The sequence below is a fragment of the Mesorhizobium sp. M7A.F.Ca.MR.148.00.0.0 genome (assembly GCF_003997735.1).
In the GTDB taxonomy this organism is placed as follows: Bacteria; Pseudomonadota; Alphaproteobacteria; order Rhizobiales; family Rhizobiaceae; genus Mesorhizobium.
This window is the reverse complement of the sequence record NZ_RZTB01000052.1, coordinates 1-42218: the sequence shown is the minus strand read 5'-3', so window position 1 is coordinate 42218 and position 42218 is coordinate 1. Positions and strand designations below refer to the sequence as shown.

Here is a 42218-nt window from a genome sequence, read left to right as displayed (position 1 = left end):
CCCCTACTCCCCTACTCCCCTACTCCCCTAAACGTTGAGCAACAAATACTCCCGCTCCCACGGGCTGATCACTTCCATGAAGGTCTCGAACTCCGCCCGTTTGATCGCCGCATAGGTGGCGGCGAAGGACTTGCCCAGATGCGCGCAGAGTTCCTCGTCGCCCTCGAACAGGTCGACGGCTTCGAGCAGGCCGCGCGGCAGGTCGATTTCGTCGGCATTGGCGGTGGTCAGGACGGGAGGCTCGGCCTTGATCTTGTTGGTGATGCCGATCAGCCCGCAGGCAAGCGATGCCGCCAGCGCCAGATAGGGGTTGGCATCGGAGGACGGGATGCGGTTTTCGACGCGCCGCGCCGCCGGATCCGAGCGCGGCACACGAAACGCCGTGGTGCGGTTGTCATAGCCCCATTTGTTGTTGACCGGCGCCGACGCCGCCTGCGTCAGCCGGCGGTAGGAATTGACATAGGGCGCGAACATCACAAGTGCGTTCGGCACATGCTTCTGCATGCCGCCGATGAAGTGGAAAAAATCGTCGGTTTCCGAGCCGTCAGCGGCCGAAAAGATGTTCTGTCCGGTCTTCTTGTCGATGATCGACTGATGGATGTGCATGGCGGAGCCGGGTTGCCCCTGGATGGGCTTGGCCATGAAGGTGGCATAGATCTCGTGCTTGAGTGCTGCCTCGCGAATGGTTCGCTTGAACATGAACACCTGGTCGGCCAGTTCGATCGGGTCGCCGTGGCGCAGATTGATCTCCAACTGGCCGGCGCCCTCCTCGTGGATCAGCGTATCGATCTCCAGGCCCTGGCTTTCGGAGAAATGGTAGATGTCGTCGATCAGTTCGTCGAATTCGTTGACGCCGGCGATCGAATAGCCGGCGCCGCCACCGATCGCGCGTCCCGACCGGCCGACCGGCGGGGTCAGCGGATAGTCCGGATCGGGATTCTTGCGCACGAGGTAGAACTCGATCTCGGGCGCCACCACTGGCTTCAGGCCGAGCCTGTCATAGGCAGCCACCACACGCTTCAACACGTTGCGCGGCGTGAACTCGACCGAGCGTCCGTCCTGGTGGACGAGATCGCAGATGACCGCGGCCGTCGGGTCTTCTTCCCAGGGCACCACCGTCAGCGTCGACAGATCGGGCATCAGTTTGAGGTCGCCGTCGTCTTCCGGATAATGGAAGCCATTGCCATCCTCGGGGTAGCCGCCGGAAATCGTCGTCATGAAGACTGCCGACGGCAGCGCCAGCGAGGTGTTGGAGGTGAATTTCTTCGATGGCATCATCTTGCCACGCGCAACGCCTGCCTGATCGGGCGTGATGCACTCGATGTCCTCGATGCCGCGCCACTCCAGCCAGGCGCTGACTTCCTTCCAGTTCTTGACGCCCCGTTGGTTTTTCACGAAGGCAGGCGTGCGGGCGCGTCCTCCGCGGCTCGACGGACGGACTTCCTTTTTTGCAGGCGGCATCATTCACCAGATTGGGTTGCGGATTGTGGAGTATAGCCGTGCCCTCCTATGGAAGGGAAGGGGAGCCGCGTCGGGCATTGGCCGGCGCGGTTGAAAATCACGCCAATCGGCCTAGTTTCGGCCGTCGCAATTCCAATCGAGGCCCAAATCTTAATCGAGAAATTGAATGCGGCCCAACGGCGAACTGACAACGATCGGATTCGATGCCGACGACACGCTGTGGCAGAACGAGCAGTTCTTCCGGCTGACGGAAAAGCGCTTTGCCGCCATGCTCGTCGACCATGGCGAAGCCGAGCATATCTCGGCACGATTGCTGGAGGCCGAAAGGCGCAACCTCGCCGTCTATGGCTTCGGCATCAAGGGATTTACCCTGTCGATGATCGAGACGGCGATCGAGGTCACGCAAGGCCGCGTGCCGGCTTCGGTCATAGCGGAGATTCTCGATGCCGGCCGCGAGATGCTGAGCCATCCGATCGAGGCCTTGCCGCACGCCCGCGAGACGGTCGAAAAGCTTGCCGGCGCATTCCGCCTCGTGCTGATCACCAAGGGCGACCTCTTCGATCAGGAGCGCAAGCTGGCTGGCTCAGGCCTTGGCGATCTGTTCGACGCGGTCGAGATCGTCAGTGACAAGAATGCAGCCACCTATAGCAGGCTCTTCAACCGCCACGGTGATGGTCCGGCGAAAAGCATGATGGTCGGCAACTCGCTGAAGTCGGATGTGGTGCCGGCCATAGAGGCCGGCGGCTGGGGTGTCCATGTGCCGCATGAACTGACATGGGTGCTGGAGCATGTCGAGGCGCCGGTAACCGAATCGAGGTTCCGCCAGATATCCGATCTCGGACAACTGCCCGGACTGATCGAAAGCATCATCGATCCGTGATCGCCGGGCCTTACCTGGTTTGCTCAATTCCGGACGGAAAACCGCCTGCGTACTTTTCCCGCAATTGCCTTAGCGGCCGATCAGGCGATCGATCAGCGGTTGCAACCGTTCGGGCGTGATCGGCTTGGCGACCACCACGTCGATGATACCAGACAGGCCCAGACTTTCCGTCGTGCCGTTCTTGGTTGACAGCAGGATTACCGGTGGCAGCGATTTGCCCGAGGCGCGGCGCAACGCGTCGATGCTGGACATCAGATTGTCGCAGTCCTTGTTGTCTGCGCCGCCGTCGAGGACAACCGCGCCGGGAATGAGCGACCGCAAGATCCTTGCCGCCGTGTCGGGAGATTCGGAAATCGGCTTGAGCCCGGATCGCTCGACGATCTTTGAAATCACCACGCGATTGATCGGCGATTTCCCGACGACAAGCACCTGCGACGGATCGCGGACCGCCTCGGTGGTTGAGTCGCGGGTCACCGGATTCGGATGTCTTGGAGTCTCGCCTTCGCGATTCACCGGGCACACAAGTCAGCCAAGAAGCTCGCCCCTATTTCAATGCAGAGTTGAATCCGGAGCGCAATTGGCGTGAGATCGGAGCCTATGTCAAGTTGAAATAAAAGTGCCTGAAATCATCGCCGGAGCAGTGAATTTCAAGCAACGCTACTGTACTCAACTGTCCACACGTGCGTTTCATAAAAAGAAAATTCACCTGCGCAGGGGCTGCGCAGGTGAAGGGCCGGTTGCATGGATTCCGGTCAGCCGTGGCGCTGCTGCGTGACGATCACCGGGATCAGCAGATCGCCCCAGTTGCCGTCGCCGCCATGATGTCGTGCCGAGCGCACGAGCTCCACCGAGACGCCCGCCTCGACCGCCTTCATCACCGACTGGTTGAGGCGGTGCAGGTCGTTGGCCAGCATGCGGATCGTCGCCTGCTGGTCGACACTCATCGTCGTCGACTGTTCCTCGGCGCGTTCCTTGACGCGGCTTATCGATGCCATTGGTCTTCTCCTGTGTTCCCAGCCCTGTTGGGCGTTTCCTCTGTACTTTGCTGCTCGCTATTCCGCGGCCGGTTTGAACTGCGCGTGCTCGGTCGATTCATGCATGGCGGTGGTCGATGACTGGCCGCCGGTGATCGCCATCGACACGGCGTCGAAATAGCCGGTGCCGACTTCGCGCTGATGTTTGGTCGCGGTGTAGCCATCGGCCTCGGCCGCGAACTCCGCTTCCTGCAACTCGGAATAGGCCGCCATCTGCCGCGCCTTGTAGCCGCGCGCCAGTTCGAACATGCCGTAGTTGAGCTGGTGGAAGCCGGCGAGCGTGATGAACTGGAACTTGTAGCCCATCGCGCCGAGCTCCTTCTGGAACCTGGCGATCGTCGCGTCGTCGAGGTTCTTCTTCCAGTTGAACGACGGCGAGCAATTGTAGGCGAGCAGCTTGTCGGGATGATGCTTGCGCACGCCCTCGGCGAATTTCCTGGCCTGCGTCAGGTCCGGCTTCGAGGTCTCGCACCAGATCAGATCCGCGTAAGGCGCATAGGCGATGGCGCGGGCGATGCAGGGCTCGATGCCGTTCCTGACATGGTAGAAGCCTTCCACCGTGCGCCCGGCGTCGTAGTCGACGAAAGGCTGGTCGCGTTCGTCGATGTCGGAGGTGAGCAGCTTGGCGGCTTCCGCATCGGTGCGCGCGACGACCAGGGTCGGCGTGCCCATCACGTCCGCCGCTAGGCGCGCGGCGTTGAGGTTGCGGATGTGCGCCGCGGTCGGGATCAGCACCTTGCCGCCGAGATGGCCGCATTTCTTTTCCGACGCCAACTGGTCCTCATAATGGACGCCGGCGGCGCCCGCCTCGATGAAGGCCTTCATGATTTCGAAGGCGTTGAGCGGTCCGCCGAAACCGGCTTCCGCGTCGGCGACGATCGGCGCGAACCATGTCTCGACGGAAAGCCCGTTGCCTTCGGACGTTTCGATCTGGTCGGCGCGCTGCAGCGTCCGGTTGATGCGCTTGACCAGTTCGGGCGCTGCATTGGCCGGATAGAGCGACTGGTCCGGATACATCGCGCCAGCCGTGTTGGCGTCGGCGGCAACCTGCCAGCCCGACAGGTAGATCGCTTTCAGTCCGGCGCGCACCTGCTGCATCGCCTGATTGCCGGACATGGCACCGAGCGCGTTGACGAAGTCCTCCTCATGGATGAGCTTCCACAGCCGGTTGGCACCCATTTCGGCGAGGCTCTGACGGATCTGCACCGAACCGCGCAGACGCTTCACATCCGCCGCGGAGTAGGGCCGTTCGATACCGTCGAACCGACCTTCCGGGGCCGATGGGACGAGGTTGTAAAAATCAGTCATTGGTCACTCCGAGGAATTGCTGAACTGTCTCAAGGCGTCGAGAATTTGGGGTCGTTGGGCATGACTGGATTTACATTTCTGCGCGAAATCAGCCACAAAAATCCGGGAAGCCGACGGAATATAAGAGAAAACCTGTGTTGCGTTTGACAGAGGTGCGTTGTAAATTTGTCATTATTGTAAAAGGCCAGAGCCCAAAAAGTTCGTGTAAATTGCTGTAAAGGACAGTCCGTGGCTGACCAGAAGATCTTCGCCGGGCCGCGCATCCGCCGCATCCGCAATGCCAAGGGCCTGACCCAGACGGCGATGGCCGAGGGCCTCGGCATTTCACCGTCCTATCTCAATCTGATCGAGCGCAACCAGCGGCCGCTGACGGTGCAGCTGATCCTCAGACTGGCCTCCGTCTACAAGGTCGATCCACACGAGCTGCAGGGCGAGGCGAGGGGATCTGTCGCTGCCTTGAAGGAAGTGTTCACCGATCCCCTGCTGGTCGGCGAGTTGCCGGGAGATCAGGAACTGATCGAGCTTGCCGAGGCCGCGCCCAACGCGTCCGCGGCGGTGATAAAACTGTTCCGCGCCTATCGCGAGCAGGCCGAGCGCCTGTCCGACCTCAACGAACTGTTGGCGCGCGAAGGTCGGGCGACGGCGCTTTCCGGCGCCCGCCTGCCGATCGACGAGGTGCACGAGATTTTCGAGCGCCGGCCGAACCATTTCACTGCCCTCGAGGGGGAGGCAGCGGCGTTCACCTCGGTGCTCGATCCCGGCGACGATCTGTTCGGCGCGCTGAAGGCCTGGCTGAAGCGCGAATACGGCATCGTGGTCAAGGTGCTGCCGGTCGCCACCATGCCGAACTGGCGCCGCCGTTATGATCGTCATTCGCAGCGCCTGTTCCTGTCCGAACGCCTGTCGCCGTTCGACCAGTTGCGCGAAGTCGCGATGGAGGCCTGCCTGATCCGCATGACGGTCGCGGTCGCCGGCGAGATCCAGGCGCTCAAGCTGAGCACCGACGAGGCGCGCCGCCTGGCCCGCTTCGAACTTGGCCGTTATGCGGCGCATGCGCTGATGATGCCTTATCAGGCCTTTCATGCGGCTGCCGTGCGCGCCCGCTACGACATCGATGTCTTGCGTTCGCGCTTCGGCGTCTCCTTCGAACAGGCAGCCAACCGGCTGACCATGCTGCAGCGGCAGGGTGCCTCGGGGGTGCCGTTCTTCATGCTGGAGGTCGACAATGCAGGCAACCGCTTCCGCAAGGCCGGCAGCCAGGGCTTTCCACAAAGCCGCTTTGGCGGCGGCTGTCCCAAGCTGCCCGTGCATGTTGCCTTCACCCAACCCGGCCAGGTCTTCGTCGAGGCAGTGGAAATGCCCGACGGCGCCGAGTTCCTGTGCATCGCCCGCACGCTGGAAGGGCCGCAAGGCGCATTCTCGGAACGTCCGCGCCGCACCGCGCTGCTGCTCGGCTGCGACATCGGCTTTCGGGACGAAATCGTCTATGGCGCGGCATTGCCCGGTGCGGCAATCACCGCAAAGGCCGGCGGCATCGCGGCGACGCCGGTCGGCCCTGCCTGCCGGCTTTGCGAACGCGTCGGCTGCCTGGCGCGGGCTGAGCCGCCGGTGACGCGCCCGCTCGGCCTCGACGAGATGGTGACGGGCCTGAGTGCCTTCGATTTCCAGTGACGCCGTGTCCTCTGAAATGGGGGCAAGGTGCCATAATTGTCGCCGGCCGCTGGCTCAGTTCCGGCCTGCGCCTTTGCGTTACGCGAACAGAGCATCTTTTTGTCGTCCCTTGCGCATCGTCCCGTCCACAAAAGCTCGACAGTCGCGCTCATGATCGATACCGCATCGCCGATCGTCGCATCGCCAGCCGTCTCGCCGCGCGAGGAGCGCGTCGGCATGCTTTTGGTCTTCCTGTCGGCGCTGATGTGGAGTTTCGGCGGCACCATCGCCCGCTTCATCACTGTCGGTGACAGCTGGACGGTCATTTTCTGGCGATCCGTCTGGGCAGCCGCCTTCCTGGTCTGCTTCATGGTCTGGCGTGACGGCTGGCGTGGCACGTTGAAGCTGTTCCACGACATGGGTCTGCCCGGCCTTGCCGTCGGGATCTGCTTTGCCACCGCATCGACCGCCTTCGTCGTGGCGCTGGCCTACACCACCGTCGCCAACATCCTTTTGATGCAGGCAGGCGTGCCGTTGCTGGCGGCGCTGTTTGCCTGGGCATTGTTCCGCGAAAGGGTTGGTATCACGACCTGGGTGGCGATTGCCGCCGTCATCGCAGGCGTCGCCATCATGGTGTCGGAATCGCTTAACGGCGCCGTCTCGCCCATAGGCGACGGGCTGGCGCTGTTGATCGCGGTCATGTTCTCGATCGCCACCGTCATCACCCGGCGGTTTTCCAGTGTACGCATGACGCCGGCGACCTGCCTCGGCACCATGCTTGCGGCCGGCTTTGCCGCCTCGCAGGCATCGACATTCACTGTATCGGTCAGTGACATGGGTTTTCTCTTTGCTTTCGGCGTGATCAATCTCGGCATCGGCCTCGCCTTCTTCGCCACCGGCGCACGATTGATCCCTGCGGCCATCGCGGCTCTGCTCGGCACGTTCGAGCCGATCCTCGGCCCGATATGGGTCTGGCTCATCCATTCCGAGGTGCCGTCGGCGCGCACCATCATTGGCGGCACGGTGGTGGTGACGGCCTTGCTCGTCCATATCGGGCTCGAATTCAAGCGCCAGACACGGCCCGAGCGCGCTGGGGTTACCGGAGTGCCGTCGCCTAATTGAGGCGGCGCGCAGCTTTGCCATTGACAACTTCGTAGCCGCGCGGGCAGGCTGGGAATACGGCAACAACAAGACAGGCGTATCTTGCCAAGTCTCCCCCCCGGTCAGATCGAGACCGGATCACATCGTCGTATCTTTGCCCGCGCCACGGCGAAAGCCTCTGACGATAGCGGCACGCCTCCCAGGCCGCCGCAGGGACACAGAGCCATCTCTTGCCGCTCATCGAACCGCCTGCATGGTGTCGGCAGTTCGCGCTTGTCGCCCCTTGGAAAGCTCAATAGTCTGAAACAAAGCCCGGTCGCGCTGATACCACGACGAGCCGGTGAAGGAACACTCATCAAAGGAGAATAGCATGATCCGCAAAGCGCTCTGGCTTTCGGCAACCTCGGCATTCCTGACATTGTTCACCGTCGGCGGTCACGCCGCGGATCGTGTCGTCAACGTCTTCAACTGGTCGGACTACATCGACAGTTCGATCATCGACGATTTCACCAAGGAAACCGGCATCAAGGTCGTCTATGACACCTTCGATTCCAACGAAATCCTTGAGACCAAGCTGCTTGCCGGCGGCAGCGGCTATGACGTCGTCGTGCCCAGCGGCAATTTCCTTGCGCGCCAGATCCAGGCCGGCGTGTTCCAGAAGCTCGACAAGTCGAAACTGCCCAACATTTCCAACATGTGGGACACGGTTACCGAGCGAACCGCCAAATATGACCCCGGCAACGAATACTCGGTCAACTACATGTGGGGCACGGTTGGCATCGGCTACAACATCAAGAAGGTGCAGGCGGCGCTTGGCACTGACAAGATCGACAGCTGGGACGTCTTCTTCAATCCCGATAGCCTGGCCAAATTGAAGGACTGCGGCGTCTACGTGCTGGACTCGCCGGCAGATATCATCCCGGCGGCGTTGAAATATCTCAACCTCGACCCGAACAGCACGTCACCCGATGATATCGCCAAGGCCGAGGAGACCTTGCTCAAGGTGCGGCCTTACATCAGGAAGTTCCATTCCTCCGAATACATCAACGCGCTCGCCAACGGTGATATCTGCCTGGCGGTCGGCTGGTCGGGTGACGTGTTCCAGGCCCGCAACCGCGCGGTCGAGGCCAAGCAGGGCGTCGAAATCGGCTATTCCGTGCCGAAGGAGGGCGCGCAGATGTGGTTCGACCAGATGGCAATCCCTGCCGACGCGCCGCATGTGGCGGAGGCGCTCGAGTTCATCAACTACATGATGAAGCCGGAAGTTATCGCCAAGTCGTCGAACTACGTGCTCTACGCAAACGGCAACAAGGCTTCGCAGCAATTCGTCGACAAGGCATTGTTGGAGGATCCTTCGGTTTATCCCGATGCCGAGACCATAAAGAAGCTCTACACCGTCTCGCCATACGATCCCAAGACCCAGCGTGTCATCACGCGCACCTGGACCAAGATCGTCACTGGCCAGTAAGCAATCCGACACGGTCCCGGCAGCCACCTGCCGGGACCGTTTCTACCTGGGGCATGAAGCGAGAAAATCAGGACGGAGTGGGATATGAAATCGCTTGGCAGCATCCGCAGGGATTTTGCACCGTGGAACGACCCGAATGCCAAGCCGTACATCCAGTTCGACAACGTCACCAAGAAGTTCGGTGACTTCACCGCCGTCAACAATCTGTCTCTGACCATCTTCGAGCGCGAGTTCTTCGCGCTGCTCGGCGCCTCCGGTTGCGGAAAGTCGACGCTGCTCAGGATGCTCGCCGGCTTCGAGGAGCCGACAGCCGGCCGCATTCTGCTTGACGGCCAGGATCTGCGCGGCATCCCGCCGTACCGGCGGCCTGTCAACATGATGTTCCAGTCCTATGCGCTGTTCCCGCATATGACGGTCGAGAACAACATCGCCTTCGGCCTCAAGCAGGACGGCATGCCGAAGCCCGAAATCGCATCGCGCGTTGCCGAGATGCTGAAGCTGGTCAAACTCGAGCAGTTCGCCAAGCGCAAGCCGCACCAACTGTCCGGCGGCCAGCGCCAGCGCGTCGCGCTCGCCCGCTCGGTCGCCAAGCGGCCGAAGGTGTTGCTGCTCGACGAGCCGCTCGGCGCGTTGGACAAGAAGCTGCGCGAAGAGACGCAGTTCGAACTGATGGATTTGCAGCAGAACCTCGGCCTGACCTTCGTCGTCGTCACCCACGACCAGGAAGAGGCGATGACCATGGCCGATCGCATCGCCATCATCGACAAGGGCGAGGTGATGCAGGTGGCAACGCCGGCCGAAGTCTACGAGGCGCCGGGATCGCGCTTCGTCGCCGGCTTCGTCGGCAATGTGAACATGTTCGAGGGCAAGATCGCGCGTGGCGAGGCCGGCAGCGCCAGCATCGATGCCGGCAACGGCCTCACCATCCGCACCGACAATGCCGGCACCGCCGGCGCCGGGACGGCCGTCACCTTCGCCATCAGGCCCGAAAAGATCAAGGTGTCGTCGAAAAAGCCGGCCGAGGCGGTCAACGCCATCGAGGGGGAGGTCTACGACATCGCCTATCTCGGCGACATGACCGTCTACCATGTCAGGCTGGACGACGGCCAGGTGGTGCGCGCGAGCACCATGAACGCGGCCCGCATCACCGAGGATCCGTTGAGCTGGAACGACCGCGCCTGGGTTTCCTTCCGGCCCGATGCCGGCGTCGTGCTGACGCGGTAGGGGCGACCATGTCGAGCGCCGCCGTCACCACCTCATCAGCCTCTCCGGCATCCAATGCCGGCAAATCCATCGTTGCCAGGCTGGGTGCTGCCTTCGTTGGCCGACTGGTCATCATCATCCCCTATGTCTGGCTGCTGTTTTTCTTCCTCATTCCGTTCCTCATCGTCTTCAAGATCTCGCTGTCGCAGACGGCAATCGCCATTCCGCCCTATACGCCGGCGCTCGATTTCAGCGGCGGCATTTCCGGGTTCCTGGCTCAGTTGAAGCAACTCAGCCTCGACAATTACACCTGGCTGACGCAGGACGCGCTCTACTTCAACGCCTATGTGACCAGCGTCATCATCGCCGCGATCTCGACGGTCCTGACATTGCTTGTCGGCTATCCCATCGCGTACGGCATGGCTCGCGCGCCGGCGACGATCCGCCCGACCTTGCTGATGCTGGTGATCCTGCCGTTCTGGACCTCGTTCCTGATCCGCGTCTATGCCTGGATCGGCATTCTCAAGCCCGAAGGGCTGCTCAATCAGCTGCTGCTCGCCACCGGCGTCATCCACCAGCCGCTGATCATCCTCAACACCTATACGGCGATCTTCATAGGCATCGTCTATTCCTACCTGCCGTTCATGGTGTTACCGCTCTATTCCGCGCTTGAGAAGATGGACTATTCGCTGATCGAGGCAGCCAAGGATCTCGGCTGTCCGCCGACAAGTGCGTTCTGGAAGATCACCTTCCCGCTGTCGCTGCCCGGCGTCATCGCCGGCTGTCTGCTGGTGTTCATTCCGGCCGTCGGCGAGTTCGTCATTCCCGATCTGCTCGGCGGCTCGCAGACGCTGATGATCGGCAAGACGTTGTGGAACGAGTTCTTCGCCAATCGCGACTGGCCGGTATCGTCGGCCGTTGCCGTCATCCTGCTGTTGCTGCTGATCGTGCCGATCATGCTCTTCCAGCGGGCCCAGGCGCGCGCTCAGGAAATGGATAGGTGACCTCATGAACGCCACCTGGAGCCGCTTCAACATCACTTCGATCGTGCTTGGCTTTGCCTTTCTCTATCTGCCGATCGTGCTGCTCATCGTCTTCTCGTTCAACGAGTCGAAACTGGTTACGGTCTGGGGTGGTTTCTCGACCAAATGGTACGTCTCGCTGTTCCACAATCAGGGCCTCATGGACGCGACCTGGGTGACGGCGCGCGTTGGCCTGATCTCGGCCACGGTAGCGACCGTTCTCGGCACGCTGGCGGCACTCACCTTGACCCGCTATACGCGCTTCAAGGGCAGGGTGCTGTTCTCCGGCATGGTCTTTGCGCCGCTGGTCATGCCGGAAGTGATCACCGGCCTGTCGCTGCTGCTGCTCTTCGTCGCGGTCGGGCTCGACCGTGGCTTTCTCACCGTGACGCTCGCCCATATCACGCTGACCATGTGCTTCGTCGCCGTGGTCGTGCAGTCGCGCCTCATGACCTTCGACCGCTCGCTGGAAGAAGCCGCGATGGATCTTGGCGCAACGCCGGTGAAGACCTTCTTCCAGATCACACTGCCGGTCATCATGCCGGCGATCGTCTCCGGCTGGATGCTGGCTTTCACGCTTTCGCTCGACGATCTGGTTATCGCAAGCTTCACCTCCGGGCCGGGCGCGACGACGCTGCCGATGAAGATCTACAGCCAGGTTCGCCTCGGCGTGACGCCGGAAATCAACGCCGCCTGTACCATTTTGATCGCCGTCGTGGCGATGGGCGTCATCATCGCCTCGCTTGCCAACAAGCGGCGTGAGGTGCAGCGCCAGCTCGACGAGCAGGTGGCGCAGCGCGGGTGAAAGACAGAAGGCGCAGTGTCGCCTATTCCCCCGAAACGCCGCGGCTGATCGGGGAAATGAACGGCGTGCTCCAGGTTCCGCCGACGAAGAATGATGACTGGTTGGGACCTTGCTGGCCGTTGGCCTGCGTTGCCGCCTGGTCAGGCTGAATGACGCCGCCGGACAAGGCCAGTCCGCGCCCGGCGTAGGACGCGATGCCGGACAGCCAGATCTTGTACTTCGCTGAATTGGCCTCGGCCTTGTCGATCCGCGCCACGCCCTTCGAAATGGTGGCCTTGATCTCGGCGCCGTCGATCGGCAATGTCCCGTCAGAGACATCGTCGAGCGCGAAGAAGCCGCCCTGTTCGGTATGTTTGAGGAAGGCCGGCAGGTTGAGCTTGCTCAACGCACCCGGCCCGAAGGTCGCCGAGACCGAGCCGTCGGCATTGTCGAAGATGGAATCCCAGGTTCTGCCCGGCCCCTTGAGGATCACCGAGACGGTGCCCGTGCCGACCGGCACCAGCCGCGTCATCCCTGCCGCCGTGCCGAACGCACCGCCGTCGATGTCGGACGCCAGAAGGCGGATTTCGACCTGCGAGCCCTCCGGCTTGCGATCGAAGCGAAGGCTGGTCTGGATGTTGCCGCCGAAGGCCGAGGCATCGGAGATGTCGAAGACGGACAGACCATCCTTGACCTGGGCGGTGGCGGCGACATCGGCGAGCTGGATAGGCCCCGCCGTGGCGTGGGCTGCCGACAGCCTCAGATCGAGATTGATCTTGTCGGCGAAACTTGTGTCGATTTCGCCGGGTCCCGCCCCTCCGGTCGGCACCAGCGGGGTGAAGGCCGAAAGAAACGATCTGAGGTCGAGCGTGTCGAAGGCGAGCGTACCGGAGATCACCGGTTGTGCTTCCCCAAGCGAGAGGTCCAGCGCACCCATCCCCGGATTGTTGTCGAGCGCAATCGCCGTGTTGTCGAACTTGACGCGCCCGCCGGTCGCGGTGATCTTGCTCGAAATGCTGACCGAGCCGATCGCCGCACCTGGAGCGATGCCGGCCTGCGACCATTCCAGGACACGCCGCAGCGAGGGTGCCGAGAACTTCGCCTGACCGTCGAAATAGGTATTTTCAGACATGCTGGCCGTGCCGTCGAACGAGAAGGTGGCGGGTGCCGCCTTGAAGGACAGCGTCAGCGGCGCCGTGCCGCCGGCAAACAGCACAAGTGGTCTGGCCGAGGCGACGTCCAGCGCGACGCTTTCGCCCCGCCAGATCCCTGTTGCCGACAGCGTCGCATTGCTGTTCATCGCGGCCCAATTCGCCTGACCGTTTAAACTGCTGAGGATCTCGACGTCCTTGCCGCCGATGGAGGCTACCATTCGGCCGTCGCGAAACTCGACCGTGCCGAAGGTGTCGGTAGGCAGCTTGTCGAGGTCCGGCTTGGCGGGGTCGGCATTGACCACGCCGCGCGCCGTGTCGATGGAACGCGTGATGCGCCCGCCGGTGGGGACAGCGGGCAGGAAAAGGCCGGCAGGCGTGCGCTGGACCCGGATCGTCGGCCGCACCAGCCGCGCCGTCGAAAACACCACGTCGCCGCGCAGCGCCGCCATGGCGGAAAGGTCGACCTCGACCCGTTCTGCCTCGACCACCGGCGGCGCCTCGGTGTCGGTCCATTGTGAAAGCGTCACATCGGTCAGGATTGCCCGGAATGTCGGCCAGACCTCGATGCGCGGCGAACCGTCGATGGCGACCCGGAAGCCGCTCCACGCGCTCATTTCCCAGGCGATGCGGTCGCGCACGATACGGGTGGAGGCAATCAGCGGCAGGGCGGCAACGACCAGCGCGACGACGATCACGGCAGCGCCGATCGCCCATATTCCGCGCCGGATCATAGATGATGGCATATGGCCCCGTATGCTTCCATTCCGACAAATCGCCCGACGGGTGTAACCCCGGTCGTCACCACGACTGCAGTCGTGACCACACTTCCGGCCGCCACCACGACTTCAAGTTGTCACTACGACTTAGGGCTGAGGCATTTCAAGTCTTTATGGCCCGGCGATGGCATTTGCGCACATCTGGTCGCATCAGCCGAACAAAATCTTGCTCTGCTGCGCTGCGATATGCATAAGCGATGGCGACCGTGGAGGAACGATCATGGCTGCCGAACAACCGCTCTGGACCCCGACGCAAGACCAGATTGACGCAGCACCCTTGACCGCCTTCACCAAGGCCGCCGGAGTGAAAGCCGGCGGTGCGTTTTCCTCGTATTCGCAGCTTCATGCCTGGTCGGTCGAGGATCGTGAGGGGTTCTGGAGCCTGGTCTGGGATTTCTGCGGCATCGTCGGCGACAAGGGCGATAACCTGCTCGTCGACGGCGACAAGATGCCCGGCGCTTCTTTCTTTCCCGATGCGACACTGAATTTCGCTGAGAATCTGCTGAAGAAGACCGGCTCAGGCGACGCAATCGTGTTTCGCGGCGAAGACAAGGTCGAGCGCCGGCTGTCCTGGAACGCGTTGCACGCGCTGACCTCGCGGCTGCAGCAGCTTTTCCTGTCGCTCAACGTGAAGAAGGGCGACCGCATTGCCGCCATGATGCCCAACATGCCGGAGACCGTCGCCGCCATGCTGGCCGCGGCCTCGATCGGTGCCGTCTGGTCGTCCTGCTCTCCCGACTTCGGCGAGCAGGGCGTGCTCGACAGGTTCGGCCAGATCGAGCCCGTCGTCTTCATCGCGCCGGATGGCTATTGGTACAATGGCAAGGCGATCGAGGTCGCCGACAAGATCGCCGCGGTCGCGGCCAAGCTCGGCACTGTCCGCAAGATCCTGGTCGTCGACTATCTCGGCACATCGAGCGATATCGCCGGGACCATCGACAAGGCGGTAGCGCTGGAAGAGGCGCTGTCGCCCTTCGTCGGCAAGCCCGTTGCCTTCGAGCCGCTGCCGTTTTCGCATCCGCTCTACATCCTGTTTTCGTCGGGAACGACCGGCATTCCCAAATGCATCGTCCATTCGGCCGGCGGCACGCTGATCCAGCATGTCAAGGAACACCGGCTGCATGCCGGTCTCACCGATGGCGACCGCTTCTTCTACTTCACCACCTGCGGCTGGATGATGTGGAACTGGCTGGTGTCGGGGCTCGCTTCGGGGGCCACATTGCTGCTCTATGACGGTTCGCCCTTCTACCCCGACGGCAGTGTGCTGTTCGATTTCGCCGATGCCGAGAAGATGACGTTCCTCGGCACCTCGGCCAAGTTCATCGATTCCGTGCGCAAGGCCGGCCTCAAGCCGATCCGCACGCATGATCTGTCCACTGTGCGTGCAATCTCCTCCACCGGCTCGCCGCTGTCGCCGGAAGATTTCCGCTTCGTCTATGATGGCATCAAGAAGGACGTGCATCTGGCCTCGGTCTCCGGCGGCACCGACATCGTCTCCTGCTTCGTGCTCGGCGTGCCGACGCAGCCGGTCTGGACCGGCGAGATCCAGGGACCTGGCCTCGGCCTGGCCGTCGATGTCTGGGACGACGACGGCAGGCCGGTCCGGCAGGAAAAGGGCGAGTTGGTCTGCGCACAAGCCTTTCCGGCGATGCCGATCGGCTTTTGGAACGACCCCGATGGCAAGAAGTACCGGGCGGCCTATTTCGAGCGCTTCGACAATGTCTGGTGTCACGGCGATTTCGCCGAATGGACCGCGCATGGCGGCCTGATCATCCATGGCCGCTCCGACGCCACGCTCAACCCGGGCGGCGTGCGCATCGGCACGGCGGAGATCTACAACCAGGTCGAACAGATGCCGGAGATTCTGGAAGCGCTGTGCATCGGCCAGGACTTCGACAACGACGTGCGCGTCGTACTGTTCGTGCGCCTGGCCGCCGGCGCGCAGCTCGACGAAAATCTGGAAAAACGCATCCGCGCCAAGATCCGCAGTGGCGCCAGTCCCCGCCATGTCCCGGCCAGGATCGTTGCCGTGTCGGATATTCCCCGCACCAAGTCGGGTAAGATCACCGAACTCGCGGTGCGCGACGTGGTGCACGGCCGCGCCATCAAGAACAAGGAAGCGCTCGCCAACCCGGAAGCGCTCGACCTGTTCAAGAACCTGCCGCAGCTGGCCGAGTAGCTGCTACTGCATGTCGCTCAAAAGTGGTCCGGTTTTGAGACAACGACATGCATGAAAAAGGCCTTTCCGGCATGGTTAACGAAATATCTCGCTAGAATTTACCTAGATTTCATGAGTGGTACACATTCGTAAATTTTCCGGCACTCCGGTAAGGAGTTGTTAAGGTCCGGCGTCGATAGTCGCAGGTAACTTGAGGGAGAAATCCCGTTCCTCAGCCCCGAGGATCCGAATTCGCTCAAGCCCCCGTTGTGACAGCAATCCCATCTCTTAAGGCGCCCTTTGGGCGCCTTTTCTTTTTATCGAGACCGAACCGCGGAGAGGGCTGATCTATTCCGCGAGCACACGGGTCGACGGAAAAGCGACCTCGACCAGAGTGCCTTCGCCCGGTGTCGAATTGATGGTGAACCGGGCACGGTTGGCTTCCACCATCGCTTTGGTCAACGGCAGTCCAAGCCCGGTACCGTCACCGCGTCCGCGCTTCAGCGCGTTGATCTGCTTGAACGGCTTTAGCGCCTGCTCGATCTCGGCATGGCTCATGCCGATGCCGGTGTCGCGCACCCGCATGACGACGTCGCCCGACGTCTCATAGGCGGTCGAGACGATCACCTGGCCGCCGGCCTGGGTGTAACGGATGGCATTCGACAGGATGTTGAGCGCAATCTGGCGCACGCTGCGCAGGTCCGCCACCACTTCCGGCAGCCGCGAAGCGAAGCTGGAGCGGATGATGACCCGTTCGCGGTTGGCCTGCGGCTGCATCATCGCCACCGTCTCGGCCAGCGTGTCGTTGAGCGACACCGCTTCATAGGCCATCTCCTGCTGGCCGGCCTCGATCTTGGAGATGTCGAGCAGGTCGTTGACCAGATCGAGCACATGATTGCCCGAGCGGTTGATATCGCGCAGATAGTCGCGGTAGCGATCGTTGGCGACAGGTCCGAACTTCTCGTCGACCATCAATTCCGAAAAACCGATGATGGCATTGAGCGGGGTGCGGATCTCGTGGCTGATGCGGGCCAGGAAATCGGTCTTCTGCGAGGACGCGCGCTCGGCCACCGCACGTGCCTGCGTCAAGTCCTCTTCGGCCCGCTTCCACTGCGTGATGTCGCGAACGACGGCGCAGAAGCCGCTGTCGTTGGGCAGCCGGCCGATGGTCATGAACAGCGGAATGAAGCGTCCTTGCGACTCGCGCCCGATCACCTCGCGGCCGTCGTTCATGACACTCGCCACGCCGGGTTCGGACAGTCCGTTGAGATAGTCGCGCGCCGCGCGCTGGCTTTCGATCGCAAACAGCGAGGCGAACGGCTTGCCGGTCACATCGTCGCTGTCGAAGCCGAACAGCGCTTCGGCAGGCCGGCTGATCGATCGGATGGTGCCGTCACGGCCGATCAGCACGACGCCGTCGGTGGCGGTGTCGATAATGGTGCGCATCTCGGCGATGCGCGCCTTGAGTTCGGAAATATCCGGCTGCGTCTGCTCGTCGCCAACCACATGCAGGCTCGCCGGCGCATCATCCTCGCCGGAGCGTCGCACGACCAGCATCAGCGCCTTGCCGTCGCGCCAGGGGACCGAGCGCAAAATGGCCTCGATCGGGAATTCCTGTCCGTCACGCGTTTTCAGCCGCAGCGCGCGATCGGTGCCGTCGGAAACGCCGTCGTCGGCATAGGGGTCGGCAAACAACGCGCCGAGGCCGCCGGCATCCGCCAGATCGTCAAGCGCCTCGTAACCCGTCAGGCTGAGGAATTCCTCATTCGCATAGTGCAACCGGTCCCCGGAATGGATGAGCAGCGGCACGGGCAGCTTGCCGAGCAGCGACGTGTCCGGAGCCTTGTGTTCATCTCCGGCGGAAAACGCCGACGGCACGAACCCTTCGGCCTTGAGCGGCGGAACCTGCAGGCGAGGGCGCTCAAGGGGTATTTCCGCAGCGTCGACTGCATTGACGGTTTTCTCGGCAACCGCCTGCTCGTCGGGCGACGCGGCTTCCTCGTCGGGCTGCGCCCAATCCTCACTGTCTTCGGCATCGCGAAAATCCGCCGACGTCATGCTGTCGTCATCGAGGCCATCATGTGTCGCGTCAGTGGCTTCAGGCTCTTCGCCGGGCGAAACGGCAGCTGTGTTCTCTGGTTCCGCCGCCACGGGGCCACGTTCGTCATCTTGGCCGGCATAGTCGAGCAACGAGCCCGTCACATTCACCCCCGAGCGGGCGTCACGAGCCGCTTCGTCCGCGTGACCGTCAAGCCGTGCCAGATCCCGCTCGTCTTCGGCATCGACATCGGATGCCTCGACCGGTTCGTTCTCTGGCCCTGACGCAGGGATGCCGTCGGTGCGCATCGGGTCGTCGGACGCATTGACCGGAGCCTCGGTCTCCGCTGCCGATGCCTCCACAGTCTCGGTCTCTGGCGGCTCGACCGGAGCGCTATCCTTCTTCAGCCGCTCGCCGATTTCGCGGAACGCGCTGCGTTCCAGGGTCGACAGGCCCTTGTCGTTGGCAGGCTGGCGATGTTCGGCGAGCCGGATCACCTTATCGGCAAAGCGCCGCTCCTGTTTCGGCACGATGGTCAGCGCCGGCACCTCGCCCTTGAACGGATCCGATGCCTGCGTGTCCTCGGTCTTGGGCTCTTCGGCGTTCGGCTGTTCGGGCGCGGGTTGGATGACTTGCGGTTCCGGCGTCGCCGGCGCCTGGCTATTGGGCACCAGCGCCATGCCGATCGCTTCCGGGTCGACCACCGCATCACTGGCGCGGGCGACGCCGAAGCCGCGGAAACCCTCGAAGGCGCGGCTGCGGCCATAGACAGGCAGCGCCGCCAGGTCGACCGGTATCTTCAGATCGGTGCCGACGACCGGCCACAGCACGGAGCGCCCGGACCAGGTATCGCGCCGTTCGAGGAGCCCTGATATCTCGCCGGAGGGGTCGAGGCCGAATGTAGCGGCGACATCCCTGAAGCGGCGGCCGATCACGTCGGCCGCCGGCTTGCCAACGATGTCGGCGAATTCCGGCGACAGCGCGCTGAACTTGCCTTCGGCATCGGTGCGCCAGACGAAGCGCACCGGCGCCGCTGCGCGGTCTATAGCCGAGACGGTCGTCGGCGCGGCCGCAGAGGTGGCCTGGACTTCCAGGGCCGCCGGTTCGGCCGGAGCTTCAGGTCCGGACGCGGCAGGTCGCGGCGCCTGTTGCCCTCCGTCCTCGCCGGCGTTGAAGTACCAATGGTCGTGCTGCGCGGGCATGCGCTCTGCTGCCGGCTGATCGCTGTTGGCCGCCGTCGGCGCCTGTCCGATCGCATCGGCGATTTCATGCTGCTGCGATGCGGCGATGTCGCCGGCCGGCTGCGAGGCGCTCGGTTCGTCGGTCGGTGCCTCGCGACCCTGTTCCGGCTGGGAAGCCGCGTCGCCAGCAGGTGCCGTTTCGGCAATGGTTTGCGTAGGATGTTCGCCCGCAGGGGCTGTGTCGTCGAGCTGGTCCTCGTCGATCACCACCAGCAGATGCCGCTCCTCGGTCAATCTTGCCAGCCCTGCCGGGTAGGAGGCCGTGCCGCCGGGGACAAGGCGCTTGACGATGCGGTCGCTCTCGGCTGCGACGTCGGCTACCAGTGCCGCTAGCGTCTCCGGCAGGATGCCCAATGCCGAAAATCCTTCCGAGGCCGCCTCGACGGTGCCCCCAGCATCGACAAAGGCGATGAAATGACCATCCTCGGTGAGGCCGCTAATGGCGCGCGCGGCGATTTCGCCGGCACTGCGTGACCCGGTCTGAGCCGCCGGCACTGCCAGCATGATCGCCTTTTCGGCGTCCGGCATGGTCACCGCACTGGCCAGGAAGCCGACGGCGCGGCTGGTCATGCCGGTCGCCAGCCGCACCATGATGGCGCGGTCACTGCCAATCTCGGGAAATCCGCTGGTCGCCATGATCTGGCGCCTGGCGATCACAGGCAACTGCGTCGACGCGCCGATGATCGCCTCGATGTCGGGATAACCGAACATCGCGGCTCCTGGCCCGTTGGCCCAGATCACCTGCTCCAGATCCGCCGACAGGATCGCGATCGCGTCGCCTGCCGCAAAGCGCTGGCGGACCGCGTCGAGCACGGCGACATCGAGGAAGGAATATTCGGACGGCATGCGCTTGGCGGACCTCACGGAGCGGCGATTTTGCAGTTAACGCTTTGTTAATAAAAGCCGGAGGCGCGAAGGTCCACAAGCCAGAACGTGCAAAGGCTGGAATCTGGGCTCTTGGTTAACGGCCCAAAAGAAATTTATGGTGCACTGCAACAAAGATATTGCAATGCACAAAATTTGCCTTTATATTGCCATCATACAGGAACGAGACGGCTTTCTGTCAAAGCCGCTGCCGCTGAAAAGGATGGAAAATGTCCAGGACCAAGACCGCCGAGACGATCGAAAACGTTGAATTCCCGAGCTTCGACGCTTCCAAGGCCACCGACCAGATGCGCGCCTTCGCCGAAAAGGGCGTTGAGCAGTCGAAAGAGGCCTATGCCAAGCTGAAGACCGGCGCCGAGGAGACCCAGAAGGCTCTGGAGTCGACCTACGAGACCGCCAAGACCGTTTCCAACGACCTGTCGCTCAAGACCATCTCCGCTTTGCGTGCCAATGCCGAGGCCGGCTTTTCCCACCTCGAAGCCCTGATCGGCGCCAAGTCGCTGTCGGAAGTCGTCGAGCTGCAGACCGCCTTCCTGCGCAAGCGCGTCGAATCGACCGTCGAGCAGGCCAAGGACTTCCAGGCCGTTGCCTCCAAGGCGGCCGAGGACGTCTCCAAGCCGATCAAGACCGCCTTCGAGAAGGCGATGAAGGAAATCAAGGTTGCCTAACATTTGCGCATGATCTGAAGATGCAACAAAAGGTCGCATTTTCTTAAAAACGATCAGGTGTATGATAGCAGCCATCATGGAATACCCGGTGAGTGGAACCTCCTCCCTCTGCTCCCCGGGGTGACCAGCCAGCACCTCCTCCCGCTGGCTCGTAACAGGAAAAGGCCGGCACCTCCTCCCGCCGGCCTTTTTCTTTGTCCAGCGCCCGGTCCTTGCCTGCGCCTTCTTGCTGGGCAAATGCCGCGTCGATGTGGGGAAGTGACCTTTGCTTTCCAAAAGCCTTGAATTAGAATCCATAAGCCCGTAAGGACGCATCGCCGAACGACAGAGCGGGCGGATGAGTTTCTGTTTCGATCCGCTCAGGCAACGTGCCGTTGTAGCTCAGATGGTTAGAGCGCCGGATTGTGGATCCGGAGGTCGCTGGTTCGATCCCAGCCAACGGTACCATCGGATTTTTCCTGTAAGTAATTGATTGGTTGGACGATTTTGCGGAATTGCTCTGGCCCTTGAGCCATTTTGGCGGTTTTGTGATACCTATTGCATTCTGGCCTTCGCGCTCAAGAGTTGGGCCGGCCTGCCGACGGTTTCAGGACTCATTGGCCAGGGCTCTTCCAGACCCGCGATCTGTCGCCGTTCTTGTCTGCAAGCACTAGCTGACGATCAATCTCCTCGCGTGGTATCGACATTTCACGGCGGCCAGATATCGCTGCCCAGATATCGCTGCCAGCGTGGACCGGATGTCGCCGCAGCATACCAAGAAGGACGGTGCTCTTTGACAATCTTCCCCTTCACCGAAGCCACCCCGATCCAGTTCCAGCATCCCCTGCCGAAGACTTCGGACGTCGTGATCATCGGCGGCGGGGTCATTGGCGTGAGCACGGCACTGTTCCTGGCGCGACGGAACGTCTCGGTGACGCTGCTGGAAAAGGGCCGCATCGCCGCCGAGCAATCCTCGCGCAATTGGGGCTGGATCCGGCAGCAGGGCCGCGATGCCGACGAACTGCCGATCGTCATCGAAGCGCAGCGCCTCTGGCGGCAACTGGCGCAGGAATGTGGCGAGGACATAGGACTGAAGCAGACGGGCGTTACCTATCTTGGGCGGACAGACAAGGAGATGGCCGGTTTCGCGAAGTTTCTCGAGATTGCCCAGGCTCATGGCGTCGACACGCGTCTCCTCGATCAAGGTGAGTTGGCAAGCCTGATCCCTGCCATGTCGCGACCGTTCAAAGGCGCAATGATCACCCCATCGGACATGCGGGCGGAACCTTGGGTCGCGGTGCCCGCGCTTGCTCGCCTGGCGGCCCGCGAAGGTGTGACGATCATCGAAAATTGCGCGGCACGTATGCTTGACATCTCCGCGGGACGCATCAGTGGCGTCTGGACCGAGAAAGGGCACATCGCGACCTCGAGCGTCGTCGTCGCCAGCGGCGCGTGGACGTCGCTCTTTCTGCGCGCCCACGGCATCTCGATTCCGCAGCTCAGCGTCAGGGCGACCGTCGCCGCGACAGCACCGATGCCGGAAATCCACACCGGTGCCGCCGCGGATGAACGCATCGCTTTCCGGCGCAGGCAGGATGGCGGGTATACGCTCGCATCGGGAGGCAGTAGCCAACTCTACATAGGGCCGGACGCATTTCGCCATGCGGGCAAATATTTCAGCGCCCTGATGGCCAATCCCTTCGGCACGCGCTACCTGCCGGCCGCGCCGCGAGGATACCCGGATGGCTGGTCGACGCCGCGCAGATGGAACGCGGATGAAGAAAGCCCTTTCGAACGGATGCGGGTCCTCAATCCCGCTCCCGAGACGTCGGCGCTTCGCGCCATCGACCGCGGGTTCAGGGAGCTTTTCCCTCAGTTCACGACTGTGCCGATCAAGGCGAGCTGGGCGGGCATGATCGATGCGATGCCTGATGTCGTGCCCATCGTCGATCGCGCCGCTGCGATCCCAGGTCTCGTCATAGCGACCGGGATGAGTGGTCACGGCTTCGGCATCGGACCCGGCATTGGCCGTGTGCTGTCCGACCTCGTCCAAGGCAACGAGACCGGGCACAATCTCTACAGGTTCCGTCAATCCCGTTTCAGCGACGGCAGTCCGATCCGATTGGGGCCATCGCTGTAAGCGTTCCTGCCGCCCGCCAGCCCATCCGCTCTGGCCTTGAACAACCGGACGAAGGGTTCAGGTGCCGCATGCCCCGGCGTAGGCCTCGATGCTCCGCCGGACGTGACCGATCGCGATCTCCTCGACGTCGCAGGCGCGGTCAGCCCATGTGACTGCAGAAGGCAGGTGCTGGAGAAACAGCGTCACCGGCACCTTGCGGCCGTTCAAGGTATCGAAGAGACGGTTGCAGGCGGCACGGGCTTGCGGGATCGCCCAATAATATCGGATGCGATCGGAATAGGAGTAGTGGCGCAGCGTCCGCTTGTCGGCATCGCTTCCATGATAGTGGCTTGCCCAATTCTTGGGGGCGCCTTGCATCAGCTCTTCCATTGCGTGGTAAAGCGGCCGCTCGCCATAGCCAGGCACCAGGTCGGAAGCGATCAGGTCGAGCGCGTACAGCGCCTCGCGCAGCTTGAAGGTCAGCTCGGGTCCGACCTTGAGGACGGCGAAGCCGTCCTCGACGAGTTCACGCAGCGGCCTCTCGCCCTGATAGTCCGTCGAATGAGCTTCGAAAATGAGCGACGGCAATGTGCTCAGAGTTGCCGCCAGGTCGCTGGCCTTGGTCCGATCGTAGAAAATCACATTCTGGTTGCCGAACTCCACGCCCGGCTGCACGACAAGCCCGATGACGCGGGAAAATGCGCTTTCAAGCCCGGCGGTTTGGAATGCCTGGGCGTGAATGGCATGTGTCTGGCGAGCCGCCTCCGGACTGGTCGGGGTGATCGCATCCAATGTGTGATTGGCGCCGCCGGGCGGCGGCACTTCCGTGCCGATGATGTAAACCGGGCTTGCCCCGCTGCTCTGCGCTGCCGCCTGCTCCGCGACGCCTGCCAGCCTGGCCGCGCGCCCGGCCACCGTGTGGTCGTCTAGCGCCGCCGGTTCACCCGCGCAGCCCATCGAGGCATCGAGGTGGATCTTGCGGAAGCCGGCGCGGACATAGGCATCGATCATCGTCCCGGCCTGCGCCATCGCCTCCTCGGCGGGCCGGTCTCTCCAGGGATTGGGGCCGAGATGATCCCCGCCAAGCACGATCAGCTCTTGCGGGCACTGCTCGGCTGCCGCGAGCGCTTCCACCATCGCCGCGAAATCGGCCGGCGTCATGCCCGTATAACCACCCAGATGATTGACCTGATTACACGTCGCCTCGATCAGGACGGTGGTGCCGGTTTCCCGCCCGTGGCGCAGTGCGGCTTTCAGCACCAGCGGGTGCGCCGAACACACAGAGGTCACTCCGATTTTCTTGCCTTCCCTGTGCAGGGCCGGCACATCTTCGATCCCCACACGCATCAGCTTCTTCTCGCCGTTCTTGCCATGAAATCTTCCAGTTCGGCGCGTGTGCCGGCTCCCTCCATGGGGCCGAGGCGTGTGACGTTGCGCGCCCCCGCCGCGTTGGCGAATTCGAGCGAAGTCCGCAGCGGCATGCCCAACCGCCGGCATGCGACATAGGCTCCGCCGAAACAGTCGCCGGCGCCGGTGGGGTCCGTTTCCTCGACGATCAGGCCGGGGCAATCGGCGCGGGCTCCGGTGCTTTGACGGGCTGACGCGCCATGTTCGCCGCGCTTCACGGCGATCTCCTTGACCCCTCGTCTGAACAGCGCCTCGATCGCGCGTTCCTCCCCGTCCGTGCCGGCGGCTAGGAACAATTCATTGCCCGACGGCAGCAGCAGGTCCGCTTCGTCCACCAGACCGGCGAATTTCTCCTCGGTCTGGCCGTGCGCCAGCAATTCCTTGCGCAGGTTCGGATCGAGCGACATCGTGCCGCCGCGTGCCTTGATCAGCGGGATCGCGCGTTCGGTGATCGCCCAGGCTGCGGGACTTGCGAACACCGTTCCCATGACATGGATATGCCCGCAACGCGCGATCAGCGCCTCGACCTGCGGGCTCCATTCCAGTCGGGCGGCGGCGGATTTGGCGATGTTGTAGACGAAATCGCGGCTTCCGTCCGTGCGGTAGCGAACAAAGGCGCTGCCCGTCGGATAATCCGGGGAAACAGCGATGGCTGAAGTGTCTACGCCGTCCCGCTTCAGGCGCTCCATGTTGACGACGCCGAAATCGTCGTCGCCGACCACGCCCACCATTGCGGCCGCTCCGCCCATACGTGCGCATTGATCGATGAAGATGGCGGGCGCGCCGCTCGGAAAGGGACCAATGAGGTCGATAGGTTCCCGGAAGCCGGTGCCCGTCTGCCTCGCGACGATCTCTACCAGGATTTCTCCAATCGTCACGGTTGGCCCGAGCGAGTCCGCTGCAAGTGTTTGGGGGAGGTCGTTCATCAAGCGTCCAATCCTGGGTGTGGTGTCGTTCGCGGTTTCACGACGCCGAGGCGCAAGAGGATTCCTACCGGATCGATGTGAATCGATCAGCTGCCATCACGCTACAAACCTGCATGCATGGTCAAGCGCACACTTGGAACGACGCGCAAACCCTCAGCCGGGAAACAGGTTCAGGATCGACGACAGGCGGTTGGTGCTGAGATCGACGTAGCCGAGCAGGCCGCCGCTGGGGAGATAGCCGACCACGAACAGACCGGCGGCTCGTGCTGCCTTAGTGCCGGTGCGGCTGTCTTCCACGGCCACCACCGACCCTGGAGCTACGGCGAGCTGCCGGCAGGCCTCGCGATAGGGCGTGGGGTCGGGCTTGCCGGCCGACACGTCGTCGAGGCTGATTGTGAGACTCATATGGTCGAGCACGCCGAGCGCATCGAGATTGGCATTGACGACTTGCCGGCCGGAATTCGAGACGCAGACCTGCGGGACGCCGCGGTCAGCCAGGGTCCGAATCGTCTCGACCGCCTCGGGGATCGGGACGGCGTTCGCCCGGTTCGCGACGTAGTGGGCATTGATAGCGGCGAGCCAATCCACCTGGTTGAGCCCGACCGGGAGACGCGGACGCAGCATTGTCCAGACGTCGCCCATATGGATGCCGCGAAAGGCTTGGTCGGGCAGGTCGTCAAGATCGACGTTCCAGTTGCGGCAGCCGGCGAGGAGGGATTGATGATGCAACGGCTCGCTGTCGATCAGCGTTCCGTCGATGTCCCAGGCGACGGCGCGATACATCACGATGACGATCCCGCTCTGGTCGCGCCATGAGCCGACAGGCGCGCATAAAGATCGCGATAGCGGCGATAGCCGTCGCGGTAGATGTCAGCCTTGCGCAGGTCGGGATCGAGCCGGTCGGCGAAGCTGACGAAACCGGAAACGCCCGACCAGTCGTCGGTCAGGCCGACGCCGATCGCTGCCGTCCAGGCAGCGCCGATGCAAGAGCCGGGGTGCCCGGTCAGGCGCTGGACCGGCTTTTGCAGGACATCCGCGACAATCTGCATCCAGACCTTGCTGCTTGAGCCGCCGTCGGAGGCGAGATAGCGCTCGGTCCGGTGGCCCATGTCGTTGAGCACCTCGACATGATGCGCGATGGCAAAGGCATAGGCCTCGAGCAAAGCGCGCCAGACATGGCCGATATCGTGCGACAGCGTCAGCCCATAGATCACGCCACGGGCCGCTGGATCATGGATCGGCGTCTTCTCGCCGAGGAAATAGGGCAGGATGATGAGGCCATCGGCACCGGCGGGACGCTCTACCGCCAGCGCATCGAGCCGCTGGTGTACCGAAATACCCTCGGCCTGTGCCGCGGCCATCTCGCCGCCGGCGAAATTGCGTACGAACCAGTTGAGGCCCGAGCCGCCGGTCGACATGCAGCCATTGGGCATGAACAGGCCCGGCACCAGGTGGTAATCAAGATACATGCGGGGATCTGGCTTGATCTGATCGGTGGCGATCAGGATATCGACCGAGCCGCCGAATTTCAGGAGGACATCGCCTGCTTTGGCAACTCCGGCGCCGAGCGCGGAGGCGATCATGTCGGCCGCACCACCGACGACAGGTGTTCCCGCCATCAGGCCGGTCTCATCCGCGGCCTTCGCCGAGACGGAACCGAGGATCTCATGCGAGGCGATCTTTCGTGGCACGGCCGAGCGCGGTATGTGAGCGAGCGCCACCAGATCGTCGTCGATCCGGTGCGTCGAAACATCGACGAAGCCGGCCTCCAGCGCCCAGTTCTGCTCGACCGCACGTTCGCCGGTGAGGCGCCAGTTGATATAGTCATAGGAGCCGAAAACGGTGGCGATGCGGCTGAACACCTCCGGCTCGTGACGCTCTATCCAGCGCAGCTTTGCGGTGACCAGCTGTTGGTTGATGCCGTTGCCGGCCTTGGCGATGAAAGCCGCCTCATCGCATTCGGTCCGCAGTTCGGCAACTTCGGCGCCACAGCGGCCGTCGCTCTGCTGGATGCTCGGTCGCAGCACCTCGCCCCGGTCGTCCAGAAGAACGACCGCCGGCAGCATGCCGGTGGTGCCGATCGCCACGATCTCTTCGGCCTTGATGCCGCTGGTCCTCAGCAACTCCTGCACGATGTCGCGGACATTGGTCCACCATTGCGCGGGATCTTCCTCGGCCCAGCCCGCATGCTCGGAATGCAGCGTGACGGGGCGCGAGGCGAGGCCCAGCACCTGATCGGGAAGCCGGATCAGAATGCCGATCGTCGAGGTGGTGCCGATATCGAGACCGAGAACGAACGCCATGTCGAATCCATTGAAATGCCGGGAAGGGCAGGCGGGCGAACCTGTCTGCCTCGTCGTGTCCCGCTGCTCGATACCAGTCGATCATTCCGGACGCCGGCCCGCAACGATCGATATGATCACCGCGAGCCGGCGCGATGGCCGGCATCGCCGTGGAAGCCGTCCTCAGCGCAAAGTGGCGACAACGTCCATGAAGCGCTTGACCCGATCGCCGTCGACGGCGTTCCAGGTATTGCCATCGATCTTGAAATGGGTCCCGATCACGACGCCGCTCGCCAGCGAAAGGACATCGCGGACATTGTCGATGTTCACGCCGGTGTTGGCGAAGACCGGCACGTCCTTGATCGTCTCGCAGACGCTGCGCAGGTGGGACTGGTCGGCCGGCTGGCCAGTGATCGGACCGGAAACGAGGATGGCGTCGGCCATCGACGAGAACACCGCGCTCTTGGCGCGCAATTCAATAGGACGCTGGTCGAGCGAGTGTGCGAACTCTGCATTGATGTTGAAGAGAAGCTTCATGTCGTCGCGGCCAAGATTGTGCCGCAGGCGCGAGGCGGCGGCGCAATCGGGCTCCCACAGGCCCATGTCGGAAGCAAACAGGCCGGTGAAGATCTCGCGCACGAAACGGGCTCCGGTGGCCGCCCCGATCGCGACGCTGGCAGTCGGGTCCCAGAGATAATTGACGCCAAACGGCACCTTCAGCTCGGGTTTCACCGCCTGGACGATCGCGGTCATGGCGGCAATGCCTTCGGGCGGCGCCTTGAAGACATAGGGGCGGTCGTTCTCGTTGCCGAACATGATGGCATCGACGCCGCCGCTCTGCAGCTTGCGGATGTCGGAGAGCACGCCATCGATCAGCTTGTCGAGGCCGCCATCGGCATCATAGAGGGGCGTTCCCGGCAGGGCACCGATATGTGCCATCGAGATGACAGCCTTCTTCTTGTCGCCGAAAAATTCAAATACCATCGAGTCGTCTCCTTGGGGATAAAGTGAAAATGTTGCGCCTCAGTCGCGCGTCAGCGGCGGCGCGATGCGCAGGTCGACCTTGGCCGCGGCGAGCGCCGCGGCGATCTTGGCCGGCGGCTCGGCATCGGTGATGAGGATGTCGACGTCCGACAGTGGCGCTATCCGCACCAGCGACATGCGCAGGAATTTGGCGGAATCGCAGAGCACGATCTTGGTGCCTGAGCGTCTGAGATAGGCGCGCTTCATATCGGTATCATCGAAGGAATAGTCGAAGAGGCCGTCCGCCGTGATGCCGGAGACGCCGATCACGGCGACATCGAACCACAGCGCCTCGAACTGGGCGATGGCCGCGGGTCCGCCGGTCGACATCTCGTCGGCTCGTACGCGGCCGCCGGCAACATAGACTTCGGGCACACCGCCGTTCAGCGCCGCCGCGATCCTGAGGCTGTTGGTGAACACCTTGGCGTGCGGAAGGTCCTTGAGGTGCTCGGCCATCAGATAGGTGGTGGTGCCGACATCCAATGCGATCGTGCGGTATCCCGAAACCAAGGCGGCCGCGGCGGCGGCAATCGCGGCCTTCGGGTCACGGCGCTGGCGCAAGCGCGAATCGAAACTCGGCTCCTCACTGTCCATGGCGACCAGCGGCGGGTTGTCCGCCTCGATCGCGCCGCCATGGATTCGCACCAGCCTACCCTCGCGTTCCAGTTCGACGAGATCGCGGCGGATCGTCATGTCGGAAACGGCAAGTTCGGCCGCGGCCGTAGCGACGGTGAGCGACCCCGTCCGGCGCAGCAAAGCCAGGATGCGTGCCTGCCGATCGTGCGCAAGAAGGCGCTGACGGTCGGCATCGCGCGGTGCGCCATGCGTGGACGATAGAGGAGAGGCGGTGTCGTCGGCCATCGATGTATCCGGTGGGTAAGCCGCTGACGAAGCGGTCTGCAACTTCAACTCTACCGTATGATCAAACATTTTCAAACAAAAATATGTTTGCAGTGTTCGAATTTATTGGTATGCATCTCCATATCAACAGAACGCATTCCGCCACCAAGCAGAGAGATTACGATCATGCCGGCTGCCTCCGTCATTCCTCCAGTGCTTGCCGAACTCGCGGGCAAGCGTGCCTTTGTGACGGGTGGCGGCGCGGGGATCGGTCGCGCGATCGCGACCGCCCTGACGCGGCAGGGTGTCGCCGTGGCGATCGGCGATCTGAATCCCGACGCGGCGCGCAAGGCGGCCGAGGAGATTGGCGGCGGTGCCGCCGCCGTCACGGTCGATGTTCGCCGTCGCGATTCCGTCGAGGCGGCCTTTGCCACTGTGCTGGAAGCGCTAGGCGGCTGCGATATCCTGATTGCCAATGCCGGCGTGTCCACCATGCAGCACGCGCTCGATCTGACCGACGAGGAGTGGGACTTCAACTTCTCGGTCAATGCGCGCGGGGTATTCCTCGCAAATCAGATCGCTGGACGGCATTTTGTCAAGCAAGGCACGGGCTGCATCGTCAACACCGCCTCGCTTGCCGCGAAGGTCGGTGCGCCGCTCCTGGCGCATTATTCGGCATCCAAGTTCGCCGTGCTCGGCTGGACGCAGGCCTTTGCCCGCGAGCTCGCGCCCAAGGGAATCCGCGTCAATGCCGTCTGCCCGGGGTTCGTCAAGACCGGCATGCAATCGCGCGAAGTCGAATGGGAGGCGCATCTGCGGCAGGTCACGCCCGAACGGGTGGTCGCCGACTATATCGCGCAGACGCCGCTCGGCCGGCTCGAGTTGCCGGAGGATGTCGCCGACGTCGTCGTGTTCCTCTGCTCGGATCAAGCCCGCTTCATGACTGGCCAGGGCGTCAACGTGACCGGCGGCGTCTACATGACCTGACGGCTTTTGGCGGCTGTAACCGGATCCTGATGCTGGCACGCGCCAACCAAAAAAGTGAACACATATGATCAGAAGGCAGGCTTTCAATGTTACATTTTGTTCTCTAAGATGACCGTTCGCTCGACTTCGGCCTTCGGCGTTCAGCCGGGTCAGACGGGTTCATGAGGAAAGTCTATGGCGTCTATCGAGCTCGATCGCGTTTCCAAGCTCTACGGCAATGGCAATTACGGGGTGCATGAGGTCGATCTCACCATTCCCGATGGCGAATTCGTGATCTTTCTCGGCCCGTCGGGATGCGGCAAGTCGACGACGCTGCGGATGATTGCCGGCCTGGAGAGTATCTCCTCCGGCGATCTTCGCATCGGTGGCAAGAGCCTCGCCAATGTCGCGCCGCGCGACCGCAACGTCGCGGTGGTTTTCCAGAGCTACGCGCTCTATCCGCATATGTCGGTGCGGCAGAACATGGCTTTCGGGCTGAAGATGCGCGGCACCGCCGCAGCAGTGATCGATGCCAAGATTGCCGACGCCGCGAACCTGCTCGGTTTGCAGAATCTTCTCGGCCGCAAGCCGGCAGCGCTTTCGGGCGGCCAGCGTCAGCGTGTCGCGCTCGGCCGGGCGATCGTTCGCGAACCGGAGGCCTTCCTGCTTGACGAACCGCTGTCCAACCTCGATGCGCAGCTGCGTGCCGAGATGCGGCTCGAACTCGTCAAGCTGCACCGACGCCTCGGCCGCACCATCGTCCATGTCACGCACGACCAGGTCGAGGCCATGACCATGGGCGATCGCATATGCATCATGCGCGATGGTCGCCTGGTCCAGGCCGGCCGGCCGCTTGAAGTCTATGCCGACCCGGTCAACACCTTCGTCGCGCGCTTCCTGGCGACGCCGCCGATGAACCTCATTCCGGCCACGCTTCAGGCCGCACCTGGCGAAGGGCTCTCCGTCCTGACCGATAGTGGCGCCGTGCTTGCCGTCCCCGCCCGCCACCGCAACGCTTATGGCGAGCGTGTCGGGCGCCGCGTCATTCTGGGCGTGCGGGCTGAGGATTTCCATGAAAGCCCAGACAAGCCGGACTGGCAGAAGATTGCCGTACGGGTCGTGGCCGTCGAGGCTCTCGGCGCCGAGAACGTCCTGATCGGCCAGATTGCCGGTCAGGCCACCGGCACGGACGATGCCCACCCCGCCGGGGGCGACAAGCCGTTGGAGATCGCCGCCCGCCTGAGCCGTTATTTCACGGCGCCCGTCGGCTCGATCGTCGAACTCTATATCGACCCGCTGCCGATGCACCTCTTTGATCCCGAAACCGAACTGGTCATCGCGCGGCCGAGCCTCATGAGGGCCGCTCAATGACCAGCATGGACAGAAACGAACGGCCTGCCTTTCGCCGCCGCTTCGGCCTGCATTTCGGGCTGATTGTCGTTTGCGCCATCGTGCTGCTGCCGCCGCTCTGGGTGCTGCGGACGAGCTTCGTGCCCGAGCAGCTATCCTACAGCAACGAGCTGATGCCGGCCTTTACGACGGACAATTATTCGGCGCTCCTGTCGAGCCGCTTCGGTCAGTCCTACCTCAACAGCCTGATCGTCGCGCTCGGCTCGGTTCTGCTCGCATTGCCTTTTGCCGCCACCACCGGTTATGCCTTCGCCCGCTTCCGCACGGGCGGCCGTTGGGCGCGTTTTGCCGTTCTGGCGACGCAAATGCTGCCGCCCGTGGCGCTGGTGCTGCCGACCTTCACGCTGTTCCGAAGCCTGGAGCTCAGCAATTCGCTGACCGGGCTGATCATCGTCTATGCCGCGCTCAACCTGCCTTTCCTGACCTGGATCCTGATGGGCTTCTTCGAAGGCATTCCAGTCGATCTGGAGTGGGCGGCGATGACCGACGGCGCGACCGCCTGGGGCGCCTTCTGGCGCATTGTGCTGCCGGTGTCGATGCCCGGTATCGCGGCCGCCGGCGTCCTCGGCTTCATCCTGGCGTGGAATGAGTTTTTGTTTGCCCTGGTTTTGAGCGGGCCGAAGACGGCGACCATACCGGTTGCGCTCGCCGCGTTGCAGACCTCGAACGGCGTCCAGATCGCCAAGGTCTCTGCCGGCGTCGTCCTTGCCATCCTGCCGCTGGTCGTGGCTTCCCGCTTCATCCAGCGTTTCATCGTCCAGGGCTTGACGTTCGGCAGCGTGAAATAGGCCGGCCGCTCCGAGAGCCGACATGGCTCGCTTGCCGGTTATGAAATCGTGACGGGATCACCGCCGCGTCCAGAGGGAAAGAGGAGTAGAGAGTTATGACTTGGAACAAGCAGACCTTGATCAAAATGCTGATGACGGCCGTGAGCGGGGCAGCTGTTGTCGGCGCATCGCTTCCGGCCAGGGCGGCTGAGCCCATCACCTTGCACGCCTTGATGGAGGACGTGCCGGAAACCAAGATCATTGAAGCGCTGTTGCCCGAATTCGAGAAGCAGACCGGCATCAAGGTCGAGTTCGAGAAGATCGGCTATCCCGACATGCACGACAAGCTGGTGTCCCAGCTGACCGCGTCGCAGAGCTACTACAATGTGCTCGAGGTCGACTTCCTGTGGGCCGGTGAATTTCCGGCGGCCGGCTGGTTGGCCGATCTGAAACCCTTCGTCGAGAAATCCAAATACGATCTGAGCCCCTTCATTCCTTCGACGCTTGACCTGCTCGGCCGGACCAAGGACCAGCTGTTCCTGGTGCCCATGTACAACTACTCGATGGGCCTCCTCTACCGCACGGACCTGATCGGCGACGAGAAGCTCAAGGCCGCCTACAAGACGGCAACCGGCAAGGAACTCGCTTTGCCGACGACGCTCGAAGACTATGTGGCGATTTCCAAATTCATGAAGGCCAATGCAGGCGTCGCCGGAGCCGCGATGCAGGGCCAGCGCGGCGATCCCAACAGCATGGAATTCTCCAACTACCTGTTCTCCGCCGGCGGCAGCTATCTCAATGCCGACGGCAAGGCGAGCCTCGACACGGCAGAGGCCAAGAAGGCGCTCGATCTCTATGTCGACAACATCCAGCACGGCGCCCAGCAGGGTGCCGTGTCGGCGACGCTCGACGACACCATGCGCCTGATGTGCAGCGGTTCCGCCTTCAGCATGGTCACCTATTGGTGGATGCTGCCGCAGATGGACGATGCCGTGAAGTGTCCGACGGTCGCCGGCAAGGTCGGCCTGTCGGTGATGCCGGGTGGCCATGGCGAAAGCGGCGGTTGGGGCTGGGGCATTCCCAAGAACACGTCGCCGGAAGAGCAGGAAGCCGCATGGACCTTCATCCAGTGGGTGCAGAGCAAGGATGTTTCGGTGAAGCGCGCGCTCGAGGGCCACGCGCCGGTGCGCAGCGATGTCTATGCCGATGCGGCGGTGCTGGCGAAATATCCCTTCTACAAGACCGCCGAGGATGTGGTGGCGACCGGCAAGTCGTTCCCGATCTTCACCTATTCGGCGCAATACGAGGATCTGCTCGGTACCCAGCTGTCGCTGGCGGCTGGCGGCCAGGCGACTTCGGAGGCAGCACTGAAGGCGGCTTCCGACGGCTTGCAGGGGCTCCTCGATAAATAGCGGTCCGGCTCGGCCAGGAGATCCGGCGCGGCGGTGTCAGCCGCGCCGGATCTTGTCCAGACCCCGGATCTTGACGAGATCAGCAACGCCACACCCCGACCAAGGCTCGGTTACGATGTTCAATGCGATCAAAAAAGGATTGGCTGCCCGTGGCCGCGAATGGCGGACCGGCTGGGCCTTTGCCTTGCCCGGCCTCCTGCTGCTGGCGATCGTGATGGGCTTTCCCCTGGCCTATGCCTGCATCCTCTCGATCTCCTCGATGACCTTGATCAAGCCGCAGCTTCTGCCGCTTGTCGGGTTCAAGAATTTCGCCTCGATGATCGGCGATGAGCTGTTCTGGAACGCGCTCTGGCTCACCGTGCGCTATTCGGCGGTGACGGTGGTCGGCGAATTCGTGATCGGGCTCGGCATTGCCCTGATGCTCAACCGGACGGTCCGGATGAAGCCGATCTATTTCGCGGTTCTGACCATTCCCATGGCGATGTCGCCGATCAGCGTCGCCCTGATCTGGCGCATGCTGCTCCAGCCCAATCTCGGCATCGCCAATCATCTCATGGAAACGTTCGGCCTGCCGCGCCTCGACTGGCTAGGCACGCCAGGCATGGCGCTCTGGACGATGGCGGCGATCGACATCTGGCAGCAAATGTCCTTCGTCGTGCTGATCCTCGCCGCGGGGCTCGCCGCTTTGCCGCGAGATCCCTATGAGGCGGCTGAAGTGGATGGCGCGCGCGGCTGGCAGCAATTCTTCTACATCACCCTGCCGATGCTTCGGCCGGTCGCGGCGATCACCATCATCATCCAGCTGATCAACGAGTTCCGGACCTACGATCTGCCCTATGTCCTGACCAAGGGCGGGCCGGGCAACGCGACCGAAGTGCTGAGCTTCTTTGCCTATCGCCGTGCCTTTCTCGGCCTTTCGCTCAATGAAGGCGCGGCAGCCGCGTTCGTGCTGCTGCTGATCGTCCTTCTGCTCACCGTGATCTTCTTTGCCGTCCTCGAACGCTCGCAATCGGGAGAGGGCCGGAAGTAGGCCGTTAAGCCTTGAGCAATCTATACGGCCTATCCTGGCTTGCAGATTGTCGAGGGAACATGAAACGCCAGCCGCTTCTGCTTTTCGCCTTTCCGTTTCTCATTCTGGCGGTCCTGGCAGGGGAGCGCATGGCGACCTTGTTGCTGGGCACCTATCCGGCCAGCCCCACCGCATGGTGGCTATGGCTTGAACTGCGCCCTCTGTCGACGGTGCTTTGGCAGCAGGTCGATGTCTGGCTGGGCGGCTCCATGGCTATCGACGCCGTCATCCTTGCCGCCGCAGCGATCGTCTGCTGGATAGCGTGCCACGCCAAAAGGTCGGCATCCTCGTTCCTCGCCAACCATGTCGCCTTGATTTTCGCTGGCCTGATGATCGCCGTCGGCAGCCATTCGGAAACTGCAAGCACGATTGCCGAATTCACCTCGCCCAAGGGTCTTCCGTATTCGCTGGCCGTCGATTTCACCTTGAAGAACAGCCTGGTGCTGCTTTTGGGTATAGTGGCCTGTGCCTACTGCCACATCGCCTTCCTCACTGAGGCGCGGGAGCGGTCCGTCCGGGCCATCCGCATCCTGGCGCTGCAGCGCGATCTCTAGAGCAATGGCGTCTAGTTGATCCGGCGGTAATAGACCTTGCCGTCGGGCTGCTGGATGCGCTGGTAGTTGGAGCTTGGGGCAGGGGGCGAGGCCGACGCGATTCTCCTCCTGGGTGCGGGCGCTTCGATGACGCCGGGTTCGCTCTCGCCGTCGAGCGCTTCGGGTGCTTGCGCCAGCGTGCTGGTGGCGAATTCGGACGGTTCTTCCGCACCCGGCATGGCCTCGCCGCCAGCAACCGGCATAGTCTGCCCCAGCCGGGCAATGCCGGCATCGATCTCGTTGAAGCTGCCTTGCAACTGGCTGTCCAGTTTCTCGAACCGGCTCTGAAAACCGTTGTTGACCGTGTCGAGCCGGGCCGCGATCCGCTGCTCGAACGCGCCGAGCTGCTCCAGCCGCGCCTCGACGAAACGCAGGTCGCTCATGCCCCGATAGAGATAGACCGCGGCCGCCATGTTGATGCCGGTGATCAGAAGCGCGCCACCGGCGACGATGACGCCGATCGTCTTTGCCTTGCTGAATTTCTCGGTGGCAACCGGTTCGCGCTGTTCCTGGTTTCCGATATCGATCGCCGGCATGTCCGGTTCGCTGATCATCGTCATTGGACCACCACCTTTGCGCCAACCGCGACGCGTTTGAAAAGATCGATCACATCCGTGTTGGTGAGTCGAAAACAGCCCGATGTCCCGTCGAAGCCGACACCCGACGGGTCGTTGGTGCCGTGTATGCGGTAGAGCGTGTCGCGCCCGTCCCGCGACAGGTAGAGCGCCCTTGCGCCAAGCGGATTGTAGGGGCCGGCGGGCACCATTTTCGGCAGCTCCGGCTGGCGGGCGCGCATTTCCTGCGGCGGGCGCCACTCCGGCCATTCGGTCTTCGCCCCGACCTTGACGATGCCGGTCCAGCCGAACCCGTCGCGCCCGACGCTGATCTGGTAGCGCAGCGCCTGGCCCTGGCGGGTCACCAGGTAAAGCGCCTTCTCGTCCTTGCGGATGACGATCGTGCCCGGCTGCTCGGCGGTTGCGAAGGCAACGGCCTTGCGCAGGCTAGGCCCCATCGCCGGCAGCGGCGGCCGCTCCGAAAGTGCTGATCGCGCTTCGGCGAAGTCGTGGACGGACAGCGCCAGCGCCACGCCGAGCACGCAGGCGCCGGCGAGCATTGGGGCGATCCGATTTCTATCGGGCAGCGTCATCGAGCCGCTCTTTGAACATCCGCTTCAGATCCTTGTTGAAGCGCGCCCGCCCATCCACTTCGGAAGGCGGGATGGCCCTGTTCAGCGCATCGGTCAGGAGCGCATTGTCGAGCGCGACCGACTTGATGTGCGGCGCCTTGAATATCTTTTCGAGCTCGCTGCGCGAAAAATGGTTCCCGAACCATTTGCGCTTGTGCTTGTTGGCGACCAGCGTGATGCTGACCGCATTGCCGCGCAGCTCGCGGATTTTCTTGTAGAGCCGCTTGCCTTGCCGCAGCGACGCGACATTGAGTTCGAAGACGATGAAGATCTCGTCGCTCGTCGACAGCACGGAATTGTGCCAGGGCGTTTCCAGATTGGGCAGGTCGATGACGATGTCGTCGAAGCGGTAGGCGACGAGGTCGAGCAGCCGGAAGACGAAATCGCTGCCATGCGGCTCGAATGGCAGTTGCGGCCGCTCGAATGCGTAGAGGGTGAGGCCGGACGGGCGCGACAGCTTGATGACGTCCATCAGCTCGACATCGAGCCGCTCCGGCTGGCCGATGATGCCGGCAAGGTCGAACTGGTTGAACAAATTGAGATAGGCGCCGCAATTGGCGCTCTGGAAATCCAGGTCGACGAGACAGGTGGACGCCGCGCGCTCGGCCGATTTCGAAGCCAGGAACTCGGCCGCCGACAGCGCCAGCGTCGTGGCGCCGGCGCCGCCGCTGGCGCTGATGAAGGTGATGATCCGGCTCTTCGTTCCCTGGTTGCCGGTGTCGTGGAAAGTCACCGCATTGAGCAGCTCCTTGCCGTCGAGCGGCTTGTGCAGCCAGTCCGAGGCGTTCATGCGCACCAAAACGCGCGTCTGCTCCGAGCTCAGCTCGTCGGAAACCGCGATCAGCGGCACGCTGGCCCACAGCGCGCGCGCCTCGACGATGCCGGGCCTGCCGAGCAGCTCGCCATTGCCGAGATCGAGGATGACGATGCCCGGGCGCGTATCGGCCGGCGGCCCCTTGAGGAAGTCGCTCGTCTCGGAGACCCTGACGTCATAGATCGCCAGCGCATCGAGCCGCGTCGCCACATCGCGCTTGAAATTCGGATCCGACGAAAACAGCGCCACCTGCTTGCGCTTGGTCGGCGTAACCTTGGTGTTGATGGCATTCATGGGAAGGTGCTCTTCAAATCTTCGCCCGTGACCGTGCTCAGCATGGAGGGCATGGTGATGTTTCCGAATCCGAGCAGTCCGCCCAGGAAGAAGAACTGGAAGGGATGGTTGGTGATGCTGACAGTGATGGTCGGCACCGGCCCGCTGGGCCGCGTCCAGTAGCCTAGGCCAGACGCCTGGTATTGAATTCTGACTTCGGACTTGGCCAGCAGCGGCAGGAATGTCTGCATTCCGGCCCGGCTGCTGTTGCCGCTGAAAATGAAATCAAAGGCGGCCTGGCTGACATTGAGATTCTGACATGTAGCGCCTGTGCCGCAAACGCAAGAGACGCTTCCAGCGGTGTTGGCGGTGCAGATATAGTTGTAAGTGTTTGCGGGTACCGCAGTGCCGATTTTGGTTACATCGCTCTGCGTTATCGTCTCGGCCAGAAGCCCGCTGGCGACAGGTGTAGAAATCTGCGCCAGCCTTGCGCCGGCCTGCACCGCTTTATTCCCTGCATTCCATTGGTAAAACGCGTAGCCGAAATCGACGAAGCCAAGCAGAAGCGTCAACAGCAGCGGCATCACTATGGCCATTTCGACCATAGTCGCTCCGGACTGGTTGGTCCAAAACTTGGTGCGCTCCGTCACCATCCAATGACTCGTTCCTGGTGCGATACGCTAAGGGTCAGAGCCCCAAACCCAATATACGACCAGAATCCAACGTCCGGATAAGAATAGGACGTGCTGACGTCCACGACATCGACATTGGTCGTGCTGCTAAGATAAAGCTGCGTGCCCGTGGCCACATCGACCGCTGGCGTGGACAAAGCCTTGGTGATCGAAACTGTGGCTGGAAGCCATCCAGTCACCCTGGCGCTGCCGCTAGTGATCGTCCCATAGGCAGCAAGGTTTTGAGCGCGCCCCTTGCAAGTTTCCCAATCGCTGCTGCATCGGGCCATGTAGCGGCCCGCATCCTCAACGCCGGCTTCGAGAAGCAGGCGCGTGTTCAGCATGTTGGAGAACTCGAACACACCGGCCGATAACAGCAATACGAGTGGTGCGGTAATCGCGACTTCCACCAAAGCGGCGCCACTTTCGTCGCCTCGGAACCGCCGGATGATTTTGCCGAACCTGGTCATGTCAATCTTACCGATATAACTGGGCTTCGTTGCGGAACGCTTTGTCGACAAGCGTGTTGTTGGCAAATCCTCCATCGACGTCGACGATCTCCAGGCTGATAGGCTTCTCCCCGGCCGTGGTGTCCTCATCGTCCTTGCTGTTATCCTGCTTCTGGATCGGGCTGTTTATGAAGACGCTGGCATAGCCATCAGGCTTGAGCTGGGTATGGCCATTGATCTTGGCTTGATTGGCAATGCAGTCCACGATCGCCATGTTGAGCAGCCGGCGATCAGGATCCAGGGTCGGCGTCGCGCCTTTGAAGCAGGCTGGGACGCCGGTTTCCTTTGTCGGCGCAAGGGACTGGTCCCCGACGAGCCCATTCGCGATCTCGTACTTATAGACGTCATATCTGGAAGCCGGCACAGTGGCGCCGGTCGGGTTGGTGGTGCTCGGGACGTTGGGGTATGCCGCGCCGTGATTGATCAGCCAATAATTGGTGCGATCCCAAGTCGAGTTCGTCATGCCGGTGGCGGAATCGAAGCTGTCGCCTGGCGGCAGCGCCATCGCTGTTCCGTCTGTGTTGGGCGTGTATTTGTTGCAGTTGGCGGTCTTGTCCACTCCCTTGCGCACATTGGTTGCCGGCCGATATGCCCAGTCCTTGTCATGCGACTTAAGCGAGGAACTGTAGATGTCGAAGCGGACGTTGAGCCCAGCGTTGACCTGGCCCAGGGTGACGCCGGTTTTCGTGGTGAGCTCATCGCGTTGATAGCAAGTGCCTGCTGTGCCCATTGCCAGGGCGTCTCGCAGTGAAGCCAGATTGTTGTCGATCAGTCCGAAATTGCCTGGACCAGGATTCGAGTCGACCTTGAGAATACGATATTCGCGACTATAGGTGAGCCCGGCGGCAAAAGCCTGCTGGATCGTCTTGCTGGTCAACGGATCGGTCGTCTCGAACGGATTGCACATGAAGATCGGCACCGTTTCGCAAATGGACTGGACAAACCCGGCTACAGCCTGGGGTTGGATATCAAATGTGTCGTTGCTGCCGATAAAGCTTGCCGGAAAGATTGTCGCGAAAGCACCGGCACCATCCGCCAGGCCGGAAGCGTTCACCGTCACCAGAGAGAATGTCACGGCTTTGGGGTCAGTGCTTGCCCAGTTCACGCCATTGGCGTCGACACCGGCGGCGTTCAACCTGGTGCTGTCGTCGGCGGGTATTCCGGTCAGATATGTGACAGTGACATCAGACACAGCAAGCGTGTGATCACCCGCCGTTGAAAACTTGGTTTTGTTGGTGAGAAGGGTCGTCTTCGCCAGATTGGCTCTTGTGATCGAATCCGATCTGCCGTCCAACTCGGCAGCCGTCGCAAGCGCTAGCGCATCGACACCCTTCTGCAGATCGTTATGCAGTCCGTTGGCCCGGCTCATATCGATTGCCAGCAGAGCGAAGCCGATAAGCAGGGGCAGCATGATAGCCACCAGGATCATCGCGACGCCGCGTTGATCGTTCCAGAAGGCTCGAATGGTCCCCAACATGACCTTACTTTCTTTTACTTCGCGCTAGGGCCCCTCGCACGCCCGGCGCCCTCCGCATCCTTCCGTTCAGTTCACTGCGTCACACCAGACCCGCCGACATTGACCGTGATCGCTGGCGGCGGTGGCGGTGGTGGCGGAAATCTGTAGCTCTGTGCAACACCGGCGGCGCGCGCGCCGTCGCTTTCGATCTTCGTATTCCTTGAGTTCGGATTGAGCGGGTCGACCGTCTGCAGCATCGAATTGAACTTCTGAGTGTCGCCGGCGGCCAGGGTCACTGTATCGTAGTGGTTCAAATAATCCGCGGCGCAGCCTGTCAGCAGGCCGGTGCACAGCACGAGGATCAAGGCGCTATTTTTTGACATAGAGCATCTTGTCCTTCGATTTGAAGTCGAGCATGTGGCCATAGGGGCCGGTGACGCCTTCGCCCAGTTCATACTTGCGGACCATGTCCTTGGTTACTTCAAGCTGGCCGAGCACGAAGAATTCCGGATCGTTGGCGGGCCGCGTCTTGTCGAACGGCGTGGCCAGCTGCTCGCCGGGCTTCACTGGTCGCACGATATGCGGCGTGACGATGATAACCAGTTCGGTTTCTTCTTTCTGGCTGCTCGAATTGCGGAATAGAGCACCAACGATGGGCACCTGGCCGAGCCATGGGACTTGGTTCTGGTTCTTGACGCTCTTGCTGGATAGGAGTCCGCCGACCGCGAAGCTCTGTCCGTCGCGCAACTCCACCACTGTTGCCAGTTTGCGATTGGTGAAGATCGGATCGCCGGCGGTGGTGAAGCCGGTCAGGTCGCTGACTTCTGGGGCAAGCTTGATGTGAATTTTGTCGTCGGCGAGCACGACGGGCGTGAACGTAAGATTGACGCCAAACTGTTTGTATTCGATGACGACCTCATCATCGACAATGCGACGCACGGGCACTTCGCCGCCCGCGTTGAAATTAGCTGGTTCTCCGGAGAGGGTGGTGAGGTTCGGTTCGGCCAATGTCCGTACCACCCCCTTCGACTCAAGCGCCTCGATGATCAAATCGACTTTGATATTACTGTCGATGACCCGTGTGATAAGCGCCGCAAACGGATTGCTGTTAGACAGGAGGCCGCTGACGAGATCGCCTGCGCCAAGCACTGCTCCGTCCTTGTCGACGGTGGCGACGCCAGTTCCAACCCGGGTCGTACCGCTGCTGTTTCTGCTCTGGATCGACACGCCGAGATCGCGGCCGGCATTGCGCTTGGCTTCCAGCACGCGCACTTCGAGATTGACCTGCTGGCTGTCGTCTACGATCACCGAGTTGATGATCGCGTTGGGGCCGTATTGCTGCGCGACCTCCAGGATGGCTGCCAGCGTGGCGCCGTCCTTGACATGGCCGCCGAGCCTGACCTTGCCGTTGACCGAGCCGATTTCGATGCGTGACTTCGGCGCCACCTGGCGGATTGCCTGCGCCATGTCGCTGACGTCGACGCCGACCTCGATTTGCAGGGCGCCGAGCGAGCGCTTGTCCGTGGAGAACAGATTGACGGTGGTGGTGCCGGCGCCCTTGCCGATCACATAGAGCGTGCGGTCGGTCATCGGCTGCGCATCGGCGATCTTCTCGTCGCCAACGACGATGTCACCCAGATTGGCACTCACCTGGATCGTCACCGATTGCGACATCGGCAGGAAAA

Annotated in this window: 36 protein-coding genes and 1 tRNA gene; 17 read left to right on the top strand and 20 right to left on the bottom strand. The window is 62.5% G+C overall.

Features of this window, described 5'->3' with window-relative positions:
• Nucleotides 1-27 precede the first annotated feature (27 nt).
• Nucleotides 28-1464, bottom strand: coding sequence for a glutamine synthetase family protein (locus EOB49_RS19490; RefSeq protein WP_164781739.1), 1437 nt, complete (start codon nt 1462-1464; stop codon nt 28-30).
• A 163-nt stretch (nt 1465-1627) separates the two neighbouring features.
• Here EOB49_RS19490 and EOB49_RS19485 point away from each other — a divergent pair, with 163 nt between their 5' ends.
• Complete coding sequence (locus EOB49_RS19485; protein ID WP_127381931.1) at nt 1628-2341, top strand: HAD family hydrolase; 714 nt, start codon at nt 1628-1630, stop codon at nt 2339-2341.
• A gap of 69 nt (nt 2342-2410) precedes the next feature.
• Here EOB49_RS19485 and EOB49_RS19480 read toward each other — a convergent pair whose 3' ends face one another.
• From EOB49_RS19480 to aceA, 3 genes are all read right to left on the bottom strand, one after another.
• Nucleotides 2411-2815, bottom strand: coding sequence for a response regulator (locus tag EOB49_RS19480; protein WP_245472759.1), 405 nt, complete (start codon nt 2813-2815; stop codon nt 2411-2413).
• Nucleotides 2816-3093: 278 nt separating this feature from the next.
• Nucleotides 3094-3336: a hypothetical protein gene (locus tag EOB49_RS19475; RefSeq protein ID WP_112625246.1), complete on the bottom strand. Its 243-nt coding sequence runs from the start codon at nt 3334-3336 to the stop codon at nt 3094-3096.
• A 57-nt stretch (nt 3337-3393) separates the two neighbouring features.
• On the bottom strand, nt 3394-4683 hold the full coding sequence (gene aceA / locus EOB49_RS19470) for an isocitrate lyase (RefSeq protein WP_127268366.1): 1290 nt from the start codon (nt 4681-4683) through the stop codon (nt 3394-3396).
• 228 nt (nt 4684-4911) lie between these two features.
• On the opposite strand from aceA, the gene EOB49_RS19465 reads away from it, so the two are divergent.
• The 6 genes from EOB49_RS19465 to EOB49_RS19440 all read left to right on the top strand — a co-directional run bounded on the left by EOB49_RS19465 (nt 4912) and on the right by EOB49_RS19440 (nt 11932).
• Complete coding sequence (locus EOB49_RS19465) at nt 4912-6354, top strand: XRE family transcriptional regulator (RefSeq protein ID WP_127381929.1); 1443 nt, start codon at nt 4912-4914, stop codon at nt 6352-6354.
• A gap of 150 nt (nt 6355-6504) precedes the next feature.
• Nucleotides 6505-7455, top strand: a complete 951-nt coding sequence (locus EOB49_RS19460) for a DMT family transporter (protein WP_127381928.1) — start codon at nt 6505-6507, stop codon at nt 7453-7455.
• Nucleotides 7456-7804: 349 nt separating this feature from the next.
• Nucleotides 7805-8902, top strand: coding sequence for a polyamine ABC transporter substrate-binding protein (locus EOB49_RS19455; protein WP_127268369.1), 1098 nt, complete (start codon nt 7805-7807; stop codon nt 8900-8902).
• An 84-nt stretch (nt 8903-8986) separates the two neighbouring features.
• Entirely contained in the window at nt 8987-10126 is a 1140-nt protein-coding gene (locus EOB49_RS19450) for an ABC transporter ATP-binding protein (protein WP_127272201.1), read from the top strand.
• An 8-nt stretch (nt 10127-10134) separates the two neighbouring features.
• On the top strand, nt 10135-11109 hold the full coding sequence (locus EOB49_RS19445) for an ABC transporter permease subunit (protein WP_127381927.1): 975 nt from the start codon (nt 10135-10137) through the stop codon (nt 11107-11109).
• A gap of 4 nt (nt 11110-11113) precedes the next feature.
• A complete protein-coding gene (locus EOB49_RS19440) occupies nt 11114-11932 on the top strand; it encodes an ABC transporter permease subunit (protein ID WP_127271643.1) in 819 nt (272 codons plus the stop codon).
• A 22-nt stretch (nt 11933-11954) separates the two neighbouring features.
• Here the strand turns inward: EOB49_RS19440 and EOB49_RS19435 are convergent, their stop codons facing one another.
• Nucleotides 11955-13808 (bottom strand): AsmA family protein, encoded by a 1854-nt coding sequence (locus EOB49_RS19435; protein ID WP_127272203.1) that lies wholly within the window; start codon nt 13806-13808, stop codon nt 11955-11957.
• A 253-nt stretch (nt 13809-14061) separates the two neighbouring features.
• Between EOB49_RS19435 and EOB49_RS19430 the strand changes: the two genes are divergently transcribed.
• Entirely contained in the window at nt 14062-16020 is a 1959-nt protein-coding gene (locus tag EOB49_RS19430; protein WP_127381926.1) for an acetoacetate--CoA ligase, read from the top strand.
• A 327-nt stretch (nt 16021-16347) separates the two neighbouring features.
• Here EOB49_RS19430 and EOB49_RS19425 read toward each other — a convergent pair whose 3' ends face one another.
• Complete coding sequence (locus EOB49_RS19425) at nt 16348-20124, bottom strand: PAS domain S-box protein (RefSeq protein WP_127381934.1); 3777 nt, start codon at nt 20122-20124, stop codon at nt 16348-16350.
• 248 nt (nt 20125-20372) lie between these two features.
• On the opposite strand from EOB49_RS19425, the gene EOB49_RS19420 reads away from it, so the two are divergent.
• From EOB49_RS19420 to EOB49_RS19410, 3 genes are all read left to right on the top strand, one after another.
• The gene (locus EOB49_RS19420; protein ID WP_127327947.1) at nt 20373-20831 is read left to right on the top strand and encodes a phasin; all 459 of its coding nucleotides are present in this window, start codon (nt 20373-20375) and stop codon (nt 20829-20831) included.
• 370 nt (nt 20832-21201) lie between these two features.
• Nucleotides 21202-21278 (top strand) — tRNA-His (locus tag EOB49_RS19415).
• A gap of 325 nt (nt 21279-21603) precedes the next feature.
• Nucleotides 21604-22950 carry an FAD-binding oxidoreductase gene (locus tag EOB49_RS19410; protein WP_127381933.1) on the top strand — a complete coding sequence of 449 codons (1347 nt, stop codon included), beginning with the start codon at nt 21604-21606 and terminating at the stop codon, nt 22948-22950.
• Nucleotides 22951-23007: 57 nt separating this feature from the next.
• Here the strand turns inward: EOB49_RS19410 and EOB49_RS19405 are convergent, their stop codons facing one another.
• The 6 genes from EOB49_RS19405 to EOB49_RS19380 all read right to left on the bottom strand — a co-directional run bounded on the left by EOB49_RS19405 (nt 23008) and on the right by EOB49_RS19380 (nt 29428).
• Nucleotides 23008-24276, bottom strand: coding sequence for a D-tagatose-bisphosphate aldolase, class II, non-catalytic subunit (locus EOB49_RS19405; protein WP_127381925.1), 1269 nt, complete (start codon nt 24274-24276; stop codon nt 23008-23010).
• Entirely contained in the window at nt 24276-25262 is a 987-nt protein-coding gene (locus EOB49_RS19400; protein ID WP_127318822.1) for a sugar kinase, read from the bottom strand. The genes EOB49_RS19405 and EOB49_RS19400 overlap by 1 nt, the downstream gene beginning before the upstream one ends.
• A gap of 153 nt (nt 25263-25415) precedes the next feature.
• Entirely contained in the window at nt 25416-26045 is a 630-nt protein-coding gene (locus EOB49_RS19395; RefSeq protein WP_127381924.1) for an HAD family phosphatase, read from the bottom strand.
• Nucleotides 26045-27565 carry an FGGY-family carbohydrate kinase gene (locus tag EOB49_RS19390; RefSeq protein WP_127381923.1) on the bottom strand — a complete coding sequence of 507 codons (1521 nt, stop codon included), beginning with the start codon at nt 27563-27565 and terminating at the stop codon, nt 26045-26047. Before EOB49_RS19390 ends, EOB49_RS19395 begins: the two co-directional genes overlap by 1 nt.
• A 162-nt stretch (nt 27566-27727) precedes the next feature.
• Nucleotides 27728-28528, bottom strand: a complete 801-nt coding sequence (locus tag EOB49_RS19385; RefSeq protein ID WP_023809131.1) for a BtpA/SgcQ family protein — start codon at nt 28526-28528, stop codon at nt 27728-27730.
• Between the two features lie 39 nt (nt 28529-28567).
• Nucleotides 28568-29428 carry a DeoR/GlpR family DNA-binding transcription regulator gene (locus EOB49_RS19380; protein ID WP_127318828.1) on the bottom strand — a complete coding sequence of 287 codons (861 nt, stop codon included), beginning with the start codon at nt 29426-29428 and terminating at the stop codon, nt 28568-28570.
• 165 nt (nt 29429-29593) lie between these two features.
• Here EOB49_RS19380 and EOB49_RS19375 point away from each other — a divergent pair, with 165 nt between their 5' ends.
• From EOB49_RS19375 to EOB49_RS19350, 6 genes are all read left to right on the top strand, one after another.
• Nucleotides 29594-30394 carry an SDR family NAD(P)-dependent oxidoreductase gene (locus EOB49_RS19375; RefSeq protein WP_127381922.1) on the top strand — a complete coding sequence of 267 codons (801 nt, stop codon included), beginning with the start codon at nt 29594-29596 and terminating at the stop codon, nt 30392-30394.
• A 174-nt stretch (nt 30395-30568) separates the two neighbouring features.
• On the top strand, nt 30569-31744 hold the full coding sequence (locus tag EOB49_RS19370) for an ABC transporter ATP-binding protein (protein ID WP_127381921.1): 1176 nt from the start codon (nt 30569-30571) through the stop codon (nt 31742-31744).
• The gene (locus tag EOB49_RS19365; RefSeq protein WP_013530271.1) at nt 31741-32571 is read left to right on the top strand and encodes a carbohydrate ABC transporter permease; all 831 of its coding nucleotides are present in this window, start codon (nt 31741-31743) and stop codon (nt 32569-32571) included. Before EOB49_RS19370 ends, EOB49_RS19365 begins: the two co-directional genes overlap by 4 nt.
• Before the next feature lie 95 nt (nt 32572-32666).
• Nucleotides 32667-33962 carry an extracellular solute-binding protein gene (locus EOB49_RS19360; protein ID WP_127381920.1) on the top strand — a complete coding sequence of 432 codons (1296 nt, stop codon included), beginning with the start codon at nt 32667-32669 and terminating at the stop codon, nt 33960-33962.
• A gap of 115 nt (nt 33963-34077) precedes the next feature.
• On the top strand, nt 34078-34992 hold the full coding sequence (locus EOB49_RS19355) for a sugar ABC transporter permease (protein ID WP_127381919.1): 915 nt from the start codon (nt 34078-34080) through the stop codon (nt 34990-34992).
• 59 nt (nt 34993-35051) lie between these two features.
• Nucleotides 35052-35585, top strand: coding sequence for a hypothetical protein (locus tag EOB49_RS19350; protein WP_127381918.1), 534 nt, complete (start codon nt 35052-35054; stop codon nt 35583-35585).
• A gap of 11 nt (nt 35586-35596) precedes the next feature.
• On the opposite strand, the gene EOB49_RS19345 is transcribed toward EOB49_RS19350, so the two are convergent.
• From EOB49_RS19345 to EOB49_RS19310, 8 genes are all read right to left on the bottom strand, one after another.
• Nucleotides 35597-36184: a hypothetical protein gene (locus EOB49_RS19345; RefSeq protein WP_127381917.1), complete on the bottom strand. Its 588-nt coding sequence runs from the start codon at nt 36182-36184 to the stop codon at nt 35597-35599.
• Nucleotides 36181-36771, bottom strand: coding sequence for a L,D-transpeptidase (locus EOB49_RS19340; protein ID WP_127381916.1), 591 nt, complete (start codon nt 36769-36771; stop codon nt 36181-36183). Before EOB49_RS19340 ends, EOB49_RS19345 begins: the two co-directional genes overlap by 4 nt.
• The gene (locus EOB49_RS19335; RefSeq protein WP_024502270.1) at nt 36755-37918 is read right to left on the bottom strand and encodes an AAA family ATPase; all 1164 of its coding nucleotides are present in this window, start codon (nt 37916-37918) and stop codon (nt 36755-36757) included. The genes EOB49_RS19340 and EOB49_RS19335 overlap by 17 nt, the downstream gene beginning before the upstream one ends.
• Nucleotides 37915-38550 (bottom strand): TadE/TadG family type IV pilus assembly protein, encoded by a 636-nt coding sequence (locus tag EOB49_RS19330; RefSeq protein WP_127381915.1) that lies wholly within the window; start codon nt 38548-38550, stop codon nt 37915-37917. The genes EOB49_RS19335 and EOB49_RS19330 overlap by 4 nt, the downstream gene beginning before the upstream one ends.
• Nucleotides 38544-39038 (bottom strand): TadE/TadG family type IV pilus assembly protein, encoded by a 495-nt coding sequence (locus EOB49_RS19325; RefSeq protein ID WP_164781738.1) that lies wholly within the window; start codon nt 39036-39038, stop codon nt 38544-38546. Before EOB49_RS19325 ends, EOB49_RS19330 begins: the two co-directional genes overlap by 7 nt.
• 7 nt (nt 39039-39045) lie before the next feature.
• Nucleotides 39046-40554, bottom strand: coding sequence for a pilus assembly protein TadG-related protein (locus EOB49_RS19320; protein WP_127381913.1), 1509 nt, complete (start codon nt 40552-40554; stop codon nt 39046-39048).
• A 71-nt stretch (nt 40555-40625) separates the two neighbouring features.
• Entirely contained in the window at nt 40626-40916 is a 291-nt protein-coding gene (locus EOB49_RS19315; RefSeq protein ID WP_127381912.1) for a hypothetical protein, read from the bottom strand.
• Nucleotides 40903-42218 (bottom strand): type II and III secretion system protein family protein (locus EOB49_RS19310; protein ID WP_164781737.1); only part of this gene is annotated, 1316 nt, incomplete at its 5' end. The genes EOB49_RS19315 and EOB49_RS19310, both read right to left, overlap by 14 nt.

What these genes read in the sequence shown, in the direction of transcription:
- EOB49_RS19450 (WP_127272201.1), top strand. Translation starts at nt 8,987, where the DNA reads ATGAAATCGCTTGGCAGCATCCGCAGGGATTTTGCACCGTGGAACGAC.
- EOB49_RS19395 (WP_127381924.1), bottom strand. Translation starts at nt 26,045, where the DNA reads ATGTATCGCGCCGTCGCCTGGGACATCGACGGAACGCTGATCGACAGC.
- EOB49_RS19330 (WP_127381915.1), bottom strand. Translation starts at nt 38,550, where the DNA reads ATGGTGACGGAGCGCACCAAGTTTTGGACCAACCAGTCCGGAGCGACT.
- EOB49_RS19440 (WP_127271643.1), top strand. Translation starts at nt 11,114, where the DNA reads ATGAACGCCACCTGGAGCCGCTTCAACATCACTTCGATCGTGCTTGGC.
- EOB49_RS19345 (WP_127381917.1), bottom strand. Translation starts at nt 36,184, where the DNA reads ATGACGATGATCAGCGAACCGGACATGCCGGCGATCGATATCGGAAAC.
- EOB49_RS19315 (WP_127381912.1), bottom strand. Translation starts at nt 40,916, where the DNA reads ATGTCAAAAAATAGCGCCTTGATCCTCGTGCTGTGCACCGGCCTGCTG.
- EOB49_RS19475 (WP_112625246.1), bottom strand. Translation starts at nt 3,336, where the DNA reads ATGGCATCGATAAGCCGCGTCAAGGAACGCGCCGAGGAACAGTCGACG.
- EOB49_RS19430 (WP_127381926.1), top strand. Translation starts at nt 14,062, where the DNA reads ATGGCTGCCGAACAACCGCTCTGGACCCCGACGCAAGACCAGATTGAC.
- EOB49_RS19335 (WP_024502270.1), bottom strand. Translation starts at nt 37,918, where the DNA reads ATGAATGCCATCAACACCAAGGTTACGCCGACCAAGCGCAAGCAGGTG.
- EOB49_RS19400 (WP_127318822.1), bottom strand. Translation starts at nt 25,262, where the DNA reads ATGAACGACCTCCCCCAAACACTTGCAGCGGACTCGCTCGGGCCAACC.
- EOB49_RS19390 (WP_127381923.1), bottom strand. Translation starts at nt 27,565, where the DNA reads ATGGCGTTCGTTCTCGGTCTCGATATCGGCACCACCTCGACGATCGGC.
- EOB49_RS19325 (WP_164781738.1), bottom strand. Translation starts at nt 39,038, where the DNA reads ATGACCAGGTTCGGCAAAATCATCCGGCGGTTCCGAGGCGACGAAAGT.
- EOB49_RS19360 (WP_127381920.1), top strand. Translation starts at nt 32,667, where the DNA reads ATGACTTGGAACAAGCAGACCTTGATCAAAATGCTGATGACGGCCGTG.
- EOB49_RS19375 (WP_127381922.1), top strand. Translation starts at nt 29,594, where the DNA reads ATGCCGGCTGCCTCCGTCATTCCTCCAGTGCTTGCCGAACTCGCGGGC.
- EOB49_RS19370 (WP_127381921.1), top strand. Translation starts at nt 30,569, where the DNA reads ATGGCGTCTATCGAGCTCGATCGCGTTTCCAAGCTCTACGGCAATGGC.
- EOB49_RS19425 (WP_127381934.1), bottom strand. Translation starts at nt 20,124, where the DNA reads ATGCCGTCCGAATATTCCTTCCTCGATGTCGCCGTGCTCGACGCGGTC.
- EOB49_RS19485 (WP_127381931.1), top strand. Translation starts at nt 1,628, where the DNA reads ATGCGGCCCAACGGCGAACTGACAACGATCGGATTCGATGCCGACGAC.
- EOB49_RS19445 (WP_127381927.1), top strand. Translation starts at nt 10,135, where the DNA reads ATGTCGAGCGCCGCCGTCACCACCTCATCAGCCTCTCCGGCATCCAAT.
- EOB49_RS19380 (WP_127318828.1), bottom strand. Translation starts at nt 29,428, where the DNA reads ATGGCCGACGACACCGCCTCTCCTCTATCGTCCACGCATGGCGCACCG.
- EOB49_RS19435 (WP_127272203.1), bottom strand. Translation starts at nt 13,808, where the DNA reads ATGCCATCATCTATGATCCGGCGCGGAATATGGGCGATCGGCGCTGCC.
- EOB49_RS19340 (WP_127381916.1), bottom strand. Translation starts at nt 36,771, where the DNA reads ATGACGCTGCCCGATAGAAATCGGATCGCCCCAATGCTCGCCGGCGCC.
- EOB49_RS19355 (WP_127381919.1), top strand. Translation starts at nt 34,078, where the DNA reads ATGTTCAATGCGATCAAAAAAGGATTGGCTGCCCGTGGCCGCGAATGG.
- EOB49_RS19405 (WP_127381925.1), bottom strand. Translation starts at nt 24,276, where the DNA reads ATGCGTGTGGGGATCGAAGATGTGCCGGCCCTGCACAGGGAAGGCAAG.
- EOB49_RS19350 (WP_127381918.1), top strand. Translation starts at nt 35,052, where the DNA reads ATGAAACGCCAGCCGCTTCTGCTTTTCGCCTTTCCGTTTCTCATTCTG.
- EOB49_RS19320 (WP_127381913.1), bottom strand. Translation starts at nt 40,554, where the DNA reads ATGTTGGGGACCATTCGAGCCTTCTGGAACGATCAACGCGGCGTCGCG.
- EOB49_RS19385 (WP_023809131.1), bottom strand. Translation starts at nt 28,528, where the DNA reads ATGGTATTTGAATTTTTCGGCGACAAGAAGAAGGCTGTCATCTCGATG.
- aceA (WP_127268366.1), bottom strand. Translation starts at nt 4,683, where the DNA reads ATGACTGATTTTTACAACCTCGTCCCATCGGCCCCGGAAGGTCGGTTC.
- EOB49_RS19490 (WP_164781739.1), bottom strand. Translation starts at nt 1,464, where the DNA reads ATGATGCCGCCTGCAAAAAAGGAAGTCCGTCCGTCGAGCCGCGGAGGA.
- EOB49_RS19420 (WP_127327947.1), top strand. Translation starts at nt 20,373, where the DNA reads ATGTCCAGGACCAAGACCGCCGAGACGATCGAAAACGTTGAATTCCCG.
- EOB49_RS19460 (WP_127381928.1), top strand. Translation starts at nt 6,505, where the DNA reads ATGATCGATACCGCATCGCCGATCGTCGCATCGCCAGCCGTCTCGCCG.
- EOB49_RS19365 (WP_013530271.1), top strand. Translation starts at nt 31,741, where the DNA reads ATGACCAGCATGGACAGAAACGAACGGCCTGCCTTTCGCCGCCGCTTC.
- EOB49_RS19455 (WP_127268369.1), top strand. Translation starts at nt 7,805, where the DNA reads ATGATCCGCAAAGCGCTCTGGCTTTCGGCAACCTCGGCATTCCTGACA.